Origin of the sequence: Haloterrigena sp. H1, assembly GCF_005938085.1 — an archaeon.
GTDB lineage: Archaea > Halobacteriota > Halobacteria > Halobacteriales > Natrialbaceae > Natrinema.
Genome location: NZ_SMZK01000002.1, coordinates 171,098 through 228,768, shown reverse-complemented (window position 1 = coordinate 228,768; position 57,671 = coordinate 171,098). Strand labels below are relative to the sequence as shown.

Below are 57,671 nucleotides of genomic sequence, written 5' to 3'. Positions count from 1 at the left end.
GGTTGTGGAAGCCAACCATTCCGAACCCGTCAGCCGTCTGTTCCGTCTGGGCGATCCGCTTGGCGCTCTCGAGTGTGTGTGCGAGGGGCTTCTCGATGAGCACGTCCAATCCGCGTTCGAGTGCCGCCACGGCCGTCGGCTCGTGGAACTTGTTCGGCGTCGCGATGAGGACGGCGTCTAGTTCCTCGCCTTCGTATAGCGCCTCGTGAGTTTCGTACGTCCGCGCGGCGAACTCCTCGCCAAACTGGTCTCGCGTCTCCGGATCGATGTCCGCTCCGCCGACAACACAATGCCCGAGAGAATCGACCGCTCGGGCGTGTTGTACTCCCATGCCACCGAGACCGACGATACCGACGCGAGCCGGTTCGTTCGTCGTTGCTGTTTCTGTCATAGGTTACTATTCACTACCTACTTACGTCTAGTTGGCTAAAAGCGTTAGCACACCACGCGGTAAGTGGGTTACGTTGTCCTCAGTTCACTGCCCCGCACCTTCCGATCCGATCATACCGATCATTCTCACCGTCCCTCGAGTTCCCTCCGGTCGCTCCTCGAGGGCGGGGCTTGGTACTCTCACTACCACCGTTAATCTGGAGCCGACCCGTAGCGCGACATTCCACAGACCTGGCACTCCCAGATTGCAAGCCGCTCACTGGGATCTACTCCACCACAGCTGTGTCAGTGACTCCTCCACACACCACACCTGCGAGTTTAGCGTTGACACTTCTACCAACTACTGGGAATGCTGACGGAGTCGTGCTATACGCGTAGCGCATAATCTTCTCCTGTATGAGCGAAACAAGTCAAGAAGTCACACAGGGTATTTATTATAATCGATGATGGAGGATTTCCCGATAATGTCCGACCCAACTAATGATGAACGCGCCAGAGAACTCGGTGTCGAATTCGGCTCTCTCGCCCACCAACTCGATCAGCACGAGTACCCAGCGACGTGCGAAGAGTTGGTCGAGTCATACGGAAGAGCGGTCTTGCAGTTCCAAAACGGTGAACAGACGCTTGAGGAGGTGCTAAGCCTGGTACCTGAAGAGCAGTTCTATTCGGCTACGGAAGCTCGTACAGCCATCTTCAGCAACGTCCCTGAAGACGCCATCGGACGGAAAGGCTACAGTGATCGCACGCCGCCAGCGCTCGGTGAGCAAAGCGAAGAAGCGGACGAATCGTTCTGAGTTTTCCTGAAAGACACATCCTATAGCTCTTACATGCTGCCTTTGGCAGATAGTGCAGAGTCCGATTGTGACTCCGTTACTTGCTTTCCCTGTACTTACCGATTCGGGGAGCAAAGCAGCGATCCAGACCACTTCTGATCTCGATTTAGTCGACGTACTGGGATTTCCACTCACGCCGATCCTTGATCGCTTGCTCTCCCTCGTCTGTAATCGCGTAGTAGTTTGTGCGCCTGTCGAGTTGTCCTTTCTCGACAAGGTCCTTATTCACGACCGTATCGAGATTCGGATACAGCCGCCCATGATTGATCTCTGAACTGTAATACCGCTCGATCTCGTCTTTGACGTCCTGTCCAGATGGTCTGTCAGCGCCCGCGATTACGTACAGCAGGTCACGTTGGAATCCTGTGAGGTCGTCCATGGCACAGCCATTCAGGCAAGGTGATACTTGTTATTCCACACGTACATAGATGTAATCTCATCAAACTAGTCGGTTCTGTATACCACTAGCCGACTCTCTTTTCGCTCATAATATCCTGTGACTATGATCGTACTGGAGCGACGCTCGAGGAGTGCCACTCAGCACGTTCAGCGGCCGTGCCATCTCACTCTGAACCTGAGAGTACTTCATCGACGTGCTGATCTTCCCACTCCCGATGGGCTTCGAGTTCGCGTCGGCGCCGGAGCGTCTGCCATTCCTGGATTGTCTCGGCGTCGATGCCTCGTTGCGCAGAGCAGATTCAGAGAGTGCTTGATTTGTCTTCTCAACGGCTAACTCTTCGGGCGAGTCGACACTGTACTCGGACTGGTAGCTGCTAAGCTGGTCACGCATTTCGGCGATACGCGTGGTGAGTTCGTCAGTTGAGACCTGCTCGAGAATGTCAGCAGCCTGTTCAACGACGAGTGATTCTGGCGGGCGACGATACGTCGTTCCACCATGTTTACCAGTCGCAGTGACGACGAACCCCTCGTTCGCGAGCGCATTCAACCCTACTTCGCCTGAGCTCGTACATTTCAGCTCCGTTAACAGCCTAAAGTCCTATCTCCCACGCTTCTGGGATGTAGAGTGTCTACAAACGAGCTTCGGAGGAATCAAATAAAATCCGAGTGGAACTCTCTCGAATCCTATGTCGCAATTCTTGGTTCGCTAAGCAAGATGTGCTGAGCAGCGTCCAACACGCGATTTAGGAGATAGAACGCGAGTCCTGCGGCTTGCCGCAGGCGAGCCACACCGAGTGCTTTCCGCTTAGCCACCTTGTCGGAGTGATTGACTGACCGCCCGGACGAATGTCCTGGCGGTCACGACCGGCGGCGATCTGATCTCGCGATCTGTTCCGAGCTTCACCAAGTAATCGGTAAGCTTCCAGAGATTGTACAACAATGCTGCGAACGTGAAGCTGAACAACCGAACACGGTAGTCCTTCGAGGACGTCTTGGGAAGAAATGCTTTCACCGACTTGTACTGATTTTCGATATCCCAGCGTCGGCTGTAGCTGTTGGTGACGTGTATGATCTCCTCGGGAGCGACGTGATCACGGTTGGTCACGAACACGGCATAGCTTCCTTCAGCTTCCTCATCAGTCGCTGGTGCGTACAGGAACTCTGCGGTGTGGTGGAGTTCGCCATCAATGGCGAACGGAACATCGTTCTTGACAGCGGCGTCAACTCCTTCTTTGCTCTTGATTTTCCCGATTGCCTCATAATCGTCTTCATACTTCGGCACTGGCGTCATGTACACAAGCCCGCGGTCGTGAATCGTTGCGTACACCTCGTTACTGTAGAATCCCCGGTCTAGGAGCACTTCGTCGAGATCGACGTACTGCTGGGCTGTGTCCAGCAGTACGTCAACCACATCCGCCTTCGAATCGGCTGGCGCATCTTCTGGTTCCCATGCAGAGCGTTCCTTGACTGGCTCGATACCCAGGATGATTGGGACATCGTTCCCGACGATCGTGATCGTCGCGAACGTATACCCGTGCTTGATTTCACCGTCTTCTTTGTACCCGCTGACCATCGGCGGATACTCTGCTTTCGGGATTTTCTCGTCCTTGTCGATCCACGGCCAGACGTGGTAGGGGACGTGTGTGAAGTCGACGGCCGCCACAACGTGGCGGTCGTCGAAGGGATCCTCGTGACGAATCGTCTTGAGAATATTTTCGGTCGCCGCGTTGAACGAGGCCATCACAGCCTCTCGATACAGCTCAGTGAACGCGACGATATCCTCGATCTGCAACTCCTGAACGGAGCGAGTTACTTCCTCGTCGGATGGCGTCGCAAACTGCTTGATTACTCGGAGAAACGTCGAGTCGTCACAGATCTCGTTCTCTTCAAGGAACCACCCAGCTTCTCCCTCTGAATGAGCGCTCCCCTGCGTGAGGCACGCGTTGGAGAACAGATCAAGGATCTGTTCGTCCTCATATACCCTGTTGTCGGCTCTATCGGAGTCGAACTCGGCGAAGCCGTGTCGGCGAGCGAGTTCGACGACCTTACTCCCGTGCTCGCGCACGTGTGCGCGAGACACTGTCGAATCGGATTTATCGTCGTTCGTTTCCTTTTCATCTAGGTTAATTGGAATGAGTGCCTCCGAAATAACGTCGTGATCACGGGCTTCACGAGCTATTCCCTTCGCAGCGGCCTCAAGCGTGGTCTTGGTTTGCTCGCTGAATTGGTTCCAAGCGTATGAGAGATTCTGCTGAGTCGGCACCCTGTTCAAACCTAGCTGTTTCAGCAGTGCTGGACGGTTCTCAAGCCGATCTGCGACCTCGCTTTGGGCGAGGTCGTAGATCGTCTGGTAGATGTAGACTCGTGCCATTGACTCGGTTCCGAACGAGACTTTGTGCTGTTGTCGAGTGTCTGTTAGTCCATCCACGGGAATCGAGACGTCTCCAAGTACACGCCAGAGATGATCAGCTGTTTCACAGACTTTCTTGGCGTGGATGACGATCGCCCCCGCCAAAGCGGGGGCATCGTCATCAACTGCAGGAGTGATGTTAGATGCCATTAACAGTCAGTCCAGATACTGAAACCGAAGGAGAGACTCCCCATTAGGGCACCTCATTTGGACCCACGCCGAACGGTTATTTACGCACCAAGAGCTACTTGGAGTATGGCTCAAGATGGATCCCTTGTTGAATCGCTTCCAGACCGCCCACTCAAGGATACTGAGCGTGACTCACTCGAACGACACGAGAGCATCCAGTCAATAATGCCTCAGACGACGAAATTTGATCCGGAACACGGGATGGTTATGGACACCGCGATGTTCATTGGCTACGACTGGGTGACAGCCGTGACCTACGAAGCAGGTCACGGCTGGAGGGTTGTCTACGAGAGCGGTATGGAAGATAACATCCTCTCAGATGGGTTTCTGCGAAGCGAAGAGCTCTACGAAGAGCATCCGATTCAGCAAGGAATGGACGCTATGAGCGCTGTTGCCTCGGAAGACGAAGAATAGTTTCTTTTTCAAACAGCTTCTCTGAGGGCGATCGTAACGGGTGTCAGCTGTATGGTGGTTTGTAGAATTTGAGATCCCGAAGTTGTGATCAACTGGGCAGTCGAGTTTCCTATAGCACCATACAATTTATCAAATGTTGGTTTATGCTAGAGGACACTCAAGAAGCCCGAAATCAGCCGAATGAGCTTTTTCGGAATCCACTGTGCATTAGCACGGTAATGCACAGTGAATTTATCTACCCCGACACTGTACGGGAAACCGAACAGATGGATCCCAGCGATTCAGCAGTGACATCCGGCGAACACGCGCCCTCGAGGACGCCATCGACGCTTTCCTCGAGTCGGGCAATAAGGCCGGTAACTATCGCGATGCCCTCGACCGCGTCTTGACCGACTGGCGACAGCGCCTCGAAGCCCGTGGCACCGAGACAGTCGAACGTGTCTCGAAGCGCGACATGGCGACGTATGCGCAAGCGCTCTCGAACGACGAAGCAAAGACTGCAGCGACCGCGTGGACGTACTACGACTACGTCTCGGCGTTTCTCGCCTACTGTGTGCGCTGGGACTGGCTCGAGAGGATCAGCCAGGGCCGAGCGTCTTCCTCACCTTTGAATGGATCATCACCGTAGACGACGTCGCCCCGCTCGAAAATCGGTGTCTCTTCGTCGGTCACTGTTCGTCCTCGACGCTCGGGTGGGGTTCCTGCGGTGCGTGCTCACGCCACGCTTCCTTGTCCTCTGTACCGAGTTGGTCGTTGAACAGAGCTGTTGCTCGTTCGTACCCGCTGTATCCGTCAAGGCGCTCAGCGTCGTCAGTCACCGCCCAGTACGTCGCCTTGTGTTCGACCAGACCACGGTCCTTCAACCGTGAGAGCGCGGTGCTGACTGCGCCCTCGTCGACGCCGATCTGGGAGGCGATTTCGCGGGCCTTGAACGCCCGATCCTGGTTGGCGGCGAGAAATCCGAGGACTTGATCAGGCACGGAGAGTTCCTCGAGCTCGTGTTCTCGAAGGTGTCTCGGTCGATGGACATCGTTGAATAGGGGTACGTCATCCGCTATAAAGAGTGTTAGGAGTGAAAGCTACGAAAGCACCGAAGGAGAAATCACTATTGGCCACGAACCGGTTCGAGAACCGTATGCATTGAGACGGCTAGCTAGAGTGTTATAGAACGGCCCCACACCTACTGTGCGGGCAGAGGGTGTCATAGAACAGTTCGCAAGGTAGTTGGTTTCAGAACTATTGGTAGTGAATAGCTGGTCAGTAGGTCTGCAAATCCATCGAATTACGCCAATCAGTCTTGAGTGCGGTAATGGGCAGCGAACAGTTCTGTAAAGATACCGGTTATTGGAACGAGTTGAGCTATCGTTCCGGTAAGTTCACCCATTGATATGAGCAGGTAAGAGGCATAGGTAAAGCCACCGAGTATCAGCAGACAGCCCGAAACCATGGTCAGGGGGTCTTCTACCCCGTAGAGATAGAATCGAGAGATTCCCCACAAAACAAGACACACTGGCATAGCCCATCTGAGCACGGGCAGAAACTGCGTATACATCGTCAGTACTCCTGCTACGAAACCCACACCAACAAGAAGGATCAAGAGACACCCAATCGGATTGTTCCAGACCTTATCAGCCGATTGACCAACACACATTGTTCTACTGTCACTACCGTTTACAATAAGTATTCCATCTGTATGGAGTGATAGGTTGCACCCCTATATTGAGCGAACAAAGGGGACGAGAGCGGGGTGTGAGAACTCTTGTATGACACTCTCTCCCGAGAAAGCTATCGGAATCACTTGGTCGTGGAGTGGACGACCGCTCACTCAAGGCTTCGAATCGAAGCGGCTTAGTTTTACCACTGGGTGATAAATTCTATGAATACGAAGGATTGGCGGACGTATCTGGTGACACAGAAATCGCTTTCCGACGGGAAACGTACCGTCGAGGTGGTCGAAGCCGCGATCGACGGCGGCGTCGACGTCGTTCAGCTCCGAGAGAAAGACACCGACGCTCGCTGGCGCTACGAACTCGGTCGCAAGTTGCGTGAACTCACTGCCGAGGCAGGCATTGCCCTGCTCGTCAACGACAGGGTCGATATCGCACAGGCGATCGACGCCGACGGTGTCCACCTTGGTCAGTCCGACCTTCCCGTCGCAGTCGCCCGCGAACTGCTCGGTCCCGAGGCTGTCATTGGCTGCTCGACGTCGACGGTCGAGGGAGCGATCGAGGCCGAAGCGGCCGGCGCGGACTATCTCGGTGTAGGCGCTATCTATGGTACTGACTCGAAGGAAGATGTGCCCAAGGAGAAGAACGGAACCGGCCTCGAGCTCGTCTCTGAGATCGCTGCGGCCGTCTCGATTCCCGTCATCGGGATCGGCGGTGTCACCGCTTCGAACGCGCCACCGGTTCTCGAAGCGGGTGCGACCGGCGTCGCCATGATCAGCGAGATCACTGCAGCCGACGATCCGGCGACTGCGACAAGAGAGGTAGCCGCCGCCGTCACCGGGGAGGTTGATAGCGATGACTAACGGCCCTGAGGGCACCGGTGAGGCGCTGGCGGACTCGCTTGCGGCAATTCGTGAACGCGAGCCGCTGGTCCAGCAGTTGACGAACGAGGTAACGAAAAACGATCTGGCGAACGTCACTCTCAGTTGGGGTGCGTTACCGGTGATGGCGGATGCACCCGGCGAAGCGCCCGAGATGGCCGAACTCGCGGGTGCGGTACTGCTCAACACTGGCCGGATGACCGATTCGAACATCGAGGCGTTACACGCCGCGGGTCGGGCGGCCAACGACCTTGGTGTCCCGGTCGTCCTCGACCCCGTCGGTGCCGGGACGACGCCGACCCGAGACGAGGTCCACACGAGTTTACTCGAGGACGTCGAGTTTGCCGCTATCAAGGGCAACTACGGAGAGATCACGCATCTGGCGGGGAAGACAGCCGAGGTGAAAGGCGTCGAGTCCGTCGGTGAGTACGAGGACATTACGGAGTCGGCACAGGCACTCGCCGAGACAACCGGTGCTGCAGTCGTCGCCTCGGGTGCCGAAGACATCGTCGCCGGATCCGACCGGCTCTATCGCCTCCGTGCTGGTGACGAGATGCTCTCGACGGTCGTCGGGACAGGCTGTATGCTTGGGGCGACCCTTGCGGCCTTCACTGGCAGTCTCAAGGGCGACGTGACCGCTGCCCTCCACGGGACACTCGCCTACGGGCTCGCTGGCGAGCGTGCGACCGACCTCGAGTACAACGGGCCGGCAAGCTACCGGATAAATCTCATCGATAGTATCGCCGGCCTCACCCCAGAGGTTGCGGCAGAACTCGAGACGGGAGACCCGGTCGAGCGCGTCCGTTGAGCAGCCGACCGCGTCCCATACCGCTCTGGGGTGTTGAAACGACCTCACATTGATGGTGGCTGTTCGCCCGTCGTCGAATCGAACTGGAGACAAGAGGTATGGCGATCAGCAGCTCCGGGCACTGGACCGCAGAACTGAATCATCCGATAATCAACCAACGCCGTTCTTATCGCTTCAACAATACATCAACCGCACACGAGGGAGCCGCCGCATCAGTCTGCAGTGTTCTGCCTAGTAACCTGCTGGAGGGCGATTTCGGCGACGTTCGCACCGTACCGAACCGTTCGGCGGAGGCTGTCGAGCAGGAGTCCGAGGACGTACGCCTCGTTTGGCACGTCGTGATCGTAGAGATCGCGGTCGAACTCCTCGAGTTGCTCCAGTAGCCGATCGCGTTTAGCAAGTGCGCCGTTGGCGGCCGCAACGCTGGCGTCTGTCAGGATGGCGTCGGCCGCCTCATCGACGACCTGCCGGGAGGCGGTGGCGAGTTCGGAGAGTCGTGTGGCGTACGCTGATGGGATTGACGCTGCCGGCTCGAGTGCGAACTCAGCGATTTTCTCGGCGTGATCGGCGATGCGTTCGAACTGACGTGCGGCATAGTAGTACTCGAAGAGTTCGTCCCGACTCCAGTCCAGTTTCTCGACTTCGTGGAGGTCGGTCAGCGAGCGCCGAAAGTGGCGTGTGACCATTGCGAACAGCTTGTCGGCCTCACTGTCACGCTCGATAACGCGTTGGGCCAGATTTTCGTTCCCGTCGACGACAGCAGTCATGGCGTCCCGATGCATCGCGAGCATCACCAGCCGGAGCCGGAGCGTGCTCTTTCTGACGTCGACGTTCTCGGCGTCGATGAGATTCGTCAGTCGGATGCGGGTGTCGGTCGCCTCGAGAAGTTCGAACCCCGACAATTCCGTCAACGCTCGGTCGACCAGTTTCCGGCGGTCCGCTGGATGCCCCGTCGTATCCACGAGAGTCACCGAATCGTAGCCGACTGCGTGAACAGCGCGAATTCGTTGGCGGATCGTGTTGTCGCTGTCAGTGGAGACATCGATCGTTGTCGAGCGGTCGGCGCTGGTGCGGCCGCCCATCGCTTCGACGAGTAGCGAGGCGTCCTGATTCGGATGTAACGAGAGTACAGATCCAGCCTCGATCCCGTGTTCCTGTGCCCAGGACTTCGGGAGCGAGATGGTGTACGTCGTTCCACCGGAGAGCTGAACTTTCCGTGTCTCCATGCTGACCGAACCGCGTGGCTCTCCCTTTACCGCTTATATGAATGGATTAGTCCGCTATAGGCGACTACATATCAGTACTGTTTGTAGTTGTGACAGCTCTCGACTCGAGAGTGCAACGGCCGTCCAGTTGTTATATAGGCGTCCGGACAGTCTATTGTACACGACTATCCCCGCCCGTCGAGTTTCGCAGGTATGTTCCGGGAAATGTGGCATCGGCCACAAGACGCGACTCGACAGGGTCGCGATGCGACGATCGCACAGGTTATCGAATCCATCGATCGCACCGCGCCGGAGACGAAAGCGCGGCTGGCGGCGGACGTCGGCATCTCCGAACAGTATCTCTCCGAACTACTGCAGGAGCTGAAAGCGGATGACATCGTCCGAAAGGCGTACGTCGTCGACAATACGTCGTTGTACGCCAACGCAGACGCGCTCTCGCCACTCGACGCCGACTCCGTGACAAATGAGACCGCCGACACCGATCACGAACGGGATGTGGCGGAGGCCGAGACGACAGCACCCGGTGAGCGAGGGGAGACAGTACTCGACTTGCTGGCGCGACTCGAGGACGTCACTACCACACAGTATGCGGCTGCCCGTCAGTCGTTCGTTGGCGCAGAACCCGAACGGCCGGCGGATACACTCGAGTCGCTGGCGAACGAGCGCCACTCGGCAGTTCTCTCTGAACTCAAGTCATACACGCTGACAACCGACTGGCCCGGCAACCGAGTCGCCGCTGACTTAGCGACGATTGCGACGAACTTAGAGATCGTCGGCGATCGAGCCTGCTTCATCACAGACGTCATCGACAACCAGGAGGTAGCAACCACCGGTGTGGTCGAAGAGCGCGTCTGCGATATCTTCGACGCGGGCAAGCAGATCAACGACTATCTCACGGCGATCCTCTTCGAGTGTGACCTCGCGGCCCACGACGATCTCATCGCGCAAGAAGAGACTGTCCACCGCGACCTCGACGAACTGTTCGAACTTGTGACGGCGTACGATCCGGAGATGTACGGCTACCTGGTGACGGTGACTCGAGCGCTTGAGCGTGCGATCTACTACTGGGTCCACGCCGCCGAGATCGCCGTCCGCTTACACTCCGGCGTCCAGCCCGACCACGTCATGATCTGAGCGCTCCACAGAACTACGACTATCGAGGTCGTAGCGAAGTCGTGATTCCGGATGGTATCGTTTCTCATAGTGTACGGAACCGACGAGGGACAGACGGCGACGGTCGCCAAGTACATCGAAACCGTGCTCACCGACCGCGGCCACAACGTCACAACGCGATACGTGACAGAGATGTCGGATTCGATCGTCGATGATGTCGATGCAGTGCTCGTCGGCTCGCCGGTCATCAAGCGCAACACCTGTCGGAAGTCGTCGCGTTCATCGACCGAAACCGCGAGGCGATCGCGGCGAAGCCAACCGCGTTCTTCCAGCTGTCCTTTGCCTCGGCTATTCCAGCTGACTGGGCTCGAGACGGCGCTCAGGAGTGGGTGGATGACCTCATTGAACGAACCGGATGGCAGCCCGACCGCGTCGGGCTCTTTGCCGGCGCGGTCAAATACACGCGATACGGGCCCGTCACGCGGCTCTTTTTCAAGCTGTTTTCGGCGATAACGACCGGCGATACGGATACCTCACGGGATTACGAGTACACCGACTGGGACGAGGTCAAGTCGTTCGCCACCGACTTCGCCGTGCTCGCCGAACAGCGGAGTGCTGTCGAAGCGCCACAAACAAGCACTCGCGCTGCCACGGAGCAGGAGCGTGAGTCGGTGATTACGGAACACAAGCATGAGTCACAACCCACGAAACACGATCGTGAGTCGACACCGACGGAACGCGGGCGGGGGGGACGTCTCGCCGAAATCGGACTTCTCGCCGGATTCCTCGGCGTCGTATACTGGCTCGTCCGCAGACAATCGTTTCGGCAGTCCTGACTGCCAGCGGATGGGTCCCACTCGAGGCGGGCTTCAGCACAATGGGTTGCTGACAGAAAACGCGCCGGTCGAGAAATCCCGACGACAAAAGCATGAGACGGAGACGGATCTCGCAGTGTCGGTGTATGGGTGTGGAAAAATACGCGCTACACGTGAGCGACCGTGATGGCAGACGTACGTCTCTGGACGTGGTCAGTCGAGTCGTGACGGCTCCGCGGTCTCGGGTGCGTACGCCGAGAGGAACGACTCGAGGTCGCGAAAGTCCGCAAGGCGGTCGGAAAGCGTCTCGTGGTCCCAGTGCCACCACTCGGTGGACTCGAGTCGCGCGGCGACGTCTTCGGGGAACCGACGACGAATGGGTTTGGCCGGAACCCCCGCAACGATGGTGTAGGGTGGGACGTCGTCGACGACGACCGCTCCGGCGGCGACGACCGCACCGTTGCCTATAGTGGCCCCTGGGAGTACCGTCGCGCTGTGGCCGATCCAGACGTCGTGACCGATTTCGACGGGCTGGTCGGCTCGCCACTCGAAGATTGCCTCGTCGTCCTCGCCCATGTCGTACATCGCTGCCCGGTAGGTGAAATGGTGTGCCGTCGGGCGATCGATGGGGTGGTTCGGCGGACCGAGTCGGACATCGGAGGCGATGTTGCCGAACTTTCCGATGGTCGTGTAATCGAGCTGGACGCGTTCCATCAGGTACGTGTAGTCGCCGACTTCGGCGGCGTGCAGCCGTGAGTGCGGGCGGATCTCGGTCCACTCGCCGAGCGTACTCTCAGTGATCTGTACCGGATCGTGGATCGTCGGCTCGGGCGAGAGTGACTTCACGCGATCGCCGCCGCGAGAGTCGATGTAGGTCATGTCGCTGCCTCCCCGCGTGCGTTGCTGGTGCGTCGGAATCGGAGCCGCGGTTGAGGGTAACGAGCGGTACAAGTACGTTGCATGGGTGCGCGTGACGTGAGCTGAATTGTCGGGATCATGCGTGTCATGGATTGGGTGTTAGAGGGCGGGCGATTACCTGCGCCGACCGGCGGCAGATTCGATGATCTTCCGTGGGGAGGTGAAAAACGCCTCGAAAACGCCGGTTTTCTCGACTTCGTCTTCGCCGCGGAGGTAGGATCGAACGCGCTGGCTAAGCAATTCGACGGAGCCGGCGAGCAGGACGATCAGAACAATGCAGGCCATCATCTCCGTGTAGTTGAACGTCTTGCGCTGGATGTCGAGTTCCAGTCCGAGACCGCCAGCGCCAATGAGGCCGAGGCTGATGGCGACCCGGACGTTGTGTTCGAGGTCGAAGGCGATCCAGGCGATGAACTGCCGGAAAACCTGGCTCAGCATGCCGAACGAGACGATCTGTGGCTTGTTCGCGCCCGTGCTGCGGATGCCCTCGATGGGGCCGTCCGCGATCTCCTCGAGTTCGTCGGTGAACAGGCGGCCAAGATAGCCCGTGGTGTCGATGATGATCGCAAGCGTCGCGGTGAACGGGGAGACACCGCCGAGCGGAATCAGGATGAGCACCCACACCAGCGCGGGAATCGCACGGATGAGGCTCATCGTGGCCCGGAAGAGGAAGTTGAACGGATACGGGACGACGCGTTCGCTCGCCATAACGCCGAACAGCAGTGCCCCGGGAAGCCCAAGCACCGTGCCTGCGAACGCGATGGCCAGGGTGACGAACGTCGCTCCCCAGACGATGTTGACGTCACCGACGAGCCAGCGGCCGCCCTCCAGCGAGAGGAGGAGATTCTGCTCGACGATGAAAGACCAGTACTGCATCACGTCGAGGAAGGGGATCCCGTAGTACGTCGTTGGCGGGAAGTACTCGGGAATCGCATCGAGGAAGAACGGGAACTGCGTAATCAGTTCGACCAGCGAGAACCCGACCGTGCGGAGACTGAAGTTGAGGAGCACGGCGACGGCGACGACGCCGAGTGCGGTCCAGAACCGACGAATCGTCTTTCGGCGCTTGAGATCCGTCAGTTTCCGGTCGACGGATGTCTCACCGACATCGGCGAGGCCGAGGTACTCACGGAACCGATCGCCTCGCGACGAGGACTCCGAGCTCACGCCTCTACCCTCCGTCGCTGTTGGGTGGGGGGTTCGTCGCTGTCGCGTGCGAGATACTCGGCGAGACCGACCGTCTCGACGTCGCCGTACAGCTCGTCGATCAGCGCAGGCGTAAGCTCGCCTTGCTGGACGTCGAAGAGGAGTTGGCCGTCACGAAGCCCGATGAAGCGCTCACCGAAGTGGGCGGCGATGTTGACCTGATGGAGGCTCACGAGCGCTGTCACTTCATGGACGTTCGCGGCCTTCTTCAGGTAGCCCATCACGTCTTCGGCGCTTCCCGGATCGAGGCTCGCAACCGGTTCGTCGGCGAGCACGAGCGAGGGGTCTTGTACAAGCGCTCGAGCGATACCGACGCGCTGTTGCTGGCCGCCGCTCATCTGGGAGACGCGCTGGTGGGCCTCGTCGAGCAGTCCGACGGTCTCGAGGGCCTCGAGCGCCCGGCGCTTGTCCGCCCGGTCGTGCCACTGGAAGATGCTCTCGAGCAGTGACGTCCGCTCGAGAGAGCCGGTGAGCGCGTTGAGGTACGCGGAGACGCCCTCGACGAGGTTGTGCTGTTGGAAGATCATTCCGACGGAGGGACGCGAGCCCGCAAGCGGTTTGCCGTCGAGGGTAACGGTCCCCGTCGTCGGCTCGGTTAGGCCGTTGATACAGCGCAACAGCGTGGACTTTCCGGCACCGGATTCGCCGAGTAACACGACGAACTCGTCTTCGATCTCGAAGGACACGTCTTCCAGCGCGGTCACGTCTCCGTACGTCTTTGTCACGTTCTCTACGGTGAGTGTACTCATGGTAAAGGAATGCTGAGAGTAGTCGCTGGCGTGTTATCCGAGTTCGACGCCGAGGTCGTCGAGGCGCTTGATGACCGGCTGGTAGTCCTCAATCGAGGTGTCTCTGAGTGTCGTAAACGGCAACGTGGCGTCGTAGTCGTCGGGCTGGTACTCTTTCATCATCTCCTCGGTGGAATCGTGGAGTGCCTGTTCGATCTTCCCCTTCATGTCCGAGTCCCAGCTCTGTCGGGAATAGATCGGCTGTTTCGGGATCGGGAACGACCACCAGATCGGTTTGAACAGTGGTTCTTCGGTGGCAGTGTCGCCGAGATAGGCCGTCTTCGGTCTGACGTCCTCTGGAACATTTTTCTTTTCGACGTGGGGCATGCCGTTGCCGCCCCACGTACAGCAGGCATCAGCCTCCTCGTTTGCGAGTTTCTCGACGGCGAACTTGTGGTTCGACCACGTCCCCTCGAAGTCAACCGGATCGCCCTGCGGTGCGTCGCCGACGTCGAGTCCGGCCTGTTTCAGCGTGTAGACGGCGAAGATCGAGCCACTCGTCGAGAGCTTGTCGGCAAAGGCGACCGTCTTGTCCTTCAAGTCGCTTCGCTTCTCAATCCCCGAACCCTTGTTCGTCAGCATCATCGAGAAGTACCACGCGGTCCCGCCTGTCACTGCCGTCCCGAAGACGTCCATCATATCCGGCGCGGAAATCAGCGTAATGTCGTCCATACCGATTTCGGCCTGTTCGCTCTTGAGCGCCGGTCGAATCGCCGAATAATCCTGGGGAACCTTGTACTCGATGGAGAGACCGTCGATCTCTCCCTCGAGATAGTTTTTCATCGGCAGATAGTCGTTTCTGATATCCGATGGGTTCTCGGGCGTCAGAAGGATAGTGACCGTCTCTCCTTTGGCAGCAGAGCCAATACATCCTGCGAGGCCGGAGAGGGCGGCGACACTAGCCGCGCTGCCGATCGCGAAGCGACGGCGGCTCAGCTGCTCGGTTGTTGTACGCCCTATCCCGTCCTGTACGTTGGATGCGTCAGCAGTCGGCTCGTCTGACATCATCGAGTAGCTGGCAACGGGATAGAATAACCCTTGGCTGAGTAAAGTCCGGATGGGCTGTAGCCGGTGCAGTGATGGGAAACTACGTCCCCGATCGACCGCGACGAGTTCGGACCGGTACAGAGCGATCAATAGCCGTCTGGACGCTAATTCACGGTCCGGGGGAGAGTCCGCCACTGGAGAGGGAGAATAGAGAGTACCCAGCGAAGTCTTACACTGGTGTTGTGACTCTCCCCGGATGATTGCATGGAAAATCCACACGATCGTTCGGATCGGTTCGAACTCATCGCCGCGTGCGACGGTGACGTGCTCACCCAGTTGGCGAACGAAGTGCTGGCGGACGACCCACCGCTGTCCGTTCTGCAGGAACCGACCCCACAGCTCGTGATGCAACGTGTCGTCGAGCCCGTCGAAAAACGGCCGTTCAATCTCGGGGAAGTCGTCGTGACACCCGCCGAGGTTGAACTGGACGAGGGCCGCGGATTTGCGATGGTCCCCGGCAAGAACGAACGGGCCGCCCTATCGGGAGCGATCGTCGACGCTGCCGTCGCCGGCGGACACCAGCTGGCAGACGATATCGCGACGCGACTTCGCAGCGTCGCCGAGGACCGACAGGCGGACCGCGAGCGTGCGTGGGCAGAGAGAACCCATACCGCCGTCGAGTTCGAAACCATGGAGGACGACCTGTGAGAGCGCTTGATGTCGACCCCATCCACGGGACGCGTCAGACGTTCCGTGCGCTGTGTGATGTCATGAGTCGACCGGGAACGGTCTCTCGGATTCAGACCACGCCCACGGACTACGCCATCACCGCCACCCTGGTCGATCACGAAGTGACGTTTCACTCGAGCGACGAGGAGCTAACCACGGCACTGGCCGAACAGGGACGGCACTCAGCGACCGATCCGACAGCGGCCGATATCGTCCACGCAACCGGGACGCCGTCGTGGGACGTTCGCGACCTCGAGCGCGGGTCGCTCGTCGAACCGAGCGAGGGTGCGACCGTCGTCTACCGCGTCGAGGGACTGTCGGAGACCCCCAAGGATGGGCTGACGGACGTCACCGTCTCCGGACCCGGCGTTGACGGGACCACCACGTTCGGCGTCGGGCTGCCCGCAGCGGAACTGTCCGCGCTCGCGGACGCCCAAGCAGACTACCCACGCGGCGTCGACGCCGTCTTCGCGAGTGACAATCGGGTGGCCGCGCTCCCGCGATCGGTCACCCTGCGCGTCGCGGACGATCCCGAGTCGATCGAGAACGGAGGCGATCGCTGATGGGGTACGTTGCCGTCACGGCCGGTGAAGAGATCATCGAGCGAGCCGAGGACCTGTTCGAGAAACAGCGCCTCGCCGGTGACGAAGACACCATCACTGTCGATCAACTCGAGGGACAACTCGAGCGGCTCACCGCACAAGCGATGAGCGAAGGTGGGCTGTACGCACCGCGGCTGGCTGCACTCGCAGTTAAGCAGGCACAGGGCGATACCGTCGAGGCGGCCTTCCTCTTGCGTTCATACCGGTCGACATTGGAGCGATGGGACGAGTCAGTCCCGGTCGAGCCCGCAGAGATGTTCGCTACCCGGCGCGTCTCGCCCGCGTTCAAGGACGTTCCCGGTGGCCAGATCCTCGGGCCGACCAAAGACTACACGCAGCGGTTACTCGACTTCGATCTCGAGGGAGAGGACGACCCCGACGATCCAACCGAGACATGGGACCTCAAGGACGCCGAACCGACGACGCTTACTAATGTCATGGACGTCCTCCGCGAGGAGGGGCTGGTTCACGACCCCGAGGTACCGGACGTCGATGCTCCGACCGATACGACCCGAGAGCCAGTCACGCCGCCGGTCGACCGCGACGCCGTGCTCCAGGAACTCGCACGCGGGGAGACAGGCGCGGTGACCGCCCTCGGCTACTCGGCGCTCCGGGGGTACGGGCAGGTACACCCGACGCTGGCAGAGGTCCGCGTCGGAAAACTGCCGCTGACCATCGAACACCCCTACACGGGCGACGAGGTAACCGTCGCCAATGTCGACGTCAGCGAGAGCGAAGCGGTCGTCCCGGTGTACGCAAAGCGCGACGACCCGCAGTTCGCTTTCGGCTACGGCCTGACGTTCGGCCGCAACGAGCGCAAAGTCATCGCGATGACCATTCTCGACGCCTCCATCCAGCTCAACAGCGAGGACGAGCCAGCCGAGAACGCCGAGTTCGTTCTCGACGTCGTCGATGGGATGGATTCGTTCGGCTTCATCGAACACCTCAAACTTCCCCACTACGTCACGTTCCAGTCGATTCTAGATCGCATTCGCGCCATTCGAGAGCGAAAAGGTGCAGATGCAGAGGCTACGGGCGACGACGAAGCCGATCGCACAGTCGAATCTACAGCCGACGACAGCACGGACCCGACCGAGAGCGAGCCGACCGACCGAGAGACGATCGAGGCGAGTGACGATGACTGAAACCGACGACATCGACGTGGAAACGGCGGTACCGACCGACTCCGTCGAGGCCGCACTCGAGGACCTCGAGGGAGACGGCCTCGAGGGCTACAACTACGCCTATCTGGACGAACACACCAAACGCGAGGTCAGACGCGCTACCCTGAAGGCCATCGCGATCCCGGGCCACCAGGTCCCCTACGCGTCCCGGCCGATGCCGCTGGCGCGTGGCTGGGGGACCGGCGGTATCCAGGCGTCGCTCTCGTTGCTCGGCCCCGAGGACACGTTCAAGGTCATCGACCAGGGCTCCGACGAGTCCGTCAATGCGGCCAACATCCGACGATTGGCCGAGGACACCGCCGAGGTGGCGACCACCACTGACACCACCGAGGCCGACGTGATCCAGACCCGCCACCGAATCCCCGAAGAGGTGCTGACCAACGAGCAGATCCTCGTCTTGCAGGTGCCCGTCACCGACGCGCTCCGCAAGGTGGATTCTTCGGACGCAGCGAACCGACGGCGACACGCCCACCGCAACTACGGGAAGATGTGGGTACATCTCTACGAGAACGTCGTCGAGTGGGGCGAGATCAACATCGCCTCGCGCTACCCAACGATGGTCGCCGGCCGCTATCTGATGGATCCTTCGCCGATCCCGCGGTGGGACGTGCCCAAACTCGACGACGCGGACACACTCTTCGTGTTCGCAGCTGGGCGCGAGGCGCGCATCTACGCCGTTCCGCCGCACACCGAGGTCGAACCGCTCGCGTTCGAGGATCGATCCTTCCAGATCGAGCGGTTCCCCGACCAGTCGTGTGCTGCCTGCGGCTCGACCGACACCTACCTCACGGAGGTCGAGACCGAGGACGGCGAGCGCTACTACGCCTGTAACGACACGAGCTTCTGTCTGAAACGGCAGGACGATCCCGCACTTCCGAAGGACCACCACCTCGAGCGGTCCGGCGTGGACTGGGGGCCGGGCACGCCAGATACCAGTGCGACCGACGGAGGTGACGGCAAATGAGCCTGCTCGAGGCGACCGGCCTGAGCAAGGTCTACGGCGAGGGCTGTGCGGTCTGTCGGGACCGAACCGGCGACCATGCGGGGACGAACCAGTGTCCGGCCTGCGGGAGCGTCGTCGCCTGTGCCGACGTCGACCTCGATCTCGAGGCCGGCGAAGTGCTCGGGATCGTCGGCGAATCCGGCAGCGGCAAGTCGAGTCTCGCCGAGATGCTGGCACTCGAGCCCGAAGGCGAGGGCCGACAGGAGGGGGCGGTCAACCTGGCCGGCCACGACGGGAACCTGCTGGAGGCTGACTACCAGACGCGCCACGAACTCCGCAACGGCGAGATCGGCCTCGTCCACCAGCACATCCGCGACGGGCTGAACCTCGAGTTCACCGGCGGTGGCAACGTCGCCGAGAAACTGCTGTCCTCAGGGTGGCGCAGTTACGAGGACGTCCGCGAGCGGGTCCGTGACCTGTTCCACGAGACGGAGGTGCCCGTCGACCGGATGGATGATCCGGCCCACACGTACTCCGGTGGGATGCAACGGCGCGTCCAGATCGCCCGCGCGCTGGCGAACGATCCCGAACTTGTCATCCTCGACGAGCCGACGACGGGACTGGACGTGAGCGTTCAGGCCCGCGTCCTCGACGTGTTCCGACGGATCCAGCGTGAAGAAGGCGTCGCCGCAATCGTCGTGTCGCACGACCTCGGCGTCGTCCGCCTGCTGGCCGACCGGACGCTCGTGATGCGCCACGGCCGGGTCGTCGAATCCGGCCTGACCGACCGCGTCATGGAAGATCCACACCACGAATACACGCAGACGCTCATCAACTCGGTGATATAAATGACAGTTCTAACCGTCGACGGTCTCTCGAAGACTTTCGACATGCACGTCCTTGGGGAGAAGCAGGTCGTCGGACTCGACGACGTCTCCTTCGAGGTCGACGACGGAGAGTTCCTCGCCATCGTCGGCGAGTCCGGCAGCGGGAAGTCCTCGCTGCTGAAGTGCATCTACCGGACCTACCAGCCGACATCCGGCCACGTGGTGTTCCACGACGCGGACGGTGACGTCGACTTGGCGGCCTGTCCCGAACGCGACATCATCGAACTGCGCGACGACGCCATCGGATATACGTCCCAGTTCTTAGATGAGATCCCCCGCGTTCCCGCCGTGGACGTCGTCGCCCGACCACTCCGCGAGCAAGGCGTTCCGATCGATCAGGCACGGGAGACGGCCGAGTCGCTGCTCTCGCGGCTCAACCTGCCCGAAGAACTGTGGGACGCCTATCCAGCCACCTTCTCCGGCGGTGAACGACAGCGGATCAATCTTGCACAGGCCATCGCACCCAAGCCGCGTCTGCTATTGCTCGACGAACCGACCAGCGCGCTCGACCCTGAGACACGTGCGGCCGCGATCGGGTTACTCCGGGAGTTCCTCGACGACGGAACGACCGTCGTCGGCGTCTTCCACAACCGCGACGTCATTGAAGCGGTCGCCGATCGGGTCGTCGTTCTCGAGGACGCGCGCATGAGAGGGGTCGTTCCCATCGAGGAGTACGACGGTGAGGAGTTAGATGGGGAGGTGGTTGCGTGAGCGGACAGCGCGCGGTCAACGAATCGACGATTGTCGTCGAAAACGCCCGCTTCGTCACGCCCGAGGCAGTCGTCGAGGGAGCGCTCCGTATCGAGGGTGACCGGATCGCCGGTATCGGCGACGTTGAACGGCGCGCAGACGAGACCGTCGACGCACGGGATCGCCTTGTCCTCCCCGGACTGATCGACCTCCACGGCGACGATATCGAGTCCCACCTTCACCCGCGGTCGGGTGCACGAATGGACACGCACATGGCGCTCGCCGCCGCCGACCGTGCGAACCTCGCTGCCGGCATCACGACGAAGTTCCACGCGATCTCCTTCGAGGTCGATCCCGAGGAAAACCGTTCGCCGGAACTGGGCGCAGAGATCACCGACGCCGTCGAGCGAGCCGACGACCTCATGGCAGACCACCGCATCCACGCTCGCTGTGAGGTGACACAGGAACGGTGCGTCGAAGCTGTCGAAGAGCTCATCGCCGCCGGTGACGCCGACCTCGTGTCCGTGATGAGCCACATCCCCGGCAAGGGCCAGTTCCGCGACGAGGAGGCGTTCCTCGACTACTACCGCAATTCCCAGAAACACACGATAGAAGAAGCACAAGAGCTGATCGAAGAGCGCGGCAACCTCGAGCTGGCAACGATCCGCGATCGGGTACACCGCGTCGTAGAGACGGCCCACGACCACGGTATTCCGACAGCCTCGCACGACGACGAGGAGGTCACAGAGGTCGAACGGCTCTCCGATGTCGGCGTAGACATCAGCGAATACCCGATCACGCTCGAGACAGCGAAACGTGCACACGAACTGGGGATGACCGTCACGATGGGTGCGCCGAACCTCGTCCGTGGCGGGAGCCAGTGGGGCAACCTGCGAACGGCGGACGCCATCGACGCCGGTGTCGTGGACGCGCTGGTCGCGGACTACCACCCGACATCCCTGCTCGCCGCGCCGTTCGTCGATACCGGCGATCCGCTGCCCGAGCGAGTCGCTCGAGTCACGAAACAGCCGGCCAACGCCGTCGGGCTCACCGACCGCGGACGAATCGCGGAAGGAGCACGAGCGGACCTGGTGGTGATCGACGAGAACCCAACGCCGACGGTTACGCAGGCGCTCGTCGCGGGCACGCCGGTCTATCGTGCGGAGGGATCGCCGTGAGTCGACTCGGTGCGGCCATGGACGTTCGCTTCGGGGCGTCCGTCGAGGAGTTCCTCGAGTTCCTCACCGAACTCGGCCTGAATCACCTCGAGCTCAAACGCGAGTATCTGGAGGGACACCCAGACGTGCCGACGGAAGCTGAACTCGGCGAGTTGGCCGATCGCTACGATGTCTCTGTCACGTACCATGCGCCGTTTCGCGACTGGAACATGGGCAGTTTCAACGACGGCGTCAGACGGGCGAGCGTCGAGCAGGTCAAACGGACCCTCGACGATGCGGCGACCGCCGACGCCGGTGCCGTGGTCGTCCACGGTGGTGCCGTTCCCCACCGCTATCCCGAGTGGGTCCGCGAGAAGGCCGCCGACAACGCCCGTCAGTCGCTGCTCGAGTGCGCCGAGTACGCCGACGAGATCGGCGTGGCGCTCTGTCTGGAGAATCAGCCACGGAACGAGTCGAAGCGACGCTACACGACTTCACCGGCTGATCTCGAAGCGACGCTACAGAACGTTCCGATCGACGGTGATGCCCTCGGTGTCACGCTTGACGTGGGCCACGCAAAGGCAAACGGCTACGACTGGCGTGACTTCGTTGACCGGTTTGGCGAGCGCATCCGCGTCTGCCATCTCCACGATAACGATGGCACCGGCGACACCCATGATCCGCTGCCGTCGTACCGAGAAATCGTCGAGACAGTCCCGGCGGACTACTTCGTCTTCGAGATGAAGTCCGTCGACGATGTCGCGCGCTGTATGGGAGTGGAGAGCCCGTCGATTGACACCGCACCCTAATATGTTGGAAGGGCTACAAATTTCTGGAATGTAGAGCGTCTACAAACGAACTCTAGAGGAAATCGATCTCTTGAATTACAGCACAATGGAAACACGATACGAAGACAGAGTCGCAGGTCGTCCACCGGAATGCGGACGACCGCTCTGTGAGCCGCTCTAACTACTACTCACCGTCTATTTACCACAGCAGTTGTCTCAACTTCAATGGCTGTGTTCATCAACAACAACAACTTTGGGATATAATACTGTCGGCCAGCAGTCAATACGAAGTCGGTCGTGAATTTGCGGACGTCTCCACTGGTGACGGCCGCAGCAGAGCGACCGATCTTCACGTAGTTCTGTCCGCCAGTATCAGTAGTATCAACAATCTCCTACGGAAGAGCGACAGAGATAAGTCCAATAGGTGACGTGGTTAGCTTCCACCGAGCACGCGTTTGAACAGCGTGAACGTGAGCAGGGTGAAGAACAACCCGTTCAACATCCCCTGGCTCGCGGCGAGCACCCTCGCTGCGGGGCCGAGCGGGTTGATGTCACCGTACCCGACCGTGCTGAAGCTGATGTAGCTGTAGTAGACACTATCAAAGAGGACGTCTGGTGGCGTCTTATCGACTGCTCCCGCGCTGAATACGCTTCCTGCCTGAGTCAGAAACGGACCACCAAGAGCATACAGTAGCCCGAATAGTGCAGGCAGTAGGAAGGTGAACGCAGCAATCCGTGGAAGTCGATTGCCGTACCCACAAGTAATCTGCATGAACAGATTGAGAAAGACGCTTGCACTCTTTTTGATGCGTGCCAACGCGTTCAGCGAATATTCGTTGCGGATGATGTCGAGGTTGGTCTTGCGGTTGTAGTAGTAGCGTTTGAACTCGAACTCCCTGCTTGCAGGCGTATCGCCGACTGCATCGGCGCTGTCCTGGGCTTTGCGATACGTCTCTTCGATGATTTCGTTGTTCATCTCGACGGCGAACTGTCCAGTTGAGCTGTTGCCGACGAAGTCGTGGATCGTCCAGTCGTTGCGCTCGAGATACGCGTGGTGGGTGCTGAAGTCGAAATGATCGAACTCGGTCAGACAAAATCGGAAGTGGTCAAGCAGTTCGTGTTCGTTCCCCTGCCCCTCTAACTGGATGTCGCCGATTGTTGCCCGCGTGAGGTCGTACGGGATTGCATCACCACCGACTTGCGAGATCGTCCCGCCATTGATCGTCGCATCGGTAAGGTCAACGTACGTATCGCGCTCACCGTTGAGCAGACGAAACTGTGCCGTTTCGTGGATGGTCGCGTGACGGAAGTCACAGCGTCCGTGGAACGTCGCGTCCCAGAATGAGACGTTCGTGAAATCCGCTGACTCGAACTCTGCGTCGCTGCGAAAGACGGTTTCCTTGAACGATGCGTTCTCCTCGAGATGTTGCGCTTCGCCTTCGAACACCGCTCCGCGAAACTCTGCTAAGTCCTGAAACGTCGCACCGCGGAAACTCGCGTCCTCGTTGAAGCGGGCTTCATCGAACTGTGCTCGAGCGTCGAATGTCACCTCGTCAAACGTTGCATCACCGTGGAATTCCGTCTCGACGGCGACAACGTCGTCACCGAAACTACTCTCGGTGAAGTCGACCTCGCCTTCGAACGTCGCACAGGCCAGATCGAGTTCGTCGACAATCTGCACGCGGTGGCAGTCCGCACGAGCGGTAAAAGTTGCCCGATCGAAGTTGACCTCCCCTTTGAACGTCGCGTCCTTGAAATCCGCAAATCGGAACTGCGCGAGTTTGTAATCGGCCTCGTTCTCGAAGACGGCCCCCTCGAAGGTCACGTCGTCGTTGGTGGTCCGACTGCCGCCGTTGAATTCGACGCCGCGAAACTCGGCTAACTGCATGAAGTGTGCATCCTCGAAGCTCGCGTCGTCGTTGAACCGCGCTTCGTCGAAGTCAGCCATCTGCTGGAACGTCACGCCGTCGAACCGAGCGTTACCGTTGAAATCAACGTGTTCGAAGACGGATCCGGCGGTGAACTGCGCGTTCTCGAACGTGACGTACTCGAACGTCGCCTGCCGAAAGCTTGCGTCGTTACGGAACGTCGCGTCGGCAAAGGAGATATGATCCTCAAGGACGTGGCTGCTGCCGCTGGTTTCGACATTCCGGAAGTGCACAACGCCGTGGAACGTCGCCGCCGCGAAACTCGTATCGCCGCGAAACATCGTCTCATCGCAGTGGACATCACCGTTAAAGACGGCACCGTCGAGTCGCACGTCCTGTTCGAACGTCGCTTCGTTGGTTGTCACCGTCCCTTGGACTGTCAACTCGCTCGCTTCGACGACGCCCGTTACGACTGAGTCTTCGAACGTGAGTTCCCCGATGGTCGCCTCCCGAAGGATGAGTCCTTGCTCAAGTCGACCGTGGGTGAGATCCAACCCGTCGATGTCCGCGTGCTGAAAATTAAGAACGTGGTTCGTCGAGCCGTTGATGTCCTGGTAGGTCAGCGAGAGATGTGGCAGGTCCGCACCTACGTACTCGTTGACCCGGGTGTCCGGCGACTTGAGGTTCGTTCGGAGGACATCGACGATGTCGTCAGCGGTGACATCGTGTGCTACGCGTTCGTCTCGACTCATGTGGAACACGCAGTACTCGCTCTCGGGATGTGCCTCGTGCGGGCACTCCCACGTCGTCTGGAGTTCGGCATCCGTCTGCGTCGATGGGTCGAACGTGTATCGACAGGCCGACGACGACATCAGTGCCGGTTTGGGCTCGTTTTTCGCCATAACTATCGCAACACCTCTTGGCACCCCGATTGACACGATGTGACTGTATATATGATGGTCATACTCACGGTATATTTCAGTGTGCTATATAGTTTCGGTCGATACGATCTTCAATCGAACACTCTTCGCCGTTCTGCGGGTGAGAGTTCGGCGTGAACGGTGTTTGGTGAGCAATGTTCACACTCCTGTGCGGGATCGGTACTTTGCTCGTACGTCCACACCGGGATACGAAAGAGAAAAAACGCCTCCATCAGGTGGCGTTCAATGATTGCATCGGCTTCCCGTCCGCAGTTCGAACACCACTCTTCGTCGTCGGCCGGGACCTGAAAGGTCACTTTTCGGCGGCCGAATCCCGCGTTCGCGTATGCCTCCTTCCGAGACATCTCAATGAGGTCGGCCGCAGGGTAGGGTTCGGCGTCGATCTCGTTGTCGTGGCCGGTGTCGGAGACGACATCGGTCGCGAGATGCGGCCCGACGTGGACGGTATTGTCGTAGCCAAGGAAGTGAATCGCGAGTTCGGCGCTGCGGCCGTCGACGGACACCTCGTGGCCGTGGCCGACGAGGTAGAGTTCGAGATCCGTCTGTACGCCCTCAAGTTCGATCTCGTGGTTCATCCCAACTGCGTAGGCGCCGACTGATGGATCGCTCGCGTGCCCAGACTGCTGCCAACCGACGGTCGAAACGTCGTACTCGGCAGGCGTTGCCGCTGCCGAGACGGCGTCCGTATAGACGTTTTCCGCACCGGGTGCAGAAAATTTACCGTCGATGGCATCGGTGGCGATGAACACGTCTTCCGTATCGGTGATGCGAACGTCGCCGTCGGTCCGTTCGACGTAGCCGTCCTCAAGGTCGCCACGGAGCGTCGTCTCTGCGTCAGCGACGGTAATATCTCCGTCAATGGGCTGGTGTGTGAACACGTACTCTGCGTTGCGCACCTCGAGGTCGCCGCCGATACCGTCCGTCGTGACGAATACATCGGCAGGATCGTGTAGTTCGATCGGCGGGCGTTCCGAGCCGTTGATCGTGATGTCGCCGCTATAAGTCTGTGAAGAATCACCTGTCATTGTCTGTTTTTGCTGGTCTGTTGTGGTGTGTCGGTAGTCGTCTCGTCGCACGTTCGCTCGGCGTGTGAGGCATGTGAGTACAGGCTCGTTTCGGTGTGCAGCGCCAGACCGTACTCTGGATAGGTATGATACGTTTCATACCTCGTCTCGTCGACGCGGATCGTGGTCCACGCACCGGGATCGAAGCGGAACGCGACGGTCGCCGCCTCGGGGCCAGGGAACGACTCCATCGGTCGGCCCGAGACAGTCGTCGTCGCGCGAAGGGTGTCCCCGTCGAAGCGAAAGGTGCGTTCGACATCAGTTGACAGCGGCGTCTCGTAAGCCGTTTCGGGAGACACCGGCTGGCAGGAGCAGAGTTCGTGAAAACCGAACGCCGGAAGCCCGACGTAATGTGACTCGCCGATAACAGTAAACACCGCAGGTGACTCGAGTAGTGTGTCGGGATGTACGGTCTTTACGTCGAAGGCGTCGAGATCCGGCGTCGTATTGGCGTAGCCAAAATACAGTGCTGTGGGCTTGTCGTGGGTTGAGTGAGGAGTCTCAGCGGGCATGGTCAGGTATCGACGAGAACGTCGTAGTTCGGATGGAAGATGGAGTTCACCCGCACACCGCGGTAGCGGGGAACGCGTTGCCACTGGCGGTTGTGATAGCGATCACGGTACTGCTGGACGTATGCAGTCCCATTGGCAACGGAAAGCGGCCGTCGATCGCCAGGTGCAAAGACATAGAATCGTTCGACCCGCTCAACCTCGTTATCGCTGTCAACGTCCTCCCACGCCCAGTAGGGTAATTGTCGAGTGAATCCGGCCGCTCCGACCGTATTGACGAACGCCTTGTGGTGTTCGGGATACTGGTCCGGCGAGTACGCCCACGTCACCATCATGCCATCATCTGAGAGATGCTGGCGGACAGACCGGTAAAACTCTCTTGAGTAGAGCGTAAGCAGGTCGTCGTCCGTCGCTCCAGGGATATCGAGAAGGACGAGATCGTACGTCTCATTCGTCTGCTGGAGATAGCGATAGCCGTCTGCAGAAATCGTCTGCAACCGATCGTACTCGTAGGCGTCGTCGTGCCAGTGACGGAAGAACGGGTCGTTCTTCGTCATGTTCATGAACTGGGCATCGAGGTCGACTTGGTCGACAGTAACATTGTATTCTCGGAGATGGTTGATGGCGATCCAGTCGCCGCCGCCGACGACGAGCACTTTTGTCTCGGGACCAGAATCAACTAACGACATCGGCACGTCGACGAGGCCGTTATGATAGCTATCGGCCCAGCTATCACACAGCTGCACTGCCGACCCGAGACGAAGACATGATTCAGAACGGTCAGTGAAATGCGGGTTCGGCCCAGCGCCAGTCCAGGTACGCTCATACCGGATGACGTGCTGGTACCGTGTTGTTTCTTGATCAGTGATCTCGATGCTCATCGCGCCCGGTGGATACTCGTTTTCGATCTGCTGCTCGAGGTAGAGTTCCGACAGTCGTTCGTCTGTCGCGTCGTGGTTGACAACGACGCCCGCGTACGATGCAGTTAGCAACAGACAGACGACGAGGAGCGTCTTCGGGACGCGACCGACGAGTGGTGTCGTCGTCGAGTCATCGAGAAGTCTCCGATCAGCGTTGTCGGACGGTGTCAACGACCAGTCGCTAAAGTAGGCGACGAATGCGAGTGCCGCGACGGCGTTGAGCAGTGCGAGTACGAAGATCGTTGGGATGAGTCCCAGTCCCGGATATAGCAGCCTAGCGTACACCACCGCCCCACAGAGGCCACCGACGTAGTCCATCGCCAGTACGACCGAAAGGCCGCTCCGTTTCCCTGTCTTGGGCTCGACGTTCCAGAAGACGCCGAGGAAGGCAACCATCCAGTCGTGAAGTCGCTCACCGAGGTGGTGAATCCACGCGGGTGTCGCCGTGTCCTCACTGTCACTGTTGTCGACCATATGTGTCAAAATCGGGAGTTCGAATCCCGAGAGAAAGCCGACGACAACAACAGGCAGCCGTGCGACGGTCCAGAGCACCTCTGGCGGGACAGCCTGTGGAATGCGCACGCTATTGAGACCGATAATGAGCAAAAAGCCCGCCGGAGCGACGGCAGCGAGAAGCACTTCTGTTCGAAAGAAATTCCCTCCGTAGTCATTGGGATTCAGGTCGTCCGAGAGGGCAGCACCGACGCCGAGGCTGAAGAAGTATAGCCCAACGGTGATAACGTACTGCGTTACGGTCCCGCCGTATATCACTGTTAAAAGTTCGGAGTAGACGAACTCGTAGACGAAACTACAGAAGGAAACGACGAACGTGAGCACGAGGAGGGCAACTGTCTCAGTTCGAGTTTTGAACATGGGAATACGGGTGGCTGTCAGGTCAGGCACCTCTCCAGTGGCCACACCAAGAGCAGTGGTTGTTCACAGCTCAGATGCGTGGCGACACCTTCCACTGTTCGTCGACGTTAAATCCCGTGGCGGTATCGCTGATCTCGAGGTCGTAACACTCCCAGCGGAAGTCGTGATTCGAGTCAGTGCCGACAATGTTCGCTCCGATGCGGTACCAGCCTGCTTGGGAGAATTCCTGACGATCGGCGACATCGTACGTGACGGTCTCGCTTGGGTTTTGAAACTCCCTGTCCCAGGGAACGGTGCCTGCGTCTGGTGCTTCGTCTCTCATCTGGTCGGTGCTACCCAGATAGGCAACACCGAGTGCGGCGACAGTGACAGGATACTGCGTCACCTCATCTTCGTGATCGTCGTACCAATCATCGGTGTAGTCGCCACCGTGGTACCACGCGTGTCCGTGACCGGTCCGTGGTGCAGAGGTGTAGCCGCCAGTTCCGCGACCGGTCGCGCCTCGACCACCGCTACCACCACTGCTGCCTTTGGCGCTAGCAACACCGACGGGACTCACTATAGCGGGTGACTGTTGGGCACCATCGTAGCGAGACAGAACCCACTTGTCGGTGGCGAGATCGACGACAAGTGTGCCGTTGCTCACCTCGAAATCAGATATGACGCTCGATCTCCGTGGAGGGGGTGATTTGTTACCGAGGCACCCCCCAAGAGCGGTGAGAGCTCCGATGCCAGTGGTGGCGATAAATTGACGGCGGCGCATGGGTTTCGATTCCTCTCTGAAGAATTGGACAACTGTATTAACTATCTTGTGGTTTATTCTATCCTCGAATGAAAGATGTTGGTGGCAGTAACACCCAGCACGCTAGTCCAGATTGTCGGTACTTCCCAACCAGAATGAGAGTTGGAACTAAAGCGTTGGTCTGATGAGGAAGATATCTGGTTGAGTGAATGTGTTCAATATCCCTCAGCCAGACGGTGTTCTTTCGGATTCGGACGTAAAAGATTTAGCGGAAGACGTCATCTGCCAGTTCCCTTTGCCAGGGATCGAGGGCTGAGTGATCGGGATTTGGTTTGAATACTCGTTTTGGAAGCATCCGCTCGAGTCGCCGGATTTGAACAGCGTACTGGCGTAGCCACGATTCAGAAGTGACGCAGACCACTCGCCACTCGATCCCGGCGATATCTGGGCTGTCGTCATTCTTGCAGCAGTCAATCAGACTTCCATCTGGGAGACGTGCAAAGACAACGACAACGCTGTCTGTAACGATACTGCCATGGACTGGCTACATACGCTCAACCGAGAGCAGTTTGAGCGCATTGCTAACCGTCTTCTCCAAGAGTTAGCGATGACGATTCTCGACCTTGACCGGTCGAGGATCGTCTCTATCGACTTCGTCGATACCCCTATCATGGCACGTACGCCGACGAGAAAGGTGAACTCTGCCGAATGCACGCGAAGGACGGGACAACGACGTGTCACCGGTACTGTACAGCGTGTCTCGTCTCGAACAGTAAACCGGTGACGTTGGCCATGACGTACGTCCGAAGTGATGAGGAGGAGGCCGACGCGGTCAAGCGTGTCCTCGACCGCGTCGAAGCCTATCCCTTCGAGATAGAGCTTCTCTTGGCTGATCGTGGCTTCTACAACGAACGTATCCTGCGTCGTTCTCAGGAGATTGCTGCGACTGTTGTTCCCGTCCAAAAGAAGGGAGAACGCATGAAGGAAAAGTTGGACACGCACCGTTCGTACATGACAACCTATCGGATGTACAAAGACCGCGAGCGGGAACTAGAATTTCCGCTCGCGGTCGCTGTGTCCTATCACGCTGGAGATCGAGAGAAAAGCGAGGAGGTTGTGCGAGGGTATGTGGCGTGCGATCTGGCTGATCGCACGCCCAAGCAGGTCGAACAGCTGTACCGGAAACGGTCAGCGATTGAAACAAGCTACCGGGTGTTTCGCCAAGCACGAGTGGTAACGACGACACAAGATCCAGTCGTTCGCTTTGCATTCGTCTTGGTCGGGTTCTTGCTGGAGAACCTCTGGCTCGTGCTTCGGTGGGCGGTCGTCGCCCGCCCGCGTCGGGGCGGGCGCGACCTCCCCCAGGAATTCACGTTCAAGACCTTCTCTGACTGGATTATACATGCATTGGAAGAAGAGCTAGAACGGCGTTGGGAGATCAAGATGAACGGCGTCGGTGTGCCAGAAACGTATGCATCGGCCGCGGGCTGACGCCAGCCCGCGGCCTTGGGCAGGCACCTGACGAGCAACAGCATTCGTCTAAAACGGCGTATCTCAGCTTTCTCAGTTCGGATCTCTCCATCTGTGGACTCTGTTTCTCCTACACTCAGCTACCACACCACCGTTCACTCCGGTCATCCGAGACTCAGCACAGCTCACGAAGCGACGCTCGGGAAGTACCGACAGTAACGTTCGCCATCCCCAGAAAGGCGCGGCTTCCCACACACAGCGGGAGAGACTGCTGGCAGTGCCATGCTACCGGTGCACTTCTCTACCGTCGAGAAACGGAGAGTCAGATGTCGACGCGATCGAACCGATAGAGTGCGATCACGAGCGGCACGACGATCCAAAACAGCAGAATCATGAAAGAGAACCAATCATTGAGATAGATTGGTAGCTCGCCGCCGAACATCTGTGCACTGGTGGTCGATCCCTGCTCGAGCAGATCAACGTCGGTAACGAATGTCAAACCTCTGTTGTATGCCTGGCCGGGATCGAGATTCGTGATGAAGTACGTCCAGTCTTGCCGCCGCTCTGCGGTCATTTCTTGGCCCTGAAACTCCTGCGTGTACGTTACGGTATCGAAGAAGAGGAACTCTCGCTCACCGAGCAGCCTAAATATAACCCCGAGACTGTTCCATACAACGTAAAAGAGCAGGAAAACGCAGAACATCGCAGCCCCAGCAATGGTCGTCGAGCGCGTCAGGGACGAGAGCGAGACGGCGATGCTCGTGTAGGCCATCCCATAAATCATGGACATGACTAATAAGCCGCCGTAGTCGACGATATCGAATCCGCCGAGAAATGCGGCAACGAGGGCTGCCGCGAGGACGAATCCGACTGTCAGCGACACCGACAACACGGCTGAGCGGCCGAGTAGTTTTCCGATAACGACGTCCTTTCGCGAATGAGGCAGTGACAGGAGGATTTTTACACTTCCAGACTCTCGCTCACCAGCAATCGACTTCCAGCCCAGAATCAGCGCAATCAGCGGTACAATCCATTTGGTGACCTGGCTGACGAAGAAGACGAGCGCATCGGTCGTCGCTCCCTGTGCTGCGATATCCTCGCCGAAGTACGACAGCGCTCCCGCGATCCCGACCAGTAGCAGGAAGAAAAGCACGCTCAGCCCCCAGAAAAGCCACGAGCGAACCGCATCCTGAAAGTCTTTCTTCGCGACCGTGAGGATGCTCCCAAGATGGATCCTACTCGAGGTCGATCTACTGTCGGTCGACTCACCTACGGCGTCGGTTTCGGTACTCATTGCGCGTGCACCTCCGGTCTTGTGCCCGTAGTATACGACCGGAAGACGTCCTCGAGCGAGGACTCAGTCGTTTGGAAGTCCTGTATCTCGATACCGTGGTCCTCGAGCGTCGAGAGGACGGCTGTCTTCGAGCCGTTGACAGAGGCGACAATCGTTGGCGGGTCTTCACCCTCGACGGTGGCACGAGTGACGTCTTGGAGCGAACGAACTGCTTGGAGGGCGGCATCGTCGATCCGATCGACGGTGACGCGCAGCGACGTGCCGCCAGAGACGGAGTCGCGTAGTCCTTCGACAGAGTCGACGGCAACCATCTCGCCGTCGCGGAGGATGCCGACGCGGTCGCAGACTTCTTCGACCTGCTCCATAATATGGCTCGAAAAGAAAACCGTCGCGCCCCGTTCATTCTCTTCGCGGACGAGGTCGCGCATCTCGCGGGCGCCGTTCGGGTCGAGGCCGGTCGAGGGCTCGTCCAAGATGAGCAGATCCGGTTCGCCGACCAGCGCCATCGCGAGCATGAGCCGCTGGGACATCCCCTTCGAGAAGCCGCCAGCTTTCCTATCGATTGCATCCTCGAGGCCAACACGCTCTAACAGCGCTTCGGGCTCGTCGTTGGCGTTCTTGGAGTTGATCGCAAACTCGAGGTGCTGGCGGGCGGTCAGGCGGTCATAGGTTTTGACACCTTCGGGAAGGACACCGGTTCGCTGCCGAATTTCCCGACTGTTTCGTTGTGCATCCATACCAAGGACGCTGACTGAGCCATCGGTCGGTCGGGCAAAATCCAAGACGATGTTGATCGTCGTCGACTTGCCGGCACCGTTGGGACCAAGGAAGCCGAACACTTCACCCTCTTTGACCCGGAAGGAAAGGTCGTCCAGTGCGAGGGTCTGACCGAATGATTTGGTCAGATTGTCGACTGTAATAGCTGGCATACCCGTACACGGGTAGCAGTTTATTGTAAGTCTTTTAACTACTTTCTCGTTCAGATAATCCTGAGCAGCAATTTTAACTGTTTTAAAACAGTTAAATCCCGCCCGAATGTTATCGTGTTGTATTTATAGCGACATTCACGATGGACGAGAAGTCAGCACAGGTGTTTCTTCCACCACGTGAGCGATGCTTTGAACATCACCACCCTCTTTCGACATGGACCAACCCAACGACAGTGAGTAAGCTGTGGAAGTTCACGGTTGGAAGGGACGCAGTAGTCGTCGCACGATACGCTTGCCGTTTGAGCGAACGAACGCGACACCACCGACTTTCGACTCGTCGAGTGCATACCGTTCTGGACCGCTCTCTGAGTCATCAACCCGGTAGATCATCCTGTCATCCGTTGCGAACTCGAGCACGTCATGAACACGTGATTCCGTGAGGTCACATTCTTGAGCGAGTTCTGGAACGGTTTTGGGACCGGATTTTAACTCTTCAGCAACGAGGTGTGCATGGTTGAGTATTAACATCACCTCACTCGCTTCCAGGTCTTGATGCGGATCACTATCCTGGCCCTCGACAAAATCTCTGCGCGCATCAAGAAGAATCCAGACACCAGCAAGGAACGTCAGTCCAGGGAACCACGCTGGACCCCCAGTCGTGGCCGCGACCGTGAATTCGTACCCGAACCACACCAGACTCCCGGCTGCAACGAACATCCCGATTCCGACATGGATCCACCGGTTGTCGATCGATGGTGTGTCTTTCAAGATCTGGATCGTCTCAGTTAGCCCAAGGGCGATCACAACAGCGATGAGGGTATTGACATCTCGGGTCACGCCGTAAACGATGGCGAGAAACGCGATTATCGTGAGGACATGTCTGACCGTCAGCTGCTTACGAACCGTGTGACCGAGACCGGGGGCCATATGTATACACTAGTCTGGATTGACAATAAGCACTGTGCCGCAGGATGGTGGCCAAAGGTACTTTGACATCCTCCACGCCGTGAACGACGTGGAATCCCGACCGCCGTTGGGATAGTAGGGTTTGCACTCCATGACCTGTTCTCGCGGGGTGAAACGGCCCTCACTCCGATTGACCAGATGGACTGAAGGCTGTGCCAACCAGCTGTTACTCCTATCCTAAGACGGACTTGGAGTTACTTTTTGTCGGATGTTCTCTGCACCGTTCACGTCCGCATTCGCGACGGTATCGCATTCCTCGCAGACGTATAAGTATGTGTCACTATCACCAGGAACTTGGTCCTGATTTCATATCCTCTGTGGACGACCGCTGCATCACTTGAGTGGGGCTCTACCGGCAATCACAGCAGTCGGAGCTCGGTCGTCGCGCTTGCGTTCAAACCAACTCCGTTCGGGAATCTTAGGCTCTGTTGAAATCCTATTGGCTCGACACCTTTCCCGCTAAAACAGCCGTTAGGTAGGTGTGCTTAGGTCTCACTATGACTTCTACCAGAGACGGTTAATGTTCTTGTGGCCGTGCAAGATACGCGGTGCGTATCTCGCACAGCATTGTGTTTCGGGAAGCTGACGGACAGTTCGATACACAAACAGTGGCGAAGAGCCGGCAACGATGCACTGTCGGGAGGTTCGTTTCGAAGCAACAATCAGGGTCTGAAGGCGGATACGCCCGAACCGGTAACAAAGATCGCAATCCCTTCGGTGAAGACAGGACTCGAGTGCGTCCACCCCTGATATGGGACTGACTCGCGGCGTTTCCCGCTGGCAGCGTCAAGTCGGAGGAGGCGGTTTGTCCCCGACCCCTCCTGATTCTCGGCGACGAATACCTCGCTCCCAGCGGCAGTCGGCGTCGTGAACCAAGCGTCGTGACCCTGCGCGACGCGCGTCCAGAGGATCTCTCCGGTCATAGGGTCGAACGCACGGAGACGGTCGCTTGCATCCGAATGTGCCTCGAGACGAACCACGAGTGCATCCGGCGTGAGGGCTCCAAGTTCGTGAGAAGGGGAAGCGAACCCAACTCCCGCTTCATCCTCACCGAATAGCTCCGTTCGTTCATGTTGCCAGATGGTTTCTCCCGTGTCGAATGAAACGGCAGTGATCGGCCCGTGGAGGGCTGCGACATACGCATGGTCGGAGCCAAGAACGAACGACTCCGCCGCATCTCCAGGAAGCGCGGTTCTCCACGTCGACTCGCCCGTCGTCGCATCAAGCGCGATGAGTTCGATTGCAGAGCCGTCTTCGGGGGACACCGCGGTTCGTGCCACGAAATACACGTCTCCGCCAGCCACGCCTGCATACGATTGCAGGGACGTGACATTGAGCGCGGTCCGCCAGCACTCTTCGCCCGATCGCGAATCCACCGCGCGCACCAAGGTACGCTCCTCGTTCAAAGTAGGATCCGTGAGCACGGCGCTACCGTCTGCGAGCATTACGGATGGAGGGTAAGCGTGGAGATCTCGTACAGTGTCGGTCCAGCGTTCGTTGCCGTCAGCCATCGCCAGTGCGAACGCGGTCCGCCCCGCTGTGTCAGGGTTCGTGTGGTAATAGACAGTATCCCCGGCGGCCACGACGGGATAGGCACCTCCTGACTCAGAGAATTTGACCGTCCAGCGCTCGTCACCCGTATAGAGATCGAGGGCGCGAAGCGTCTCCCGTGCCGACTTGTCCGTACTGGCGACGAAGACGAGCCCATTTGCGACGGTCGGCGGTCCGTGGTTGTGGATGTCCCACTCAGTATGCCAACGTTCCTGTAGCGAATCCGGAGCTGCACGGCCCGGTGCGTGCGACGTATGCTGCCGGTCGTGGTCCGGAAACGACCACTCGTCGTCCTCAACAGTGATGTCCGAAGTACCACAGTCGGGCGGCGCAAAAGGACGCGCGCCGCCGGCGTACCTAATAAGTCCACCGAGCGCAAGACTGCCGCCGGTCGCGGCAAGAAATCCCCGGCGTGAAATTGGCGCAATTCTGTTCCGGCTAGTCTCCTCCGAAAAACCATCTTCCCGGCTTTCGATCATCTCGGGCGTTTCTTTGCCGTCGGGCCCGAGGCTATCTTTGTTGGAGGACATTACCTTTCAGCGATTGGTAGTGGAGAATAAGCCTTGGGAAGCCGTCTTTGACATGGTTAGTGTTCTAAAATCCGGCGGTGTTCACATAAGGATTGAAAGGTAAGGCGGAGCGTTTTTCGAGTGCTCTATGCCCGAAAACGACCGCCTCAATGGTTGTTTAGACGAGATCAACTTAGAGTTTGTTGAACGAGAAGCGACACCGCGATTGCTAATGAAGCTCAGTATTCAGCTGCATCTCGCTGGACTCTCGCTTTCGAATACTGTCTCTATTCTTGAGATATTCGGTGTCGAACGCGCTCGATCCACCGTCCACAATTGGGTACACAAGGCCGATCTACAGCCTGAATCTGGTCGGAATCCGGATCACGTTGCGATTGACGAAACTGTGATCCGACTGAATGATGAGCAATATTGGCTGTACGCCGCAGTCGATCCCGAGACAAACGAATTACTCCATACAAAGCTTGAGCCGACAACAACGAAGGTTCTCGCTCATTCGTTTCTTACGGAACTCTCCGAGAAACACGACGTCTCCGACGCCGTGTTTCTCGTCGATGGATCGCACTCGTTACAAGATGCATGTCAGCGTCACGGCTTCGATTTCAGATACGAGAAACATGGAAATCGGAATGCTGTTGAACGTGTCTTTAGAGAGATAAAACGACGAACACTCTGTTTCTCAAATTGCTTCAGCAATGCCGACGCAGAAACTGCCGACGACTGGCTCAGATCGTTTAGCTTCGCATGGAATCAGCTTATCTGAACACTACGTAAAATCCACACAAGACAATTATCCATTCCGATCCATCCTGGAGACATCGTCAATAGGCTTGTCATATCGGACTACAGGTGGTCGTCTCGTCGGTCAAAACTAAACGTCCTGACATTCGACGTTCCCGACCAGTCGGACATCTCGTCCACACTGTGGACGTAGAGTCGATCGCCAAGAACGGAGACAGTTCCTGTATCCCCGACTTGAAGCTGGTTGAATCCATTCCGTCCAACCTGTTTCATCTCGTATGCGGAGTCCTCGCCTGTAGCTGTGCCATGGACGCCGATCATGTATGTCACGTCACTAAACTCGGCGGTCAGTTCGTTGTGCAGGGTTCTGTCGATAGTTATTTTTCGGGGAGTCTCGACGGCGCCCTTGACGTACGTTGGAGCGTACCAGAGAGCGAGTTCGTCGTCTGGTCCTAAAACCGTCTGGAGGAGGTAGCCGTTCTTCCGAGCACCGCCCCACTCCCAGGAGACAGCAATGCGCTTACGCGCGACAGCGCCCGTATGCGAGAGAGGGCTGGTCACGAGGGCCCCAGCGACGGTGCTCGCCGCAAGCGTTCCACCGAGAAGAATCGATCGCCTGGAGAGCATACCGTGGTCAAACAATTTTCGTCGGATATACTCTATGATACAGTCAAGTCGACGGGGGACAACTCACATGGGCGGCTTGATCAGGTAGCTTGGCAATTTTCGATAAAATAGTTAGAGTGACAGGTCAAGGTTATGAATGATACAGGTGATGATGCGTTCTCGAAACTGCTTCCACCAGCGCCGTGAGCGGACGAATCCACCGTACTTACGTTTGAGTCGGAAGTTTACTGTCTCGTTCTGAGTTTTGAGGGGACGGGGAGTTCCTCAAGTTCGATGGCTCTTCAAACCCAGGGCATCTCGATAAGCTCGTCGAGAAGTATCCAGTACGTCGTATTCTTTCGCATCTTGAGGCAGAGCAATACGATGTACTGATGGAGCGTGTACCGCCGTTTCGAGAATTTCGAGGAGTAGCGAGCGACGGCACGCCGGGCCAAGTGAATCGCTTGTTCGACGAACCGGTGTAACCGTTACTTCGGGAGGGACTGCATTCGGTCAAATTACTGGTCATACCTGTAACTCTCTGAGGATTTCAACAGAGCCGGTTCGATATATTCGCACGCGTAGTGACCGAACTGCCCAATTCAGTTTCAGGCATGGTTCTGAATAAAGAAATCGCGCTACTGTCTACTGGACTCTGTTGAAATCCTATAGGTCGGATATTATTCACGGTGAACCAGCCGGTTAGTGGGTTGCGAGCGTATCGATCCAGACGGTCAGTTAGAACGTTTTCAGAAATTCGGTAAGTGCGAATACAATGGCAATGGATCCAAAGAAAATTCCTATCGTACTCAGTAATCGGTTTCGTGGGACAACAGTCGTTTGAGCAACTACCAACAAGGCCATCAGGATGACCAGAACAGCGAGGAGTCTCTCGGTACGGTCGGTCATACAACCACGTTATCTATCCTCAGTACTTCACGAAGCTGGTTAGTTGAAAAGTCTGCTTGCATGGAGTGTGTCTAGTACCCAGCAAGCAGACAATTCAATCCACGAGGACCAACTCCTTAACTTCCTCGTCAACACGATTGACGAGGAAGTCGATCTTGACTTCGCTCCAAACGCCGAAGCGACGTCTGAAGACATTTACGAGGTCCTCGTCGGCGCATGCGCCGACGGGACCTCGGTCTCGACACTCTGCGAAAAGAGCGACGACTCACTTCACCAAAACACAGTTCTGTACCACCTCCGCAAGAAGTTCGATCTAGAATCGGTTGAACAAGCCGGCAATACGCTGCTTCAGAAGGACGTTCTCGGCATTCTGCCTGAGCAGGTGGAGGTCGTGGCTGACCTCCACCTGCGACCCTACTATGGTGACGAAGACGAGACGAACGGCCTCTATCACTCGGAAGCAAAACGTGGAACGACTGCCTTCCACGCCTATGCCACACTCTACGCGCGTGTGAAGAACAAGCGGTTCACGCTGGCAGTGCGCCGTCTCGAAGACGGCGACACTGCCAGCAGCGTCCTTGCAGCGTTTCTTGGTGTTCTCGACGGCCTTGACTTCAGCGTCAAGGCCGTCTATCTTGACCGCGAATTCTACGACAGCAAGTGTCTCAGGTTGCTTCAGGCACACAATCACGCCTACGTCATGCCGATCGTCCGGTGGGGAAAGACGATCAAGCAGGAACTCTCGACTGGATGGAGCCGAATAATCCAGCACGATCTGACGGGGAAACTCGACGGTCACAGCTGGACCGTCGAGTTTCCCGTCTACATCGACTGTACCTACCAGAACGGACGATACGACGAACATGGAGTGGCGCGTCACGGCTACGCCGCTGACGCGCCGTTCATTGAGACGCCACGAGACGCTCGATACCACTACGCGAAACGCTTCGGTATCGAGGCCAGCTACCGCCTCTCTGAACAGAGTATTGCGACAACGTCGACACAAGATCCGGTAGTTCGGCTGTTGTACGTCGTGGTGAGTCTGCTGTTGCAGAACGTCTGGCGGTATCTGCACTGGGAATATGTGGCGACGCCCCGCCGTGGCGGGCGTCGCCTCTGGTCCTGGTCGTTCAAGGAATTCATCAACATGATTCGACGGGCAGCGTGGACGGCCCTCGCAGTCCGTCGGGCCGTCCCCGCAAACCGACCACCGGACGACCGGTTCTACCGCTAACCACCGACCGAGTATGCCCTCTCCCAAGTGGCAACGCTGTCGCGTCGGCGGCTGATCGCCGCCGACAGCGACAGCTCCTCACCGATCGTCGAGGAGATTCAAACAGATCACTGAGACCGACAACGGAACTCAGACTTCAGACCGGCTCAGCGGAGGATGCCTTGTGAGGTACTGATCCTTGATGTGAATCGTTTGGTTCTCCCTCTGTATGCAGCAGTCTGCCCTCTCAGAATTATGAACATTCGCCGCCTTCGTGTGAAATAGCGAGATCTCGCTCCAGATTGTGAACGACGCACTTGATGACGAGTTCGCGGAACTGCTTCCACCACCGGCGTGACCGTACGAAGGCCCCGAATTTCTGTTTAATCGTTGCGTTGACCGTCTCGTTCATATTCCGTCGATGGTAGAGGTCGCTGTCCAGTCGTGCATTCCACGCCTTGGAAAGCGGGGTTAACTCCCGATGCTTGATCAGGGGGCAAATCTCGTGGTCACGAGCGAGCCGCCGGAGTTTCTGGTCATCATATCCCTTATCACCGGTCAAGACTGCGATGGACCCCGCGTTCCGTTTCACTACCTGCGGTGCAATCTGCGTATCGTGTTTTCGTGTCGTCGTTACGTGAATGTCGAGAACAGCATTGGTCGCTGTATCGACCAGCAGCGTCGTCTTCAATTGCTGGATGGTGAGGTTCGTTCGCTTCGTATAGTGTGTTGATGCATGCGCCCGCTCAAACCCGGAGGCATCAATGCCGGTGACACCGTTGAGCGGCAAGTCCGCAAGTGAAACGTTCAGCAGCACACGCCAGACGGCCATCTCCAAGCGGTCGAACGCTTTGCAAAGTGTCGAAGGAGCAGGAATCGAATCAAGGTCAAGGGCGTTTCGAATGCGCGGCATCTCGATGAGTTCGTCAACAAGGTCGCGGTATGTGGTCGTCTTCTTCACCTTGAGACAGAGCAAAACCACGTGTTGAGTCCGCGTGAATCGCCGTTTGGAGTGTTTTGACGAGTAACGGTTGATCACTTGTTCAGCCAATTCGAATACTCGTTCGACAAACCGAAGCAGGTCGGATTTCGGTAAGCCGTCCATCAATCGCCTATCCGTGAGTGAACCGTTACCTTCTGAGGATTTCAACAAGGCCGAATGTTACTATATTGAGCGGATAGAAGGGGCAAAGATAGGTATGAGAACCGTTGTATGACACTCTCTGTTTCAATCGTGATTTGTTGGATATAGCTGTCAATTCGAATCAAGTGCCGGTCACACTTGAGTTCGAAGCCGGTCAATGCGCTTCTCGGTTGGCGGATGCGTACCGAAGACCCGACGCGCAATAAATCGTCGCGTCCGATCAAAGAAGGGATGTTTCTCCCACGGTGGCGGAACAATAGCGAACGCAGTAGCCGCATCCCGCTCGCGAAGATCCGTCGATGGGCGACGCTCGAGGTCAGCATCAAGCGACTCAAGGGCACTTGCGAGTGCAGCAGGGTCGCCGGTAATCGCAACCGCGCCGTCGTCGGCAGCGTACTCTCGGCCACGGGAGACGAGAGCGACGTACCACCGGCTGATGGTTCCAACCAACATCGCTAGTGGTTCGACGACAGGGTTGTAGCCGTATCGACTACGAGCGAGTCGTGCAACAGCACTAGGCGCCGATAGCGCAGTGAGCACCGCAGCGTCTCGGTTGGCAACGTGGGCGAGTTCGTGAGCGATAGCAGCCTCGAGTTCGTGGTACTCAAGCGTCTCGATCAACCCCCTAGAGAGAACAAGTGTCGAGACAGCGGGGCGATAGCCCACTGTCAGCGCGACGGGTGTTCCGTGCTCGAGCACTCGAATCTCGGGCGGCGGCAGGTCGACCTGACCAGCGAGTCGAGTGACAATCGACTCGAGAGATGCATTCACGTCGACTTTCCGGTCAGAGTCAGAGTTAGAGTTAGATCCCGCTGTACCGACAATCTGATCAACCGACTCGATGTCCGTGACCGTGAGCGCCTCGAGATCGAATCGGTCCTCGAGATTTCGGAGAACAGCGTTGTTGCCAGAAAACTCTGTACGGATTGTAGCGCCGACGTGGATGCCAACGAACACGGCAGCACTCACGGCGGCCACTGAGACGACAACAGTTTCGACTGATACAAAAGTCGCTGCCCAGTAACTGGCTCCGACTATGACGATTCCAGTGACGGTCACTAGAAGGGTCGGTCGCAGAGCTGTAGTTTGCTCAAGTCTGATACGCACCCATTTGGCCTCGTCCGTGATGCCGTAGGTGGCTGCTGGGTCGACAGGTTCCTCCTCGGCGATTTCGGCGGCGCGGCGCTCGATGGCGTCTCGCACCCCATCGACATGATTGGGAACGATGATCGATCCGAAAACAAGCCAGACAAGTGCGGCGACAACGAGCAGTGCGAACCCAACCCAATAGGCCATACTGAGGTAGCCGACGATAAAAATCCCGATAACAAGCCAATTACCGCCAGTCGTGCGTTCATCGTTCACCTCATCTTTCGAACGGATCCATTCGTGGGCAGCCCAGAGGTACCCAGCCATCAGCAAGTAAAAGAAGCCGAGCAGGACCAAGAGCCCGAACAGTGGAAGAGGCAGTACTGAACGAAGGACCGGCAGAGTACTTAGCACAATCAGTAACGACGAAAGCAACAGCACGTACGAGGCGAGTTCAATAATCCCCTGGGCAAGTGCACCAGCCGGTGCGGAGCGCTCGCGAGCGGTACGGACGGTCCGCAGCGACAATTCGACGGCCGCCAAACAAGGCATCCCGACCGCAACTACGAGCGCTACAGCGAGCGGCTCGGCGGCGAGACGGAAATCAAAACCAAGGAGGATCGCTAGTGAGGAAAGCACCTCAACGCCGTAGTGAACCCCAGCGTAGATCGGGACGCCAATCAACAAGAGGACAGCGACGACGACACCACTCGAGAGGAACAGACAGCTAACACCGGCAATGACTGTCCGGACAAAAAGGCCGGCACGAGTTGGGAGCAACGTCATGGCAGATTTCACCTCCAGTAATTAAGAACCGGATGGGCTAGAGGAGTACCGAGATAACGCATGTCGTCTCAAGAATTAACTTCAAGTGGTAAATAGATACCCGACCGATTACAAGCTGAAACTCCGTTGAAATCTTATTATTCATATACTTATCATGGCGGAACTGCTGATCACTACACGTGCGAACTGTCCGCTATGGGTTTTGCCACATACGGATGAGAGGGGGTACAAATGCGTACAAGCAAACGAGTATCGTTATTGTGAAGAATGGGAAATCCAGTGGGTCACCTTCGATAATAAGCCCCACTGTAATAACTGCGAGTGCTAAGCCGACGATAGCAGTACGAATCGCACGAAGATGTGCTATGAATATCGAATACTATTCATCATTCATACATGATACCGGAGTTCTCACTATATCGGTCTTTTTGTTTATTGAGGTCTGCAAACTGAGCGATGACCCGAAAATATATGTCTTCTCGATAAGGTATTCGCTGTATGCCTGGATTCGGAATTGGTACTCCCATCTACCTTGCCATCCAAGCGTTCATTGCACGCTTCGTGTATCGTGAGGCCTCAACTCACAACCGCCGCTCGCCGCTTGTTTTAGCCGGGAGCATCTTTATCCTGAGTATCGTTGCTGTGTTTATCGTGGGTAGTATTCTACCTGTTCTCCTTGTCGAAGCAGTGACTATTATAATGTACCGTGCTGCTACATATAGAAATAAACCACCTACTGCACAATAATCAAATACCCTCCTGTTTAACTGAGAATCAAACAATTCTTCACCTGTACTTACCATTCCCTATGAGTCAATAGGCGTGTGACCGGTTCTATGACACGCTACTTTAGGAGGGAATTGACTCAAGAAGGGACATATCGGTTAAATCGATGTACAGCATTCTGATACAGTACATATGAACAGAGAACCCCACCGATCAACAGCGTCCCTCCGCCAATAATCTGCAATTGATCGAGTCCAATAGCCTGAATATTCTCTCCAACAGCATGAAACGTGCCAGCAGCCGTAGATAGTATACCTATACCGTAAGGAGAACTGTTGAGCAACTCCAATAGGATTGTTGGAGCGAAGCCGAATACGCCGGCAAGGACAGTTCGAGCGACACGTGGTGCAACCAGCAAGGCAGCCAGCAACGCACCAGGGAGCAGTATGAGTACTGCATGAGCGGCAACAGCAGTCATTCGTGGTGGAAGTACATCTCGACTCTGACCGACGCTAATCGCACTAAACCGGGGGAATGCCATCCCGATTGCCGGGGAGACGATGACAGCGACGACTGTAAGATAGCCGCTGAGGATGACCAGGCCGAGTTGCTCACCGATCGTGTATGGTGAAACGAGTCCAGCAAGACTCGTCACAAGAAGGATAATCGGGAGTCCAAAGACCAGACCAGGCACTATGAGACCACGAACGTAGTGATCCCCCGATACAGCTGTGAGTGTTACTGGGAGTACCGCCCCCTCATCACCGAGTGGGTTCATTGCGAACAGAGAGCCGACAAGCCATGGGAGTGCGACTGCAGTCAGTGGAGCACCTAATGCGCCAATCGATCCAGATTGGACAGCTGTACTGACGAGCGGACTGCCGATGGCGAAGACGGGGATGAGGAGAAACATCAACCGGTTCGGATCACGGCGCGTCCGCATGAGTGCCCATTCTGCAACGCGTCGGACTGGTGTCGAAACAAATCGGGGGACAACTAGTGGTGTTACGGCAGCCGCGAGGGAATCTCGGGTTGCTGGTCGAGGGTTCTCTTTCTCAGCGGTTTGCTCGAGAGCAGACACGCTTCCCTCTGTATCTGGACTCACCGGCTCAATAAACCAAAACACGGCCGTCTCCCGTTCGACAAGGATTCCACCGACGATGAGTAGTACTGCACTTCCGGCGATTACGCCGGCCGCTCGGAGGGAAGACCCGACAAAGGGTGTTCCCACAACTGCGAGATCGGCTAGCCACCCTATTGGGACCCATGCGAGTGCCGCTTGGCTGAGTCCGCTTATTTGTGGATAGAGAAAGAGAAAGTACCCACTCATTGCAAGCAGCGTAGCAGCTGTTCCGAGTATCGTCTTATGGCGGGCAACGAAAGGCGATGTCGCAACGAGCAACGCAACCGCGTACCCCACTGCCGATCCTGCAACCACCACGGTCGCGGCGAAGAGAACGGCAGCCACTGGGAGCAGGATGAGACTTACGGGTGAGCCAAGGAGGAACACGCTAACACCAGTCAGTACCAGAATTGGAAAGCCAGCGTACGCGAGGATTCGCAGCATCTCCGCGACGAGTAGTCCAAACGCGACCGTTCGTGCTGAGACAGTCGTCAACATCAGCGATTCGGCGTTGATTCGCGGTCGTGCTGAGACGACGCGCTGAGCGATGAGATAGACACCGAACAACCAGAACAACGCGACCATTCCGCGAACCATATCTGGAACAGCAAATGCCTCGATATTACGTATCGCATCGGCGAACACGATAGTAACTGCCAGCGTCAAGAGTGATGGAATCACCATCCCGAAGGCTCTTAGCGTGAGCTGGGCTTTATCCTGCCACAGTGCGCGTACTGACCGTCGGAACTCGAACACGCCGATGCTTAGAGCATGTCGCGGCCAGGTTGGCTCAGCCATCGGTTTCCCCCACATCTGCGGCGGGATCGGTACTCGTCAGTTCAAGGAACACGTCCTCGAGCGTTTGTGTATCACCTATTTCTGCGCGCTGTGTGAGTGTCTCCGGATCGCCTTCAGCAACGAGTTGCCCATCAGAGAGAATACCGACTGTATCTGCGACTTCTTCAACGACGGGAAGAATGTGCGTCGAGAGGAAGACAGTGGTACCTGAATCAGCGAGGTCTAGAATCATCTCTCGAATCGTGCGGGCCGCGCGTGGATCAAGGCCAGACGTGGGTTCATCTAGAAACACGACATCCGGTTCGTGAAGCACGGCTTGGATATATGCTGTTTTCTGACGCATTCCTTTCGAATAGTCCGCAATTCGCGTCGTAGCGTCGGCTGTGAGATCGAGTTCGTCGAGCAACGTATTGATACGCTCTTGCGTAGCCCTTTCGGGTAAATCACGGAGTCCAGCGACGTACTCGAGTTGTTCGTATGCGGTTGCTTGTTCGTATAGTGGTGGTTCCTCGGGAAGATACCCGAGATGAGGGCGCAGTCCGTCCCGATCCGTGATAGGAACGCCAGCGATAGAACCGGTGCCACTCGTAGGTCGTGTGAGACCGGTAAGCAGCCGCATCGTTGTCGTCTTTCCTGCACCATTCGGTCCCAGAAACCCGTACACACTCCCTTCAGAAATCGATAAGTCTAATCGATCAACAGCGAGCGTCTCGCCATACTGTTTCGTCAGTTCACTCGTTTCGATCCTTGCCATAAATTGTTAACTGGTGTTTTGAGGAATGATCTGCTCGTTATATTTGACCGCCGCCGGAGCCACCAAGGCGGCCTCCGAGGCGACCCGTGGACGACGACTTGTCACCACCGAACTCACTGAAGTCCATATCGTCGAAGTACTCTGGCGCAGTACTCTCGGTTGCGTAGACGAATAGTGCTGTCTTTGCGACACCACTGAGCGCCTTCCCGAGGAGGAGGCCAAAGATGAACGTAGAGCCACCGATTAGCACCGTTGCCAGCAGTTGGACTGTGCCCATGCCAGCGGTTACGATGAACGTGAGGGCACCGAGCCCGACGCCAGTGAGTGCCAGTAGGGTGGTTACGATGTCGATCGTGCCCATCGCACCGATTGACTCGCCCCATGTGTTCTTGAACGTAGTCGCACTCTCTTTGAGCATCTCTGTGACCGATGGGTCACGGAAGACGATCACCGGAACGACGAAGTAGGTCATCACGCTCCACGCCACCGCAAAGACGCCCGCAACGATCCGTGCCACGATGTTATCCTCTGATTCGATAATTCGGATGACTACGCCGACAATCGCGGCGATAAGCGACCAGGCCAACAGCGGCAGTTTCCGTTTCCAAGCGGCGGCCAGCGCTCCTCGAATCGAGGGTTCTTCTCCGTGAAAGACAGTTCGGGTCGCCGCAATCAGCGCCGCCGTGAAAAATGACGCAATGAACGTTTCGACAAGATAGGCGACAAACAACGCGAGGTACACTGCCAGTCCAGGCTCTTGGAGGAGCGAGTCCGTGACGTACAGACTCCCGAACAGCGTGACGATGAACGCGACGCCCGAGAGCCCGCCGATGAGCGGAAACACGAACAATTTCGGGTGAGCCCTGAGCACGCGGCCGCTCCGGCGTGCCATGCCGAATCCGATTTTGAGACGCCTAAGCACTCTCATAATACGTCGAGGTTATCTTCCAAGATCATTGAAATATGTGTCCATATTCCGGTCTAGTGATTGTGCCTGTGGTTTTTTCCCTATCGACCTCAATCGCGGTCAAAAGAGTCACCAAAGTATAGAAATATAGCCCGTAACAGCGTGTCATAGAATACGTCTCACACCCTCTACCTGATGATTATACGGCTCTCAATTCGCGTATGAGCCTGTAGTTTCGCCAGTCATTGGTTTTGTTCAAGATTTATTCCGCGAATAATGCCTGCCGAGAACCATTATATGACACGCTCCGTAAGCGAGAGGAGTTTCAATTAGCCTATGAATCCATACGCCCTCCTCGGTGCAGGATCGTGTCCGAACTCATCGGGACCACATCATTGAAGCCCTCGGAAGGTTTTTCCCGGCCGATCCCCGGTTTCGGCGTCGTCGGCTATCGATTGGACGCCCCACGGGACGATCCGACTCTCATCCGGCATCCCACCACGAAGCCAACGCTCTTCAGGGATGTCGATGAGGCCGTCCATCCAGGATTTCGACGTCAACATTAGCGCGATATACTGGTCGCCGTGGAACGGACGGCCTTCGTGGTTCGAGAGGATCAGCCAGGGCCGAGCGTCTTCCTCGCCTTTGAAGAGATCGTCACCGTAGACGACGTCGCCCCGCTCGAAAATCGGTGTCTCTTCGTCGGTCACTGTTCGTCCTCGACGCTTGGGTGGGGTTCCTGCGGTGCGTGCTCGCGCCACGCTTCCTTGTCCTCTGTACCGAGTTGGTCGTTGAACAGAGCCGTTGCTCGTTCGTACCCGCTGTATCCGTCGAGGCGCTCAGCGTCGTCAGTCACCGCCCAGTACGTCGCCTTGTGTTCGACCAGACCACGGTCCTTCAACCGTGAGAGCGCGGTTCAGACTGCGCCCTCGTCGACGCTGATCTGGGAGGCGATTTCGCGAGCCTTGAACGCCCGATCCTGGTTGGCGGCGAGGAATCCGAGGACTTGATCAGGCACGGAGAGTTCTTCGAGCTCGTCTTCGCTCGTGTTCTCGAAGGTGTCTCGGTCGATGGACATCGTTGAATGGGGGTACGTCATCCGCTGTAAAGAGTGTTAGAAGTGAAAGCTACGAAAACACCGAAGGAGAAATCACTATTGACGACGAAGCGGTTCGAGAACCGTATCCATTGAGACGGCTAGCTGGGATGTTATAGAACGGGCGTCACATCTACTGTGCGGGCATCCTAATTCGATAAGTACAGGTAGTACAATTATCAGCGTTAAATTCCAGCTATCCGAATGTTGTCAAGATTAGGTCTGCTGATACGCCGACAGACGGTTTGAATAACTCGAAATGATCGCTTTGTTCTTGCTCTAGTGAATCGCTAGACGACAGCGGTCTTCAGTGAGAAATTACATCGCTCAAGGCGTAACGCCGTGTCAAATGTGACTGCGACACTGAGAATCTCAGTAGTGGCGAAACGGGTAGACACTCCCACAACGCCATCAAAACACAAGGGCCCGACGCTGTATGATTACCAGATGGTCCGGTGGAATTAACAGTCTGAGCAGACTTCTATGACGCCCTTTTCATCTAGCAAGACGGCGGCGGACTCGAGGACGACGGCACTACGATCGAATCAACATTCGACGAAAGGCACTTTTTAACGGCTCGCCTTGTCTTGAATGTAGTATGGACGCACTCCTGCTTATAGCAGTACACATGGCGAGGTGGCCACCATGAGCAGTTCCACGGCCGAAGCCGAACTCAACGAGGACGAGCGAGCGGGTCTCGAGCTCGTCCGCAAGTCTGGCGGCATCCACCAGAGCGACTTCTGGAAGGAACTGGAGTTCTCCTCGCGCAAGGGCAGCCGGATCGTCGAATCGCTCGTTGAAGAGGAACTGGTCGATCGAGAGGAAGCCGTCTACGACGGCCACAACACCTACTTCATCTCGCCGACCGCACGAGATCTCGATTTCAGACTGCTGATGGCCGGCGATATGCTCTCGCCGTTTGTCGGCGAGGAAGAGGTTGATCCTAACAGCGACGCCTTCTCACAATGGATCATGAACCTCGCGTACGAGGAGTAGTCGGTTCGATCCCCGCTTGAGTCGCTTTGACCGTCCGTCTGGATCGAACTACTCCAAATTTCTCGCACGACTACCCTGAGAGATTCACGTTCAAGACGGTATAGGCGTCTCCGAAGCGTACGCATCGGCCGTGGGCTGAGCCAACCTGCGGCCTCGAGACAGTTATCATTCGTCTGTGAGGAGTGGTCCAGATTCTCGGTCTTCTCGAGTCGCAACAAAAACTTCAGCAATATCCTCGGGAGTCAACTGTTGTGCTGCAGATTTGAGCAATGCATTGTGCAGTTCACGTTTCTGTACAGCTTCATAGCCATCGCGACGGAGCATAATTTCGGCTTCGAAGAGAAGGCCAGACGCACCATCAATCGTGTCCCACGTCTCAGGAAGGCAGTAGATCGAATGCTGTGTCTGTGTCTTCGCAGTCGGGAATGCTGGCTCTGTCTGAGAATTATATGCTGAGACGGTATCACGATCCTCAGACGTAGTGTCATTTCCTGACGGTTCTTCCCCTTCTGTGGAGTCCTCTGCAAGGGTACCAGCAAGTTCATCTAGCGCCTCGTCACCAGGATCAGATTCCTCCGACTCGTCAGCAAGGTCGTCGAATGGCATTACCGCATCACCCCGCCGTTTTCGACGATTTGGGCGAGTTCCTCATAACACTTGAGCTGGTCACACTCTGGATCATAATCGCGTAGCGGTTTGCGAGCACGATGTGCTTTATCGATACTAGCACGGTGACGGATGCCTGGGAGATCACCATTGTAGTTGCCAGCGTCGATTGCTTCCCAATCAGCCGCAGAGAGATGTGCGAAGTTTGGGACGCACGATGCAAGCTCATCACGGCTGTTAATCGCGTACAGCAGGTTTCGGTCTCGAGTGTCCTGATCGAGGCGTTCGCTAAGATCAGTTGGAACAAGTGCAAGCAATTGGAGGTCGAAGTACTGGCGCGCTTCTTGGATCAGGCGTTTGTTCGTCTGCGTGATTCCAGATTCCCATCCACTCTCCGGACGGAGTGGGACAATGAGATTCTTTGTTGCAAACAAGGCATTGTCGTTGAGCTTTCCTCGATTGGCCGGCGTATCGACAATGATGTACGAGTATGTATCCCCAAGTAGAGGATCAACGACGTTACGGTTAAGTCGTTGACTCGAGGCCATTGCCGATTTCAGATTCGTCTCCACCTCCTCGAGAGCTTCATGGGACGGCAGAAGATCGAGATCATCGGTAACTGGAACGACATGATCTAACGGATCAGCGCCGTCAAGTAGGACCTCTTGAACGTGGTTGTCAGATTCGTACTGGTCACGGTAGCCAAGATTGAATGTGGTATGGCCGTTATCGTCGAGGTCAACAAGGAGAACACGGCCATTTCGCTCTGCAAGTTCTCGTGCAAGATTGATCGCTGTAGTTGATTTCCCAAAACCACCTTTGAGGACGTTAACTGCAACAGCTCGAGGTTTTTTCGTGAGCTCGGAATCGCTAGCCATAGAGGATAGTTCACGTAGCCACAGTATAAAGTGTGATGGAAAGAGATCATGTAGAGACATGAGTGAACTTCACCACGTTATAGGAATTCAGACCAGTGAGTGAATTCTGTACAATATAGAAATGATCTACATGATGAAGAGTGACCCATTTAACTACATTCTCGAATGTAGAGATAGAAGGACTAACATGGACAGTCGGCGAATTAGCTGAAAGAGAGGGCGCTAAACTCCCGTTCTCAAGGAGCGGACGGGATCAGCCATGAGCGAGTAGGGCGGGGTAGTTCATCTTAGGAGTGGAGCTCGTCAGTAGATCTGGACCTCAAAGAGACTCAAAAGATTAATTGAGAAAAGACGGAAGGGGCACCCCCGGGGGCGTCCAGAAAAGACGGAACGAAAAGCGATCGTCCTCACGATCGCAGAGAAACTATTAAAACATCTTTCTAGTAAGACTGTATCTTTTTCTAGTTAAATATCTCCTAGTTCGAAATCTATAAGAGGTGTACTACTGTACGGAACCGCAAAGCAGGTAGTGGAAAGCAAGGAAGGATAAATATCCGACCGCGCTTTCGGCTGTTTTCTCCTGATCTCTTTCATTGAGGCAGTAATGGTAGTATCTTGTGGTTCCAGGCTCTGATAACTTGGTTTCACTGTGGGCTTCTTTTTCTCGCTAATTCCGGACGCCCCCGGGTGGGGGTGGGTCTCAGCCACCCGTATTTCTGGACATTATGGGGGGTTCTGGACACTACGGTTATTTGTATAATGAGTGCGTTGTCTCCTATCATGACCGAGTACTTTCAGGACCGATCAGAGATCTTCGAAAGCGAACGTATCCTGAAAGAGAGTTACACACCGAATGATCTTCCAGAACGAGAAGAGCAACTCAAACGACTTGGGTTGGAGGTTCTTTCCCCAGTTCTCAACGATGCACCCCCTCACAACGCGTTTCTGTACGGTAAGCCCGGGCAGGGGAAAACAGCAGCTGCACGTTTTCTCCTTGAGAAACTGCAAGAGGAAGTCGATGAGCGGAGCGGAATCAACTTGACTACTATTTTTCAAACGTGTAAAGGGCATCACTCTTCGTATCAGGTTGCGTGTGATCTTGTAGAACAATTAACTGGTGACAACCCGAACGGTCATCCGAAGAGGAAAGTATTCGCCCGGCTGTACGATGCTCTTCAAGAGATTGGTGGAATTGTCGTTATTGTCCTTGATGAAGTTGACAACATCGGAAACAAAGATATGATTCTCTATGAGCTGCCACGCGCGCGTGATAACAGTCATATTGAGGATATGGATGTTTCCGTGATCGGGATCAGCAACGATATGACGTTCTACGAGGAACTCGACCCTCGAGCTAAGGATTCGCTATGCGAGGTCGAGATTCACTTTCCCCCATATGATGCTGATCAACTGCGGAGCATTCTCAATCGTCGGTCAGAGAAAGCGTTCGTCGATAGTGCTGTCACGCAGGAAGCTATCGCACTAGCAGCGGCGCTTGCTGCCCAAGATCTAGGATCGGCACGGCAGGCGATTCGGTATCTGTACAAGGCCGGTGAGTTCGCCGCTCTTAACGACGAACCGCAGGTCAGTGAGGAGCATGTCCGTAAGGCCGAGGACCATGTTGAGCAGATGAACATCGCGCAGAGCATCCGTGATTTGACAATACAGGATCAGTTGGCATTGCTAGCACTCACTTCGTTGGCAACAGGGAATGAAACGCCAGCGCCAACACCAGAGGTGTACTCGAGGTACACAGATATCACATCTCACGTGGACACGAACTCGATCGCAATGCGTCGGGTTCGCAGTCATCTCCATGATCTAGATATGATTGGTGTCGTCTCAGGCGCAAAACGTAGTGGCGGATCGCGGGGCGGTCCAAAGTACTACTGGGAGTTGAACACGGATTTGGATACTACGGTCAATGTCTTGACTGAGGAAAATCGGTTTAATGATGTTCTTAGCTTGATAGATAAGCCATAACAGCTTTTCTGGACATTCAGGGGTCAACCGGACGTAATGGGTTCTTTAGTTAGAATCCTATCTTATTCTCGAGCTCATGTGATGTACTGTATTCTTCATTTCCAAAATATCCGACAACATTCGCATGTCGGTACAGCTCTCGGCGCCGCTTCTGGCTATTATCTTGTATTGAATTTCTTAGATGTAATAACATGCACTCATCTATAGGATGTTTATACATCCTTGAATGTAGAGATAGAACCATTGTCATGGTATAATGGATTTGAAAAGGGCTTGTTGGAAACCACAGACTCAATCTGACTGGCCCCTTCGAACTACACACCGAATGCGGATCGATTTCGACGACGGGACACTCGTGCTCCAAGATGTGCCTGCCGAGGTTCCCTTTGCGGAGTGGGACGATCGTATTGATGAGTACCGCGTGCAGGCCTATCGGTATCGGGAACTTCTCGAGTGGGCTGGTGGCTGGTCCGACAGCAACGGACAGACAACACTCGAAGATGCGTTACCACGTTCTATGTCTCTCCACGATGCTGCCCGAAGCTATCCAGAACTCGATCTGACACCGGCGCTCCACATCGAACCGCGTGACTACCAGCAGGCCGCCCTCGACGCTTGGATCAACCATGACCGCCAGGGGAGTGTCGTTCTTCCGACCGGCAGCGGGAAGACATTTCTTGGACTGCAGGCAATCGCTGACGCCAGCGTGAGTGCGCTTGTCGTGACACCGACGATTGACCTGATGAATCAGTGGCACGCCACACTCACCAACGCCTTTGGCGATCAACTCACAGAGCCGATCGGCGTTCTCGGCGGCGGCAGCCACGAGGTCACCGCGATCACCGTCACTACCTACGATAGTGCCTACCGCTACATCAACGAATACGGCGACCAGTTCGGCTTACTCGTCGTCGACGAGGAACATCACCTGCCGGCGCCGACCTACCGGCAGATCCCCGAAATGACGATCGCACCGTATCGGCTGGGATTGACCGCTACCTACGAACGGCCCGACGGAAAGCATGGACTCCTCGAGGATCTCATCGGTCCGGTTGTCTATCAAGAGGCTGTTGACGAACTCGCTGGCGAGTACCTCAGCGAATACGAAACCATCCACATGTCTGTCGAGCTCACGGCAGAGGAACGGGAGACATACGACAAAGAGTACCGGACCTATCGCGACTACGTCGATAGTCACGAGTTCGACCTCTGGAAAGAGGAGGGTTACCAGGAGTTCCTCAAACGGACGTCCTACGATCCAAAAGGACGCCGGGCACTCATCGCCAAGCAGCGCGCCGAACGCATCGCCCGAACAGCAGAGAAAAAACTCGAGACGCTCGACAATCTGCTCAAACGTCACCACGACGATCGCGCGATAATCTTCACTGCGAACAATGACTTCGCCTACGAAATCTCTCAGGAGTTTATTGTCCCTTGCATTACCCATCAAACGAAGACGGACGAGCGCACTGAGATTCTCGAGCGGTTTCGGACTGGCGAGTACTCAATGCTGGCAACGTCACAGGTGCTTGACGAAGGAATTGACGTTCCCGCTGCGAACGTGGGGATCATCTTGTCGGGAAGCGCTTCGAAACGGCAGTATGCCCAGCGGCTTGGACGCATCCTCCGGCCGACAGATGACCGCCAGCCGGCCCGACTCTACGAGATTATCACAGCAGACACGATGGAAACGTACGTGTCCCAACAGCGCCGACAGGGGGTAATGACGAATGCTGACGGCTGATCTGGCTCGTTCTCGTACCACCGGCGATGCGATCAAACCGCTGTTTATCGATCCAACGGATGAGAACTATCGAGAGACGGCACGCGAACTCATTGCGCTGTTCGATGTCCATCTCGGTGAGCCGAAAGGCGATCTCGAAGACGCGATCGACGAACTCACTGTGGCGGATACCGACTACAAGATCGTCCAGGGACTGGCGAAACTGCTTCTCGACGAGTGTGAGTTCGAAGTCATGTCTCCAGTCGAGCCTCATGAAATCCGCCAGCGCTTGTTCGAGAAAGCCAACGAGCGGTATCCGATTGTTCGCCAACCCACGCTCGGTGACGACACACAGAAGATAGAGGTGTATAGTGCAGTTGCTGATGAGTTGGATATCTCACTTGAAGCGTGCTACCGCGGGATGTATGCTGACCTCGAGGAGAACAAACGACTTGTCCAGATCGGCACGCGGACCGCTGACCAGTATGCCGATGCTGGCGAGCAATCGACCACGACCACAACACTGACTGGCAGTAGCGATGGCGAGTACGAACACACTGACCTGACGGTCGACTGGCTGGTCACTCGCTACAATCTTGCGCTCGCCCAGGCAGTCCTCTACGATGCGACCGAGATGCGGATCCGTGTCTGGGACCATTTCGGGACGGTATTCAGCTACGTCAAACTCTTCGGACTGATGCATCGGATCTATCCGATCGATTCTGATGGCAAGCGTGTCGAACGAACCGACCGTGCCGATGGCTACGAGGCCATACTTGACGGGCCAGCATCGTTGTTCTCCCAATCGCAAAAATACGGCATTCGGCTGGCGAACTTTCTGCCAGCATTGCCCCTCTGTGATCGCTGGGAGATGACTGCCACAGTACTTGTCGACGAGACATCGGGTGAGACACGGCAACTCAGACTGGACGACACTGACGGACTCGATTCACACTACAGTACTGGCAGACAGTTCGATAGCGATCTCGAGCAGACACTCGCCCAGAAATGGGAGCGAGCGACCACGGACTGGGAGTTACTACGCGAAAACGATGTGTTTGACCTCGGTGATGAGGTGATGATACCCGATTTCGCGATCGAGCATCCGGATGGCCGGCGAGCGATTCTCGAGATCATCGGATTCTGGACACCCGAGTATCTCGAGTCGAAGCTGAAGAAAATACGCCAGGCAGATGCTGAGAATCTCCTTGTCGCAGTCTCCGAACAGTTAGACTGTTCGAATGATGACTTCGGTGACACGAGCGAGCGGGTGCTCTGGTTCAAAACTGGGATTCACGTCTACGACCTGGTTGAACTGGCAGAAGAGTATTCGATTTGAGAACAGAACTCTCTGCGTTCTCTTGACTGGCGGACGAGTTCACGTGTTTGAGCTGGGGTGCGAGATTCATGCGGATTTGTGAAGAAAGATGTCAGCTTGAAGTATTTTCGCGACCGGCAAAAGCCTGGGCGTGATAGCTCACTTCCGTTGTTTCTGTGACCCCACCCCAGGTTTCTGTCGTATATTGTGTTTGCCCGATCAGCTAGAACACGCACCCCAGAATGTCCAATGTCTTTGGGGGTGCGAGAACGTTCGAGCTGTACACACAACAACCCCATTGTGTCCAGTGTCCTACGACTATCATCAACGTAATCCGAAGACTAGTGAACCGCCTTGGGGTCAAGCCCTAAGTCACTCTGCCTGCTCCACCTGTAGAAGTTGAAAAGAGACCCCATCGCGTCCACTGTCTTGCGTTTGTCAGACGCTCTGGTCAAGCCGTTTCTGAATAGCATCAGTCACCCCCACCATGTCCACTGTCTTATCGAGTGCCTCGAGTAATAAATCGGGGTTCGTATCGAGTTCATATTCATAGTATCGTCCGCCGGCTTCTCCCTTGTTCCGCTCTGTCCGGCTTACAATTCCTAACATTGCAAGCTCGCCAAGATGATCTCGCATCCGACGAGGTACGAGAGGGTCAACTGCAGCCCGATCACAAACGATTTCATACCGATCCTGAACATCTCGAGCACGAATAGGTGTACTCCCCTCTTCGTGTAGCATAAGTAGCGCGTACAAGACGAGATGTCCTTGTTGAGTGAGGCCAGCAACACCATCAACAATACGACTCCGCTCAAGTGATGATCGAGCCTCGTCGACATGCTCTACAGTAACCTGATCAGCGTTTTGTTCGACAGCCACATCACCGGCTTCCATTAACAGATCTAGGCTCTGACGAGCATCCCCAGCATCTTTCGCTCCAAAGGCAGCACACTTGGCAATTACACCATGTGGAACAACATCATCATAAAAGGCGAGGTCAGCACGTTGACGAAGAATATCACGAAGCTCATTCGCATTATACGCGGGAAATTGAAGTTCCTTTTCACATAAACTAGATTGAACTTTAGAACTCAGCGATTCACGGAATTTAAAGTCATTCGATATGCCTATGATACCGACCTTCGAGTTCTCGAGGTTGCCGTTCGCTCGAGCGCGTGGAATCTGATAGAGGATCGAATCATCATTGATATGATCAACTTCGTCGAAAACAATGATAATAGTGCCACCGATCGAGTCAAGTTCTTCCCAGAGCCATTCGTTGACCTGACGTTGAGGATAGCCAGTTGGCTTTAATTGATCGTCAGGATCTCGAAGTTCGTTGATCAACTGAATAGCAACTTGATAGCTCGTGCTAAGATCCTCACAGTTCGTCCGGATAGTTGTGAGATCAATATTGAATTCAGCGGCATCCTCTTTGAGCTCAGAAAGAAGATATCGAGTACATGCGGTTTTCCCGACACCTGCTTTTCCATACAAGAAGATGTTTGCAGGTTGATCACCGTTGATGACGGGTTGTAAAGCAGAGATATATTGCTGCAGTTCCTCATCCCGGCCAATGATTTCTTCTGGTTGATAATCTTCACGAAGGACATCACGATGGCGGAAGATATCGGTATCCGGCTGAAACAACCCCATTGATCTGAGTATATTCTCCGACCAACATAAAACCACTGCGTCCAGTGTGTCCAGTGTCAGGTGGCCGTTCCCTCTCCCACCCCACTATGTCCAGTGTCTTTCTGAAATTCCACTCTATTCCCCTTCCAGAAGTAGTTACTAGACCGAGTAAGATTTAAGTAGCTACTCTATAAATTAGTCCGAACGATATCTAGCTAAGGGAAATTACATAGATATATGCAGTGAAAAATAATGTGCGTATTTACTTTCCTTCCCTTTAATCAAAGACACTGGACACACTGGGGTGGGGGAGTATGTGTTACTCTCAGTGTGTGCCTTTGACTGGGAGTCGGGAAGAGATTGATCATGAGGACATCGGATATATCACCTGTCGCGTGATCCACTGTGCGCGACACTACCCGGATTCAATCATCGCCCACCCTCAGTTCCGTCCGGTGCTAATCTTCGTCCTCGACCCACCAGACGTATCGCTTTTCGATACTCGAGACACACCGTGTGCAGAGTGAACTCTGTGTGAGTGGGGCCTCAACTATCTGTGAAGGGGGATTTTCATCCCTGTTTTCTCAGGAAATACGGTGTGTCCTCCGTCCCCCTACGTTCCGTGCCGCTGGTCGAGCACTTCAATATCAGAATCTGTACTGTCAGGTCCAGCAACTGCCTTCGCACACTCGAGTTCACGGATCTCTCTTTGAGCCTGTCGTTCGAGCAGTTCGGCTCGCCGACACCGATCACGAGCCACGTCGTCGACACCGTCTTCGTCACCGATCGTGAACCGCTTGCCACGGTGATCGATCTGCTCGAGCATCAGTACCGATCCTCTGACTCATCTACTGCAGCATCTCGAGCGTCCGCTTGGAGGTGCTCGTAGCGGACCTCACAGCTGTCCGAACAGAACCGACCAGAATACCCTGTCCGATCGTGAGCAGGTTCCGAACACG

Annotated in this window: 51 protein-coding genes and 7 pseudogenes (2 of these 58 running past the window's edge); 21 read left to right on the top strand and 37 right to left on the bottom strand. The window is 56.6% G+C overall.

All coding sequences use genetic code 11. The features are described 5' to 3' along the window. Positions 1-391 carry the start of a Gfo/Idh/MocA family protein gene (locus E2L06_RS16470; RefSeq protein WP_138782748.1) on the bottom strand. It extends 728 nt beyond the left edge of the window, so only the first 391 of its 1,119 coding nucleotides appear in the window; the start codon lies at positions 389-391; its stop codon lies off the left edge, out of view. A 463-nt stretch (positions 392-854) separates the two neighbouring features. Between E2L06_RS16470 and E2L06_RS16465 the strand changes: the two genes are divergently transcribed. Beyond that, the gene (locus E2L06_RS16465) at positions 855-1,184 is read left to right on the top strand and encodes a hypothetical protein (RefSeq protein WP_138782747.1); all 330 of its coding nucleotides are present in this window, start codon (positions 855-857) and stop codon (positions 1,182-1,184) included. A gap of 145 nt (positions 1,185-1,329) precedes the next feature. Here E2L06_RS16465 and E2L06_RS16460 read toward each other — a convergent pair whose 3' ends face one another. The 3 genes and pseudogenes from E2L06_RS16460 to E2L06_RS16450 form a co-directional block, all read right to left on the bottom strand. Continuing rightward, on the bottom strand, positions 1,330-1,602 hold the full coding sequence (locus E2L06_RS16460) for a PadR family transcriptional regulator (RefSeq protein ID WP_138782746.1): 273 nt from the start codon (positions 1,600-1,602) through the stop codon (positions 1,330-1,332). A 256-nt stretch (positions 1,603-1,858) separates the two neighbouring features. Then, positions 1,859-2,169, bottom strand: a pseudogene (locus E2L06_RS23030) (transcriptional regulator); the annotation flags it as partial. A 258-nt stretch (positions 2,170-2,427) separates the two neighbouring features. Next, entirely contained in the window at positions 2,428-4,182 is a 1,755-nt protein-coding gene (locus E2L06_RS16450; RefSeq protein WP_138782046.1) for a transposase, read from the bottom strand. Positions 4,183-4,287: 105 nt separating this feature from the next. Here E2L06_RS16450 and E2L06_RS16445 point away from each other — a divergent pair, with 105 nt between their 5' ends. Next, positions 4,288-4,635, top strand: a complete 348-nt coding sequence (locus tag E2L06_RS16445; protein ID WP_226778710.1) for a hypothetical protein — start codon at positions 4,288-4,290, stop codon at positions 4,633-4,635. A 235-nt stretch (positions 4,636-4,870) separates the two neighbouring features. Here the strand turns inward: E2L06_RS16445 and E2L06_RS16440 are convergent, their stop codons facing one another. The 4 genes and pseudogenes from E2L06_RS16440 to E2L06_RS16430 form a co-directional block, all read right to left on the bottom strand. Then, positions 4,871-5,107, bottom strand: a complete 237-nt coding sequence (locus E2L06_RS16440) for a hypothetical protein (protein ID WP_138782745.1) — start codon at positions 5,105-5,107, stop codon at positions 4,871-4,873. Between the two features lie 74 nt (positions 5,108-5,181). Further along, complete coding sequence (locus tag E2L06_RS22805) at positions 5,182-5,307, bottom strand: hypothetical protein (RefSeq protein WP_283241363.1); 126 nt, start codon at positions 5,305-5,307, stop codon at positions 5,182-5,184. Continuing rightward, positions 5,304-5,665 (bottom strand): annotated as a pseudogene (locus tag E2L06_RS16435) (MarR family transcriptional regulator). Before E2L06_RS16435 ends, E2L06_RS22805 begins: the two are co-directional and overlap by 4 nt. Positions 5,666-5,926: 261 nt before the next feature. Then, positions 5,927-6,187, bottom strand: coding sequence for a hypothetical protein (locus E2L06_RS16430; RefSeq protein WP_249361477.1), 261 nt, complete (start codon positions 6,185-6,187; stop codon positions 5,927-5,929). Between the two features lie 324 nt (positions 6,188-6,511). Between E2L06_RS16430 and thiE the strand changes: the two genes are divergently transcribed. After that, positions 6,512-7,165, top strand: coding sequence for a thiamine phosphate synthase (gene thiE, locus E2L06_RS16425; protein WP_138782743.1), 654 nt, complete (start codon positions 6,512-6,514; stop codon positions 7,163-7,165). Further along, positions 7,158-7,991, top strand: coding sequence for a hydroxyethylthiazole kinase (thiM, locus tag E2L06_RS16420; protein WP_138782742.1), 834 nt, complete (start codon positions 7,158-7,160; stop codon positions 7,989-7,991). The genes thiE and thiM overlap by 8 nt, the downstream gene beginning before the upstream one ends. Before the next feature lie 212 nt (positions 7,992-8,203). On the opposite strand, the gene E2L06_RS16415 is transcribed toward thiM, so the two are convergent. Then, positions 8,204-9,217: a phosphate uptake regulator PhoU gene (locus E2L06_RS16415; protein ID WP_138782741.1), complete on the bottom strand. Its 1,014-nt coding sequence runs from the start codon at positions 9,215-9,217 to the stop codon at positions 8,204-8,206. A gap of 192 nt (positions 9,218-9,409) precedes the next feature. Between E2L06_RS16415 and E2L06_RS16410 the strand changes: the two genes are divergently transcribed. Both E2L06_RS16410 and E2L06_RS16405 read left to right on the top strand, forming a co-directional pair. Then, positions 9,410-10,351 carry a PhoU family transcriptional regulator gene (locus E2L06_RS16410; RefSeq protein WP_138782740.1) on the top strand — a complete coding sequence of 314 codons (942 nt, stop codon included), beginning with the start codon at positions 9,410-9,412 and terminating at the stop codon, positions 10,349-10,351. A gap of 51 nt (positions 10,352-10,402) precedes the next feature. Continuing rightward, positions 10,403-11,166 (top strand): annotated as a pseudogene (locus E2L06_RS16405) (flavodoxin domain-containing protein). Between the two features lie 192 nt (positions 11,167-11,358). On the opposite strand, the gene E2L06_RS16400 reads toward E2L06_RS16405, so the two are convergent. From E2L06_RS16400 to E2L06_RS16385, 4 genes are all read right to left on the bottom strand, one after another. Next, a complete protein-coding gene (locus tag E2L06_RS16400) occupies positions 11,359-12,024 on the bottom strand; it encodes a DapH/DapD/GlmU-related protein (RefSeq protein WP_138782739.1) in 666 nt (221 codons plus the stop codon). A 153-nt stretch (positions 12,025-12,177) separates the two neighbouring features. Next, complete coding sequence (gene phnE, locus E2L06_RS16395; protein WP_138782738.1) at positions 12,178-13,230, bottom strand: phosphonate ABC transporter, permease protein PhnE; 1,053 nt, start codon at positions 13,228-13,230, stop codon at positions 12,178-12,180. Beyond that, positions 13,227-14,018, bottom strand: coding sequence for a phosphonate ABC transporter ATP-binding protein (locus E2L06_RS16390; RefSeq protein ID WP_138782737.1), 792 nt, complete (start codon positions 14,016-14,018; stop codon positions 13,227-13,229). Before E2L06_RS16390 ends, phnE begins: the two co-directional genes overlap by 4 nt. Before the next feature lie 33 nt (positions 14,019-14,051). After that, entirely contained in the window at positions 14,052-15,062 is a 1,011-nt protein-coding gene (locus E2L06_RS16385; RefSeq protein ID WP_138782736.1) for a PhnD/SsuA/transferrin family substrate-binding protein, read from the bottom strand. 246 nt (positions 15,063-15,308) lie between these two features. On the opposite strand from E2L06_RS16385, the gene phnG reads away from it, so the two are divergent. From phnG to E2L06_RS16345, 8 genes are read left to right on the top strand one after another with little or no spacing between them, the layout of a single operon-like run. Beyond that, entirely contained in the window at positions 15,309-15,752 is a 444-nt protein-coding gene (phnG, locus tag E2L06_RS16380; RefSeq protein WP_138782735.1) for a phosphonate C-P lyase system protein PhnG, read from the top strand. Then, complete coding sequence (phnH, locus tag E2L06_RS16375) at positions 15,749-16,336, top strand: phosphonate C-P lyase system protein PhnH (protein ID WP_138782734.1); 588 nt, start codon at positions 15,749-15,751, stop codon at positions 16,334-16,336. The genes phnG and phnH overlap by 4 nt, the downstream gene beginning before the upstream one ends. Continuing rightward, a complete protein-coding gene (locus E2L06_RS16370; protein ID WP_138782733.1) occupies positions 16,336-17,520 on the top strand; it encodes a carbon-phosphorus lyase complex subunit PhnI in 1,185 nt (394 codons plus the stop codon). The genes phnH and E2L06_RS16370 overlap by 1 nt, the downstream gene beginning before the upstream one ends. Next, on the top strand, positions 17,513-18,523 hold the full coding sequence (locus E2L06_RS16365) for an alpha-D-ribose 1-methylphosphonate 5-phosphate C-P-lyase PhnJ (RefSeq protein ID WP_138782732.1): 1,011 nt from the start codon (positions 17,513-17,515) through the stop codon (positions 18,521-18,523). The genes E2L06_RS16370 and E2L06_RS16365 overlap by 8 nt, the downstream gene beginning before the upstream one ends. Then, positions 18,520-19,350, top strand: a complete 831-nt coding sequence (locus E2L06_RS16360) for an ATP-binding cassette domain-containing protein (RefSeq protein ID WP_138782731.1) — start codon at positions 18,520-18,522, stop codon at positions 19,348-19,350. The genes E2L06_RS16365 and E2L06_RS16360 overlap by 4 nt, the downstream gene beginning before the upstream one ends. Continuing rightward, positions 19,351-20,100 carry a phosphonate C-P lyase system protein PhnL gene (locus E2L06_RS16355; protein WP_138782730.1) on the top strand — a complete coding sequence of 250 codons (750 nt, stop codon included), beginning with the start codon at positions 19,351-19,353 and terminating at the stop codon, positions 20,098-20,100. Beyond that, a complete protein-coding gene (locus E2L06_RS16350; protein ID WP_138782729.1) occupies positions 20,097-21,257 on the top strand; it encodes an alpha-D-ribose 1-methylphosphonate 5-triphosphate diphosphatase in 1,161 nt (386 codons plus the stop codon). Before E2L06_RS16355 ends, E2L06_RS16350 begins: the two co-directional genes overlap by 4 nt. Positions 21,258-21,274: 17 nt before the next feature. Next, a complete protein-coding gene (locus E2L06_RS16345) occupies positions 21,275-22,045 on the top strand; it encodes a sugar phosphate isomerase/epimerase (protein ID WP_138783015.1) in 771 nt (256 codons plus the stop codon). Positions 22,046-22,457: 412 nt separating this feature from the next. Here E2L06_RS16345 and E2L06_RS16340 read toward each other — a convergent pair whose 3' ends face one another. The 5 genes from E2L06_RS16340 to E2L06_RS16320 all read right to left on the bottom strand — a co-directional run bounded on the left by E2L06_RS16340 (position 22,458) and on the right by E2L06_RS16320 (position 28,962). Then, positions 22,458-24,764, bottom strand: a complete 2,307-nt coding sequence (locus E2L06_RS16340; RefSeq protein ID WP_138783014.1) for a pentapeptide repeat-containing protein — start codon at positions 24,762-24,764, stop codon at positions 22,458-22,460. A gap of 140 nt (positions 24,765-24,904) precedes the next feature. After that, a complete protein-coding gene (locus E2L06_RS16335) occupies positions 24,905-25,858 on the bottom strand; it encodes a hypothetical protein (RefSeq protein WP_138782728.1) in 954 nt (317 codons plus the stop codon). Next, complete coding sequence (locus E2L06_RS16330) at positions 25,855-26,409, bottom strand: hypothetical protein (protein ID WP_138782727.1); 555 nt, start codon at positions 26,407-26,409, stop codon at positions 25,855-25,857. The genes E2L06_RS16335 and E2L06_RS16330 overlap by 4 nt, the downstream gene beginning before the upstream one ends. A 2-nt stretch (positions 26,410-26,411) precedes the next feature. Then, positions 26,412-28,199, bottom strand: a complete 1,788-nt coding sequence (locus tag E2L06_RS16325; RefSeq protein WP_138782726.1) for a spermidine synthase — start codon at positions 28,197-28,199, stop codon at positions 26,412-26,414. 70 nt (positions 28,200-28,269) lie between these two features. Then, complete coding sequence (locus tag E2L06_RS16320) at positions 28,270-28,962, bottom strand: hypothetical protein (protein ID WP_138782725.1); 693 nt, start codon at positions 28,960-28,962, stop codon at positions 28,270-28,272. A gap of 400 nt (positions 28,963-29,362) precedes the next feature. Between E2L06_RS16320 and E2L06_RS16315 the strand changes: the two are divergent. Beyond that, a pseudogene (locus E2L06_RS16315) lies at positions 29,363-30,432 on the top strand (ISH3 family transposase); the annotation flags it as partial. 301 nt (positions 30,433-30,733) lie between these two features. Here the strand turns inward: E2L06_RS16315 and E2L06_RS16310 are convergent. The 5 genes and pseudogenes from E2L06_RS16310 to E2L06_RS16290 all read right to left on the bottom strand — a co-directional run bounded on the left by E2L06_RS16310 (position 30,734) and on the right by E2L06_RS16290 (position 35,681). After that, positions 30,734-31,705, bottom strand: a complete 972-nt coding sequence (locus tag E2L06_RS16310; protein ID WP_138782724.1) for an ABC transporter permease — start codon at positions 31,703-31,705, stop codon at positions 30,734-30,736. Continuing rightward, entirely contained in the window at positions 31,702-32,634 is a 933-nt protein-coding gene (locus E2L06_RS16305; RefSeq protein ID WP_138782723.1) for an ABC transporter ATP-binding protein, read from the bottom strand. The genes E2L06_RS16310 and E2L06_RS16305 overlap by 4 nt, the downstream gene beginning before the upstream one ends. Before the next feature lie 252 nt (positions 32,635-32,886). Beyond that, a complete protein-coding gene (locus tag E2L06_RS16300; RefSeq protein ID WP_138782722.1) occupies positions 32,887-33,561 on the bottom strand; it encodes a hypothetical protein in 675 nt (224 codons plus the stop codon). Between the two features lie 9 nt (positions 33,562-33,570). Continuing rightward, positions 33,571-33,870: pseudogene (locus tag E2L06_RS23025) on the bottom strand (hypothetical protein); the annotation flags it as partial. Between the two features lie 392 nt (positions 33,871-34,262). Next, a complete protein-coding gene (locus E2L06_RS16290; protein WP_138782721.1) occupies positions 34,263-35,681 on the bottom strand; it encodes a PQQ-binding-like beta-propeller repeat protein in 1,419 nt (472 codons plus the stop codon). A gap of 127 nt (positions 35,682-35,808) precedes the next feature. On the opposite strand from E2L06_RS16290, the gene E2L06_RS16285 reads away from it, so the two are divergent. Further along, positions 35,809-36,444 (top strand): IS6 family transposase, encoded by a 636-nt coding sequence (locus tag E2L06_RS16285; RefSeq protein ID WP_138782720.1) that lies wholly within the window; start codon positions 35,809-35,811, stop codon positions 36,442-36,444. Positions 36,445-36,524: 80 nt separating this feature from the next. Here the strand turns inward: E2L06_RS16285 and E2L06_RS16280 are convergent, their stop codons facing one another. Beyond that, complete coding sequence (locus tag E2L06_RS16280; protein WP_138782719.1) at positions 36,525-37,049, bottom strand: hypothetical protein; 525 nt, start codon at positions 37,047-37,049, stop codon at positions 36,525-36,527. Between the two features lie 284 nt (positions 37,050-37,333). Further along, positions 37,334-37,489: pseudogene (locus E2L06_RS23020) on the bottom strand (IS5/IS1182 family transposase); the annotation flags it as partial. A gap of 515 nt (positions 37,490-38,004) precedes the next feature. On the opposite strand from E2L06_RS23020, the gene E2L06_RS16270 reads away from it, so the two are divergent. Continuing rightward, complete coding sequence (locus E2L06_RS16270; protein ID WP_138782718.1) at positions 38,005-39,171, top strand: ISH3 family transposase; 1,167 nt, start codon at positions 38,005-38,007, stop codon at positions 39,169-39,171. A gap of 232 nt (positions 39,172-39,403) precedes the next feature. On the opposite strand, the gene E2L06_RS16265 is transcribed toward E2L06_RS16270, so the two are convergent. The 7 genes and pseudogenes from E2L06_RS16265 to E2L06_RS16220 all read right to left on the bottom strand — a co-directional run bounded on the left by E2L06_RS16265 (position 39,404) and on the right by E2L06_RS16220 (position 47,555). Continuing rightward, on the bottom strand, positions 39,404-40,255 hold the full coding sequence (locus E2L06_RS16265) for an IS5 family transposase (protein WP_138782717.1): 852 nt from the start codon (positions 40,253-40,255) through the stop codon (positions 39,404-39,406). Between the two features lie 171 nt (positions 40,256-40,426). Then, positions 40,427-42,169, bottom strand: a complete 1,743-nt coding sequence (locus E2L06_RS16260; protein ID WP_138782716.1) for a M48 family metallopeptidase — start codon at positions 42,167-42,169, stop codon at positions 40,427-40,429. An 865-nt stretch (positions 42,170-43,034) separates the two neighbouring features. Further along, positions 43,035-44,816, bottom strand: a complete 1,782-nt coding sequence (locus tag E2L06_RS16245; RefSeq protein ID WP_138782714.1) for a hypothetical protein — start codon at positions 44,814-44,816, stop codon at positions 43,035-43,037. Then, positions 44,809-45,570 (bottom strand): ABC transporter ATP-binding protein, encoded by a 762-nt coding sequence (locus E2L06_RS16240; protein WP_138782713.1) that lies wholly within the window; start codon positions 45,568-45,570, stop codon positions 44,809-44,811. The genes E2L06_RS16245 and E2L06_RS16240 overlap by 8 nt, the downstream gene beginning before the upstream one ends. A gap of 37 nt (positions 45,571-45,607) precedes the next feature. Then, complete coding sequence (locus E2L06_RS16235; protein WP_249361475.1) at positions 45,608-46,462, bottom strand: DUF6159 family protein; 855 nt, start codon at positions 46,460-46,462, stop codon at positions 45,608-45,610. Positions 46,463-46,869: 407 nt separating this feature from the next. Next, positions 46,870-47,187 carry a type II toxin-antitoxin system PemK/MazF family toxin gene (locus tag E2L06_RS16225; RefSeq protein ID WP_138782711.1) on the bottom strand — a complete coding sequence of 106 codons (318 nt, stop codon included), beginning with the start codon at positions 47,185-47,187 and terminating at the stop codon, positions 46,870-46,872. Further along, positions 47,184-47,555 (bottom strand): annotated as a pseudogene (locus E2L06_RS16220) (MarR family transcriptional regulator). The gene E2L06_RS16225 and the pseudogene E2L06_RS16220 overlap by 4 nt, the downstream one beginning before the upstream one ends. Before the next feature lie 663 nt (positions 47,556-48,218). Between E2L06_RS16220 and E2L06_RS16215 the strand changes: the two are divergent. Continuing rightward, positions 48,219-48,569, top strand: coding sequence for a MarR family transcriptional regulator (locus E2L06_RS16215; RefSeq protein WP_138782710.1), 351 nt, complete (start codon positions 48,219-48,221; stop codon positions 48,567-48,569). Between the two features lie 165 nt (positions 48,570-48,734). On the opposite strand, the gene E2L06_RS16210 is transcribed toward E2L06_RS16215, so the two are convergent. Together E2L06_RS16210 and E2L06_RS16205 are read right to left on the bottom strand one after the other, a co-directional pair. Further along, positions 48,735-49,175 carry a hypothetical protein gene (locus E2L06_RS16210; protein WP_138782709.1) on the bottom strand — a complete coding sequence of 147 codons (441 nt, stop codon included), beginning with the start codon at positions 49,173-49,175 and terminating at the stop codon, positions 48,735-48,737. After that, entirely contained in the window at positions 49,175-50,053 is an 879-nt protein-coding gene (locus E2L06_RS16205; protein ID WP_138782708.1) for a ParA family protein, read from the bottom strand. The genes E2L06_RS16210 and E2L06_RS16205 overlap by 1 nt, the downstream gene beginning before the upstream one ends. A 780-nt stretch (positions 50,054-50,833) precedes the next feature. Between E2L06_RS16205 and E2L06_RS16200 the strand changes: the two genes are divergently transcribed. The 3 genes from E2L06_RS16200 (at position 50,834) to E2L06_RS16190 (ending at position 55,098) form a co-directional block, all read left to right on the top strand. Further along, complete coding sequence (locus E2L06_RS16200) at positions 50,834-52,036, top strand: Cdc6/Cdc18 family protein (protein WP_138782707.1); 1,203 nt, start codon at positions 50,834-50,836, stop codon at positions 52,034-52,036. A 325-nt stretch (positions 52,037-52,361) separates the two neighbouring features. Further along, on the top strand, positions 52,362-53,780 hold the full coding sequence (locus E2L06_RS16195) for a DEAD/DEAH box helicase family protein (protein ID WP_138782706.1): 1,419 nt from the start codon (positions 52,362-52,364) through the stop codon (positions 53,778-53,780). Beyond that, positions 53,767-55,098, top strand: coding sequence for a DUF790 family protein (locus E2L06_RS16190; RefSeq protein WP_138782705.1), 1,332 nt, complete (start codon positions 53,767-53,769; stop codon positions 55,096-55,098). Before E2L06_RS16195 ends, E2L06_RS16190 begins: the two co-directional genes overlap by 14 nt. A 417-nt stretch (positions 55,099-55,515) precedes the next feature. On the opposite strand, the gene E2L06_RS16185 is transcribed toward E2L06_RS16190, so the two are convergent. The 3 genes from E2L06_RS16185 to E2L06_RS22040 all read right to left on the bottom strand — a co-directional run. Beyond that, positions 55,516-56,733, bottom strand: a complete 1,218-nt coding sequence (locus tag E2L06_RS16185; protein ID WP_138782704.1) for an orc1/cdc6 family replication initiation protein — start codon at positions 56,731-56,733, stop codon at positions 55,516-55,518. A gap of 592 nt (positions 56,734-57,325) precedes the next feature. Next, the gene (locus E2L06_RS16180) at positions 57,326-57,538 is read right to left on the bottom strand and encodes a hypothetical protein (RefSeq protein WP_138782703.1); all 213 of its coding nucleotides are present in this window, start codon (positions 57,536-57,538) and stop codon (positions 57,326-57,328) included. Further along, a protein-coding gene (locus E2L06_RS22040) for a hypothetical protein (RefSeq protein ID WP_171052410.1) crosses the window boundary here: on the bottom strand, positions 57,538-57,671 show its 3' portion. 31 nt of this gene lie beyond the right edge of the window; 134 of the gene's 165 nt are visible here — the last part of the coding sequence; the start codon falls outside the window, past its right edge; the stop codon is at positions 57,538-57,540. The genes E2L06_RS16180 and E2L06_RS22040 overlap by 1 nt, the downstream gene beginning before the upstream one ends.

What these genes read in the sequence shown, in the direction of transcription:
- E2L06_RS16465 (WP_138782747.1), top strand. Translation starts at nt 855, where the DNA reads ATGTCCGACCCAACTAATGATGAACGCGCCAGAGAACTCGGTGTCGAA.
- E2L06_RS16460 (WP_138782746.1), bottom strand. Translation starts at nt 1,602, where the DNA reads ATGGACGACCTCACAGGATTCCAACGTGACCTGCTGTACGTAATCGCG.
- E2L06_RS16450 (WP_138782046.1), bottom strand. Translation starts at nt 4,182, where the DNA reads ATGGCATCTAACATCACTCCTGCAGTTGATGACGATGCCCCCGCTTTG.
- E2L06_RS16445 (WP_226778710.1), top strand. Translation starts at nt 4,288, where the DNA reads ATGGCTCAAGATGGATCCCTTGTTGAATCGCTTCCAGACCGCCCACTC.
- E2L06_RS16430 (WP_249361477.1), bottom strand. Translation starts at nt 6,187, where the DNA reads ATGTATACGCAGTTTCTGCCCGTGCTCAGATGGGCTATGCCAGTGTGT.
- thiE (WP_138782743.1), top strand. Translation starts at nt 6,512, where the DNA reads ATGAATACGAAGGATTGGCGGACGTATCTGGTGACACAGAAATCGCTT.
- thiM (WP_138782742.1), top strand. Translation starts at nt 7,158, where the DNA reads ATGACTAACGGCCCTGAGGGCACCGGTGAGGCGCTGGCGGACTCGCTT.
- E2L06_RS16415 (WP_138782741.1), bottom strand. Translation starts at nt 9,217, where the DNA reads ATGGAGACACGGAAAGTTCAGCTCTCCGGTGGAACGACGTACACCATC.
- E2L06_RS16410 (WP_138782740.1), top strand. Translation starts at nt 9,410, where the DNA reads ATGTTCCGGGAAATGTGGCATCGGCCACAAGACGCGACTCGACAGGGT.
- E2L06_RS16400 (WP_138782739.1), bottom strand. Translation starts at nt 12,024, where the DNA reads ATGACCTACATCGACTCTCGCGGCGGCGATCGCGTGAAGTCACTCTCG.
- E2L06_RS16390 (WP_138782737.1), bottom strand. Translation starts at nt 14,018, where the DNA reads ATGAGTACACTCACCGTAGAGAACGTGACAAAGACGTACGGAGACGTG.
- E2L06_RS16385 (WP_138782736.1), bottom strand. Translation starts at nt 15,062, where the DNA reads ATGTCAGACGAGCCGACTGCTGACGCATCCAACGTACAGGACGGGATA.
- phnG (WP_138782735.1), top strand. Translation starts at nt 15,309, where the DNA reads ATGGAAAATCCACACGATCGTTCGGATCGGTTCGAACTCATCGCCGCG.
- E2L06_RS16370 (WP_138782733.1), top strand. Translation starts at nt 16,336, where the DNA reads ATGGGGTACGTTGCCGTCACGGCCGGTGAAGAGATCATCGAGCGAGCC.
- E2L06_RS16365 (WP_138782732.1), top strand. Translation starts at nt 17,513, where the DNA reads ATGACTGAAACCGACGACATCGACGTGGAAACGGCGGTACCGACCGAC.
- E2L06_RS16360 (WP_138782731.1), top strand. Translation starts at nt 18,520, where the DNA reads ATGAGCCTGCTCGAGGCGACCGGCCTGAGCAAGGTCTACGGCGAGGGC.
- E2L06_RS16355 (WP_138782730.1), top strand. Translation starts at nt 19,351, where the DNA reads ATGACAGTTCTAACCGTCGACGGTCTCTCGAAGACTTTCGACATGCAC.
- E2L06_RS16345 (WP_138783015.1), top strand. Translation starts at nt 21,275, where the DNA reads ATGGACGTTCGCTTCGGGGCGTCCGTCGAGGAGTTCCTCGAGTTCCTC.
- E2L06_RS16340 (WP_138783014.1), bottom strand. Translation starts at nt 24,764, where the DNA reads ATGTCGTCGTCGGCCTGTCGATACACGTTCGACCCATCGACGCAGACG.
- E2L06_RS16335 (WP_138782728.1), bottom strand. Translation starts at nt 25,858, where the DNA reads ATGACAGGTGATTCTTCACAGACTTATAGCGGCGACATCACGATCAAC.
- E2L06_RS16330 (WP_138782727.1), bottom strand. Translation starts at nt 26,409, where the DNA reads ATGCCCGCTGAGACTCCTCACTCAACCCACGACAAGCCCACAGCACTG.
- E2L06_RS16325 (WP_138782726.1), bottom strand. Translation starts at nt 28,199, where the DNA reads ATGTTCAAAACTCGAACTGAGACAGTTGCCCTCCTCGTGCTCACGTTC.
- E2L06_RS16320 (WP_138782725.1), bottom strand. Translation starts at nt 28,962, where the DNA reads ATGCGCCGCCGTCAATTTATCGCCACCACTGGCATCGGAGCTCTCACC.
- E2L06_RS16310 (WP_138782724.1), bottom strand. Translation starts at nt 31,705, where the DNA reads ATGAGTACCGAAACCGACGCCGTAGGTGAGTCGACCGACAGTAGATCG.
- E2L06_RS16305 (WP_138782723.1), bottom strand. Translation starts at nt 32,634, where the DNA reads ATGCCAGCTATTACAGTCGACAATCTGACCAAATCATTCGGTCAGACC.
- E2L06_RS16300 (WP_138782722.1), bottom strand. Translation starts at nt 33,561, where the DNA reads ATGGCCCCCGGTCTCGGTCACACGGTTCGTAAGCAGCTGACGGTCAGA.
- E2L06_RS16290 (WP_138782721.1), bottom strand. Translation starts at nt 35,681, where the DNA reads ATGTCCTCCAACAAAGATAGCCTCGGGCCCGACGGCAAAGAAACGCCC.
- E2L06_RS16285 (WP_138782720.1), top strand. Translation starts at nt 35,809, where the DNA reads ATGCCCGAAAACGACCGCCTCAATGGTTGTTTAGACGAGATCAACTTA.
- E2L06_RS16280 (WP_138782719.1), bottom strand. Translation starts at nt 37,049, where the DNA reads ATGCTCTCCAGGCGATCGATTCTTCTCGGTGGAACGCTTGCGGCGAGC.
- E2L06_RS16265 (WP_138782717.1), bottom strand. Translation starts at nt 40,255, where the DNA reads ATGGACGGCTTACCGAAATCCGACCTGCTTCGGTTTGTCGAACGAGTA.
- E2L06_RS16260 (WP_138782716.1), bottom strand. Translation starts at nt 42,169, where the DNA reads ATGACGTTGCTCCCAACTCGTGCCGGCCTTTTTGTCCGGACAGTCATT.
- E2L06_RS16245 (WP_138782714.1), bottom strand. Translation starts at nt 44,816, where the DNA reads ATGGCTGAGCCAACCTGGCCGCGACATGCTCTAAGCATCGGCGTGTTC.
- E2L06_RS16240 (WP_138782713.1), bottom strand. Translation starts at nt 45,570, where the DNA reads ATGGCAAGGATCGAAACGAGTGAACTGACGAAACAGTATGGCGAGACG.
- E2L06_RS16235 (WP_249361475.1), bottom strand. Translation starts at nt 46,462, where the DNA reads ATGGCACGCCGGAGCGGCCGCGTGCTCAGGGCTCACCCGAAATTGTTC.
- E2L06_RS16215 (WP_138782710.1), top strand. Translation starts at nt 48,219, where the DNA reads ATGAGCAGTTCCACGGCCGAAGCCGAACTCAACGAGGACGAGCGAGCG.
- E2L06_RS16210 (WP_138782709.1), bottom strand. Translation starts at nt 49,175, where the DNA reads ATGCCATTCGACGACCTTGCTGACGAGTCGGAGGAATCTGATCCTGGT.
- E2L06_RS16205 (WP_138782708.1), bottom strand. Translation starts at nt 50,053, where the DNA reads ATGGCTAGCGATTCCGAGCTCACGAAAAAACCTCGAGCTGTTGCAGTT.
- E2L06_RS16200 (WP_138782707.1), top strand. Translation starts at nt 50,834, where the DNA reads ATGACCGAGTACTTTCAGGACCGATCAGAGATCTTCGAAAGCGAACGT.
- E2L06_RS16195 (WP_138782706.1), top strand. Translation starts at nt 52,362, where the DNA reads ATGCGGATCGATTTCGACGACGGGACACTCGTGCTCCAAGATGTGCCT.
- E2L06_RS16190 (WP_138782705.1), top strand. Translation starts at nt 53,767, where the DNA reads ATGCTGACGGCTGATCTGGCTCGTTCTCGTACCACCGGCGATGCGATC.
- E2L06_RS16185 (WP_138782704.1), bottom strand. Translation starts at nt 56,733, where the DNA reads ATGGGGTTGTTTCAGCCGGATACCGATATCTTCCGCCATCGTGATGTC.
- E2L06_RS16180 (WP_138782703.1), bottom strand. Translation starts at nt 57,538, where the DNA reads ATGCTCGAGCAGATCGATCACCGTGGCAAGCGGTTCACGATCGGTGAC.